The sequence below is a fragment of the Microvirga pakistanensis genome (assembly GCF_004458765.1).
In the GTDB taxonomy this organism is placed as follows: domain Bacteria; phylum Pseudomonadota; class Alphaproteobacteria; order Rhizobiales; family Beijerinckiaceae; genus Microvirga; species Microvirga pakistanensis.
The window spans coordinates 57,672-114,409 of record NZ_SPJX01000652.1 but is presented as its reverse complement, the minus strand read 5'-3'; the positions used below and the strand labels follow the sequence as shown (position 1 = coordinate 114,409).

Sequence of the window (56,738 nt, the reverse complement as noted above, 5' to 3'; positions counted from 1 at the left end):
CCCTCGCCGCAGGTCGGTCACGATCTGATCGATCATCCCGAGGCGCAGCGCCTCTTCCGCCTGCACCCGACGGCAGGACGTGATGATCTCCAGCGCGACGGCAGGGGAAACGAGCCTTGGCAGACGCACCGTTCCACCGGCCCCTGGAATGATGCCGAAAGTTATCTCGGGCAATCCTACCACCGCAGAGCACACTGCTACCCGGCCGTCGCAAGCCAAGGCAATCTCGAAACCTCCGCCCAAAGCGGCTCCGTGAATCGCCGCAACGACGGGGTGCGGAAAGGCCTCTATCGCGGCGATCACTGCGGGCATTTGCGGATCGCCGAGTGGTCCCGAGAACTCCCGCAGATCGGAGCCCGCAACGAATGTCGTCCCGGCGCCGATCAGGACGGCTGCGCGAAGGTCCTTCTCCTGCGCGAGTTCTGCAAAGGCTGCGACGAGCCCTGCGCGCACACCGATCGATCCCGCATTGATGGGAGGGTTGTCGACGATAATAAAGGCGACAATACCTTCGCGCTCGATCCGAACGGGAGAAATCGAGCCCATCTCATGCCTCGCTAATGTACTTGACGGTCTGGAAAGCAACCAATCCTTCGATTCCGCCTTCGCGGCCAATGCCGCTATCCTTGACACCACCGAAGGGTGTCTCCGGCAAGGAGGCCTGCCAGTGGTTGAAGATCACATTGCCGCTCTCGATTTCTTCACCAAGCTGGATGATGCGTCGGCTATCATGGGTGAAGGCGTAGGCAGCCAAGCCGAACGGAAGGCGATTGGCCAAGGCCACGGCCTCCTCGAGACTGCCGAAGGATCGGGTCAGGGCAAGCGGACCGAAGGGTTCCTCGTTGGCGGCGAGACAGTCCTCGCGTCCATTGACCAGGATCGTCGGACGGAAGAAGAAGCCGCGTTTTTCCGGGAGAACGCCGCTCTGCCTAATCTCGATGCCTCGGTTACGGGCATCGAGCACGAACCTATCCAGGGCCGCGATGCGCCGGGCGTTGATGACCGGGCCCATCGTCGTCGCTGGATCGCGACCGTCCCCTAACCTCAGACGGGCAGCCGCCTCGGTGAAGCAGTTCACAAACCGGTCGTGAACACTCTCGTGGATATAGAAGCGGGTCGGTGAGATGCAGACCTGACCGGAATTGCGATATTTCGCCCGCACGGCCGCGGTCGCAACCGCCTCGATATCGGCGTCTTCGAAGACCAAAACGGGGGAGTGGCCGCCGAGCTCCGCCAGCATGACCTTTATCGTTGCAGCGGCGCGAGCCGCCAGCATCTTGCCGATAGCCGTGGAGCCGGTGAATGTCACGCCGCGGATGATCGGACTGTCGAGCAGGCGTTCGGAGATCCTCACGGGGTCGCCGCACACGACGGAGAGTGCACCCTTCGGCAGTCCTGCTTCCGCAAGAATGCCGGCTAAGGCGAGAGCAGCGCCCGGAGTGTCCTCGGCTGGCTTCAGCACCACGGTGCAACCGGCCGCGAGAGCGCCGCTGATCTTACGTGCAGGGGTGTTGATCGGTGCGTTCCAAGGTGCAAAGGCCGCGATAGGACCGAGAGGCTCGCGCACCGCCATGAGCCGCGTGCCGGGCTGACGGGACGGGATGATGCGGCCATAGGCGCGACGGCCCTCCTCCGCGTCCCACTGAAAGATGGCTGCGGCCGTATCCACCTCGGCCCGAGCCTCCGCCAGCGGCTTGCCGAGTTCCGCTGTCACGATCCGGGCAAGGCTCTCGCGCCGTTCGCGGATCAGAGCGGCGGCGCGTGTTAGGATCACGGCGCGCTCCTGCGCGGACATCCGGCGCCAAAGAGGAAAGGCGCGACCGGCAGCCGCGATGGCTTCATCCATCTGCGCGGGCGTCGCATGCGGCATGAACGCCAGAGTTTCGCCGGTCGCCGGGTTCAGAACAGCGGTCGTCTCCGCCGGCTTATCCTCGACGAAGCGCCCGGCGATAAAAAGTTTCAGCGCCGGGTAGTCCGCGTCTACTGTGTCCTCGATCCTCATCGTCTATCCCCACCGGCCGTCAAGTTCCAGCATGACCTGGTGCCTATCATGCATCCGCTCCGGTGACCTGAATGAGAGCGTCGACGGCGACGACGCCTTGGCCGGCCTGGAGGATGAGAAGCGGGTTGATCTCCGCTTCCACCACGCCGAGTTCGGGCTGTGTTGCCAATGACGAAAGCGCCACGATGGCACGGGCCAGACCTTCGAGGTCACCCTTCTCGCGACCGCGAAAGCCCTCAAATGCGGCGAAGGCCTTAACCTCCGCAATCATCTCGTGCGCCGTCTCCAGTGTCACGGGCGCGAGGCGAATGGCACGGTCGCGATAGATCTCGGTGAATATGCCTCCCGCCGCGACCATGACGATGGGGCCGACCTCCGGGTCAATGCGATAGCCGACCAGGGCCTCGCCAAGGCCTCTCACCATAGGCTGTATGAGGACCGGCGCGTCGGCAGCGGCGGGTATCTTGCTTCCTATGCGAGCGCGGATGGTCGCCGCGGCCTCCCCGAGTTGGGAGGCATCAGCGAGATTGAGCGCGATCCCCCCCAGGTCGGTCTTGTGCGGGACTTCCGCCGAGAGGATCTTGGCCACGACCGGCCAGTCGAACGGCAGTTCCGGCACCGGCTCTCCGGCTGGCAGCACGACGGTCGGCGCGCGGTCGATTCCAAGGGTGTCGAGAATTCCGTAAGCCGAGTGTTCATTCAAAGCCCGGCGATCACCCTCGTCCGGTATTCGCCCGACGCTCGGTCGCGGCTGTCCACGACCCAGCGCCGCAGCGATCGCGTCGGCGCAGGATTCCGGCGATCGGAAGGCAGGCACCCCGGCATCACCAAGAAGCGCCAGTGCGCCTGGTGCGTCCGGCACGATGAAGACTGCGAGCGGGGCGCGATCGGAGGCGACATTGACGATGGGCTCGACCGCGAGTTCGGGGCGCGTGCGTGCCGACGAGCCGACCACTGGCACGATCAGGTCGAATTCATTGGCGGCCAGAAGGATCTCTAACGCTGCCGTCATCGTCTCGGGCTGCGTGCCGGCCATGGTGAGATCCACGATCCGACCCGGTTCGACAACGACTCCTGCTGCGGAAAGCGCGTCAAATATTGCAGAGGACGGCCGTCCGACGGGAATGCCGCGCAACCCGAGTTGGTCGACAACCATTGCGGCGCCCCCGCCTGTGGTCGTGACCACGCCGACATTTGGCTTTCGCCCTCTGGAAGGAAGCACACGCGACAGGAGAGGCATTGCCTCAATCAAACCATCCAATGTCTCGACGCGCGCGATTCCACATTCGCGCAGAAGAGCATCGGCAACGGCATCTTCCCCCGCCAGCGCTCCGGTATGGGAATAAGCCAGTTCCGCAGCTTGATCGGAACGACCGAGCTTGTACGCCAGCACGGGCTTTCCGCGCCGATATGCCTCCAGGGCGAATGCGCGGAGGGCTTCGGCATGGCGGATGCTTTCCAAGAAGAGCATATAGCCGCGGATGCTATCGTCCTCGAGTGCGGCAGCACAGATTTCGCCCAGGCTCAGATCCACCTCGTTGCCAACCGAGACGAAGCCCGCAAACCCGACGCCGCGCGCCTTTCCCCTCGACAGAAGCGCGCCGATGATGCTTCCGCTGTGTGAGGCGACGAAGATATCTCCCACCGGCACGTTCGCCTCTGCGAAGGCGGCATTGGCGGTCAGAAGGAGGCCCTGCCTCGTATCGACGAAGCCGAGGCTCGAGGGACCCAGCAGCCGCATTCCGGCTTCGCGCGCCAGGTCTCGGATATAGGCGGCGTGGGCCTGACCAGCCTCACCCGCCTCCGAAAAACCAGTGGCGAGGATCGAGGCGACCTTGACCCCCACCTTTGCGCAATTCTCGACTGCCGCGATCGCCCCCTCGGTTCCGGAAAGGATATAGGCGTGATCCACTGGTCCGGGCAGCGCCTCGAGAGACGGCCAGGCCCGCTCGCCGAGCACCGTGCCGCGCTTCGGGTTCACCGGATACACTGCGCCTTCGTAACCTGCTCTGCGCAAGAACTGGAGTGGACGTGCTGCCGTCTTCGACGGGTCGTCCGAAGCGCCGATGAGTGCGATCCCTCGAGGCGCGAACAGTGCATCGTGAAGAGAATTGGATTCGGTCAAGCCCGTCATTCCGCAGCCTTCATTCGCGGTGCGCGCTGTTCGAAGCGCCGGTCGAAGACATGTTCGGCAATTCGGTTTTTTAGGATCTCGATCGAGCCGCCGGCGATCATCCATCCGCGTGTGCGCTTCAGGCAGTATTCGGCCAGCGCTTCCGTGCTGTAGCCCATCGCGCCCATGATCTGCACGGCCTCGTTCGCCACCTCGAAGCCCGCCTGGTTGCAGGCAAGTTTGGCGAGTGCGGTATCGTGTGCCGTTGGCAATTCACCCACTGGGATCGAGGCCGCTCGGTAGAGTAGCAGCCGTGCAGATTCGAGCTTCAGCAACATATCCGCGAATTTCCATTGCAGTCCTTGGAATTCGCAGAGGGGGCGGCCGAACTGATGGCGGATCCTGGCGTGCTCGCGTGCGAGATTGAAGGCGTAGCGTCCAAGGGAAAGCGCCCGGGCGGAGTTCCCCAATCGTTCCACGTTGAAGCCCGCAAGCTGCTTCTTGAACCCGCCGGGCCCGAGCAGGACGTTCTCAGCAGGAACACGACAATTTTCGAAGTAGAGCTGCGACCATTCCTCGCCGCTCATAAAAGAGGAGGGTTTTCCGATGGTGAACCCGGGTATGCCGCGCTCGACGAGGATTGATCCGATACCGCCGGTACCCGGCCCGAACCGGACATAAATGAGGAAGAGTGATGCATCGGGGCTATGGGTAGAGAACACCTTGGTACCATTGATGACGTAGCTATCGCCATCGAGCCGCGCGCTGGTACTCAACTCGGTTACTGCCGATCCCGCTTCCGGCTCGGACATGCCGAGGCTGATCACCTTACGCCCCGCAAGAAGGTCTTTCAGATACTTCTCTTTCTGGAGCGGTGTGGCGTATTCAACGAAGGTACGGATCGGACCGAAGTTCCCTGCCTGTACGACGTCGGCGCTTTTCGGACAACTGAGAGCGATTTGCTCAATGGCGATCACCGCATCCACGAGGCTTCCGCCCTGTCCGCCATCTGCTTCTGGGAAAGCAATGCCAAGAAGCCCTTGCTGCGCCAAAAGCTGCGCGACATTGAAGGGAAAGCCAGTCTGGTGCGCCCGCTCCAACGCCCCTTCGGCCAGATGCTGCTCCGCGAAGCGGCGCACCTGATCGGCAAACATCGTCTGTTCGTCGCTGAAGGCAAAGTCCATGAAAGCACCTGATTGCAGCGGCCGGCCGCCTTTTCACCTCTGGATTGGGTCAAGTTTTGGTGACATCCTGTTCCTCGCGCAACTTCCAAAGGCGCAAGGGGTCATGAGTTTTTGTTTACCCTGAGACGGCCGACGTGCTAGGTCCGACACAAGTCGCCGTCGGAGCCGGCCGAGCGTCGGAGCTTCGAGGAGAATAAGTGCATGGCCGGACGGGAAATTCCACCGCTCAATTCGCTCTATGTCTTCGCAATGTCCGCCCGTTACGGTAGTTTCGTAAAGGCGGCGGCGGAACTCAACGTTACGCAATCAGCCGTTAGTCGCCAGATAGCGGTTCTTGAGAATTTTCTCGGCATTCGTCTTTTTCACCGTGGTCCAGGCGGGTCGCAGCTCACCGAAGCCGGAGCTGACTTCGCTGCTGAGATCGAAGGGTCATTCGACTCAATCGCTGCGGCTTCCCGTCGATTGATGGAGCGTGGGCCCGATCGATTGCTACAGGTCCGCGCCTATGCGACCTTCGCGGCCAAATGGCTGATTCCACATCTGTCGAACTATTACAGGCGCTATCCCAAGGCTGCGATCTCGGTCAGCAGTACGGTCAAGCCCGTTGACTTTACCCGTGAGGCCGTGGAGATCGCGATTCAATTCGGCAGTGGCGACTGGCCGGGAACACATTCAATCAGGCTATTCGATGATGTGATTCAGCCAGTTGCGAGCCCAGAGCTGCTGAAGCGTCTGCCTGTGAACAGTCCCTCCGACCTCAGCAGACATGTTCTGTTGCACTCCCGTTACCGCCGGCGGGACTGGCTGGACTGGCTTGCGGCGAGCGGTGTTGAACTGGACAGCGATCGCGGCACGACCTTCGAAAGCTCCGCGCTGACATATCTGGCAGCGATGGAGGGACTTGGCATTGCCATGGGGCAGATCGCTCTCCTGAGCGAAGAACTGACATCGGGCAAACTCGTTGCGCTCTTCGAGGGCTTGCGCCGGCCCCTCGGCTATTATGTGGTTTGGCCCACGGACCGGCCCGAAACGACGAAGATCAGGCTGTTCCGCGATTGGCTCGTGAGGGAGGCGCAGGCTGCTCCAACAGCATTGTCACGAGCTCCGACAGCAGGACAGGATGGTTCAGGAGAGCAAAGCAGTCGACGACAGGCTGAGTATCCTTTCGCGCGCTGAAGCGGCCCTCGAAAGGCCGCCCGCCGCAGTTTCGTCTCGAGTCTCGACGTGGGTTCAGAAGCGATCTCGGCCGACCCTGGGGGCCGGCCTGCTCGGTGATATTAGAGGCGCTTTCCAGTCTTGCTGTCGAAGAAGTGCATATGCCGTGTCCCGGTTTCCAGAAAGATCGTGTCCCCCGGCCCGACATCGGTGCGCCCCGACACCAGGATTCGGATGACCTGATCTTGGATCCGAGCGGTGATCTGCGTTTCCGATCCCGTGGGTTCTACAACAGACACCACGGCAGGCCATCCATTTTCACCCAGGCGCAGATGCTCGGGACGAATACCAAGCGTCACATCGCCCTGAACGTGGGATACGTCTGCCGGCAGTGCCAAGGCGGTGCCATTGTCGAGCGTCAAACGCCCGCTGCTTGCCTTGCCTTGGAAAAAGTTCATGGGTGGCGAACCGATGAACGCCGCCACAAACAGGGTTGCGGGTTTGTCATAAAGCTCCAGGGGCCTGCCCTCCTGCTCGACATGCCCCCCACTCATCACCACAATCCGGTCGGCCAGCGTCATGGCTTCGATCTGGTCATGCGTGACATAAACAGTCGTCGTCTTCAGCCTCTGATGAAGCTCCTTGAGCTCGGAGCGCATCTGTACACGCAGCTTTGCATCGAGGTTGGAGAGTGGCTCGTCGAACAAGAACACCTGCGGGTCACGTACGATAGCCCGTCCCATCGCTACACGTTGACGCTGACCGCCCGACAGGGCCCTCGGCTTGCGGTCGAGCACATGCTCAAGCCCAAGAATACGAGCCGCATTGTCGACTCGACGGTCAATCTCATCCCTGGGAAACTTCCGCTGGCGTAGCGCAAAACCCATATTCTTGCGCACCGACATATGCGGATAGAGCGCATAGTTTTGGAACACCATCGCGATGTCGCGGTCTTTCGGTGGCAGGTTGTTGACCACCCGCTCGCGTATCACGATCGACCCCGAGGTGATATCCTCGAGACCGGCGATCATGCGCAGAAGTGTCGACTTCCCGCATCCCGACGGCCCCACCAGCGCTACGAACTGGCCGTCCGGGATCTCGATATTCACACCGTGAATAACTTCCATATTGCCGTAAGATTTACGCACATCCCTGATATGGACGCCGCCCATGTCATATTCCTTCCGACGTTTTGGTAAGAACGGAACCTGCGCCGTCGTTGCAGGCAGATGGTTCCGTCCAGATGTCACTGAATGAGCAGGTCACCCTTTGGTCGCACCGTCGGCCAATCCTTGAATCAGCCATTTCTGCACCAGAAGCGCGAAGATCACGACTGGAATCACCGTCATGGTGCCGACCGCGGTCAATGCTCCCCAATTCGCTCCGTTGACCGTGTCGCCGGCGATATTCGCGATAGCGACCGGCACGGTGCTTGCGACACGATTGGTCAGCACGATAGCGAACAAAAGCTCCTCCCATGCCAGGATGACGCAGAAGATCAGCGTCGACAGGAGCCCCGGCAGCGAGATCGGCACGATGATCTTGAAGAAAGCACCAAACCGACTGCAGCCGTCGATCATGGCTGATTCCTCAAGCTCCTTCGGCAAAGCGATGAAGAAGCTCCGCATCAGCCACATGACGTAAGGGATCAGGAAGGTGCAATAGGCGAGGATCAGGAAAATGTGCTTGTCGATCAGCCCGAGGCTGCGGCCGACGAGGAACATGGGCACCGCGAGCGCGATCGGAGGCACTCCACGCGACATCAGGATCAGCACTCCAAGAAGGCCTGCTCCGCGGATGCGCAGCCGCGCCAAGGCATATCCCGCCATGGCACCCGTAAAAATCGAGATCAGCCCGGACCCGAAGGCCACAATGGCCGTATTCAGCATCTGATAGGGAATGCTGCTGCGTTGAAGATAGTTGCTGTAGTTCTCGAGCGTGGGGGTGAAGAACACCGTCGGCGGCGTCGTGAAGATATCCCGCTGGAACTTGAACGAGGTCAGCACCATCCAGAATACGGGCAGCAGGAATAGCAGTGCAACGACAATGCCGCCTCCGATACGCAGTTTGTGCGTGACCGCGAAACGATGCATGAGCATCCGCGGAGAATTGCTCCTGATCAATACAGATCCTCCAGTTTACGGCTTCCACGCAGAAACACGCCGGTCAGCATCATTGTGCCGACAAGAACGATCATGGCCATCGCTGCGGATTCGGCGAAATGCAGCGACCTGAACGCTTCTTCATAGATATAGAGGTTGATCACCTGAGTCGCCGCTCCTGGGCCGCCGCCGGTTGCAGCCAACGCGATATCGAACATCTTCACCGCACCAAGCCATCGGACGATGAAGGTTGCTACGATCATGGGCAGGAGCAAAGGAATGCTGATCGACCACAGCTTAGTCCACCAGTTGGCACCATCGATATCTGCCGCCTCAAATATGTCGCGCGATAGCGACAGGATTGAAGCGGTAGCGATTAGAACGATGAATGGTGTCCAGCGCCAGGTATCGATGATGACGATGGTCAACATGGCCAGCCAGGAATCGCCCAGCCAGTCATACGGCCCAAGCCCCACAAAGCTCAGCAGATAGTTGGTCAACCCATAGAGGGGGTCGAGCATCATCCTCCAAACACCGCCGGCTACCACGGGCGCGACGACCATCGGGATCAGGAACAGGGCGCGGATGAAACCGCGCCCCTTCCATTCGACATTGATGAGATATGCGATGCCAAAACCGAGCACCATCTGCAGCGGCAGCGACAGTGCCAGATAGACGGCGGTCACTTTCAGGGAAGCCCAGAAGCGGCTGTCGCTCAGCACGAACTCATAGTTTTCCCAGCCTACCCATTCCGTGACCTGAAAAGTCGACAGGTCAATCAGCGCGAAGCTGATCTCGAGCGTATAGAGAATGGGATAAGCCAGCATCGCCACCAGGATAAGGCCTGCCGGAACCATGAAGGCCCAACGACTGACCAGATCGAGAAGCGTTTCGGATTGGAAACGCCTGGCGGGACGGTGTTCGGTCTTGACGTTGCTCATTGACGGATCGTGACCTTATCGTAGTGCACGCTCGGCACGCCGTGCCGCGTCGTCCAAGGCAGCTTTTGCGCTGGCCTGACCGGAGATGGCCGATGCCACGGCGTCAGCCAGGGCTTGCTGGACCGCATCCGACTTGGGGTGACGGACACGCCACATCTCGCCAGCCTCGATGACATCGAAGCCCTGCTGCAATGCTGCGAACACCGGGGTCATCCATTCGTTGTCCGCATTCGGCTTCGTCGCCAGCGTCGATTTCCGAGCCGGGAAGCCGCCAAGGTTGTTCACGTGGTACAGTTCACCTTCCTTGGAGCTGAACCACTGCAGAAACGCCCATGCGGCTTCCTTCTTCTTGCTCTTGGCATGAATGGTGCCGCTCGCGATGCCGCGGTTGCTGCCTCCCATTTTTGCGCCCACGGGAAGAACCTGCAAGCCAACCTGTTCGGGAGTGAGGGTGGTCGTTTTAGGATCAACGGCACTGTTGCGATAGACACTGCCCCACATGAAGCTGGTTGCAACCTGCCCCTGGCGGAACGCAGCCAGAGCCTCGCTGTAGCCATGGCTAATCGCCCCCGGAGGCGCGTATTTCAACAGCTCGACATGCGTTTCCAGCGCTTTGACGCCAATCTCGTCATTGAATGCAGGCTTGCCGGCGTTGTCGAGCAAGCGTCCCCCTTCGGAGTTCAGGATCGATTGCCAGATCGTAGGGGTCAGTGGATCGCGCTTGAAATAGGTCCCGATCGCCCAGGCATCGACCACGCCATCGCCGTTGGTGTCCTGCACCAGTTTCGGCGCCTGCTCGAGGTATTCCTTCCATGTCAGATCCGGCGTCGGAACAGGCAGGCCGGCCTTCTTGTAGAGCGTCTTGTTCACAAACATGAGCAGCATGTTGGAGCGCATCGGGACGCCATACTGGACACCCTTCCACTGCGTCGCAGCGAGCGGCGCTGCGTTGAAGTCGTCCCAATCATATCCCTCATTAGTCCACTGCGCGGTTTCCTTCCGCAGATCCACCAGCGCCCCGGTCTGCGCCACCTGAGGTGTCCACGGGTCGTCCAGAACCAAGATGTCATAGGTTGGCGTGGACGCGGTCGCATCCAGCATGGCCTTCGCCAGCAGTTCCGTGTACGGAACTGGATCGATGGTCACCTTGATATGCGGATATTTCTCATTGAATTTCGGTACCATGACTTGCTGCCACGCATTGCCGTAAGCAGCATCCGCGATGATGCGAAGCTGGACCGGCGAATCTGCGGTTCCGAGTCCACCACCGCTTTCCTGGGCTGCCACATGGGACCCAGCAAGCCCCTGCATCGCCAAGGCAGCGGCGCCGAGAAGCATCGTCTTCCGTCGTGATAGAAGGCCCATGGCCGTTTTTAGCTGTTCCATTTTTCCTCCCTTGTCCGGTGCATTCCGACTGCCAACTTCCACAAGGCAACGGCACCTGACGATTGATAAGCTCTTAGTTTGTAGCAGTGTTCTTACCGGTGATCGCGTCCGGCCACGCGGCTGGACGGCGCCTTCGGATTCGGTTTGTGCCGGCTTGATAACCCTCCTCTAGCTTCGGTACACGCACCGGGACCGGCGGCGCCCCTCATCGCACCTACACCTCTTCGCTTTTCGCGACGCTCCGACTGGTGCCATTGCCATGGCCCGATGGACTGACGCCACCTTAAAATTATTAGAACGCCGTTCCAATATGCAGGGGTCATGCTAAACCCGTCAAGCAAATCTTACATCAACCGTAGCGCAAAGTCCTTCAAATCCCCAAAATGAAGGGCAAGCGCGTCATACCAGGCATGCAAAATTCTCGTTTTCTCAGGAGGAAACGGGGGCTGAATACGCCCTGGCGAGTGCTTTCTCGTCGTGCCAGCGCTTTTCCTCCTCAGGAGAGGGCTTTCGGGAAGTTGGACACTCGTGAACTCAAGGGATCTGTTCGTCGGAGGACGGGAGATCACCGAATACAGGTGGCCCGCACTGTACGGGATTCATTCGAAAGGAACGTCGAGTTCAGGCCATCGTCGATAGGATCCACGACCAACCAATTGCAGAATGCCGCCCCTGTTGCTGCAGACGTCAGGGGCACATCAAGGCCGCTCTCCTGGACTCTTCGTGCAGCACGCCCTCAGAGAGCTTCGGTATCAACGATGGCCTGAGCAAGGCTGCTCGGAGTGATGCCCCTCGCAGCCGTCTGGCTCGCGATATAGTTCGCCTCGAATGTCATGGCCGCTATGCGATCTATGGCCTCACGCCCCACTCTGCCCAACCCGATCTGCGTCAAGCTTACGGGCAGCCCGAGCCTGGTCAGAAAGTCTCGCAGTCTCTTAATCTCATCGGGAGGAGAGCCGGCCAGCACCTCCTGAACCAGAACGCCGTAGGCGACCAGTTCACCGTGTAGAACCGTCAGGGTTTCCGGGCGAGCCGTCAGACCGCGCAGCATGCCATGTGCCACCGACAGACCGCCGCCCTCGAAAGCCAGGCCGGAATAAAGCACGGTCGCCTCGACGACACGTTCAATCGCGGGATCTTCACGCCCCTCGCGCACCGCAGTCAGTGCCGCCTCTGCATCTCGGTAGAGAACCGCACCACACTCCTCGGCAAGCAACAGAGCAAGCCCGACAGGCGCACCGTCGAAGAAATTGAGGTTCCCGGCGCGGACGGATTCGGCAACCTCATACTTCTTGGTTATCGCATCGCCGATGCCGGCCGCGAAGAACCGGGCCGGGGCCTTCCTGATGATGTCCGTATCGACGATCACCGCATCGGGATTGCGCCGCAATCGCGGCACCGAAATGATTCGATGATGATCGTCGTAGATGGCAGCAATCCGACTCGTCGGCGCGTCACTTGAAGCGACGGTCGGAGCGATGATTATCGGCAAACCCAACTCATGCGCCACCATCTTGGCCGTATCCAATGCCTTGCCACCGCCCGCCCCCAGAATGACACCGATGGAATCGTCTCGCAGCGTTGCGACCAAGCGAGAGATTTCACCCATCGTGCATTCGCCGGCGAATTCTATCACCTTCATGCCTTCGACGTCGGAGAGATCGCGGAAAAGCGGCGCAACGAATGGGTCGACGATTGCCGCCGGTGTTCCGCGACCGGCTACAGCGTCAAGGCAGCGCGGCAGTTCGCGCAACGCCCCCGGCCCCTGCACGTATAGCGATGGAAATCCGATAATGCGCATGGTCATGTCCTTGTTTCTCCGTTCCCGCGGCTGCGAGCGGCCACATTGACCGGCCCTAGTGTGATGCGGGGAGCAGGCAGGCTGGCGTCTGCCTCACAAGCTTGTGCGAACCAAGCCCCAACCGCAGGCGGGAAAGGTGCGGGACGGCGGGTTTTCATGGCGATGCATACAGCCAGCTCTTCGCATGCCGCCGCCAGCTCGAAACTCCCGTCCGATGCAAGCTTGTACAATGCCATATGCAAAATGAACCGATCCGACGACATCCCGCGCACACGCGCTGCAATCACGAGATAATCGTCATCATGCACCTCGCGGCGGTAGACCAGATTCGCCTGACCGATAAAAATAGTATGGCCGCTGGAAGCTATCCTGTCGGGACCGATGCCGGCACTGGCGCAGAATTTGCAGCAGGCACGGTCGAAGGCCACGAGGTAGCCGGCGACATTCATATGTCCATTATGATCCAGCCATTCAGGCGCAACAACGGTTTCGAGTACCGGCACACCGGCCTCCGGCGGCAAGGGTCTCTTGATCTGCGTCATGCGGGAAACTGCTTGCGAAGTTCTGATTTCAGAATCTTGCCTGTGGACGATAGCGGCATTTCCGCGACCTCCTCGATCCGGTCAGGCAACCACCACTTGGCGACTCGCTCGGAAAGGTGGGCCATAACAGCCTCTTTGTCGACTGTTGCGCCGGTTTCAGGCTGCAGGATCAGCAGCGGCCGCTCCTGCCATCGTGGGTGTGGGATGGCGATGACTGCCGCATGGCGCACACCGGGCAATCTGATGACCTGAGCCTCTATCTCGACCGAGGAAATCCACTCGCCACCAGATTTGATGACGTCCTTGGAACGATCGCGAATACGAATGCCGCCCGTAGCATCGATCGTGGCCATGTCGCCGGTCCTGAGCCAGCCATCATCGGTGAGCGGGCTTGCCGGTTCATTGAAATAGCCGTTCGCGCTCCAGGGTCCACGCACCTGGAGATGACCAATGGTCGTGCCGTCATTGGGCAGCACGACGTCATTGTCATCGGCGATCCGAATTCGCGTGCCCCAGGAGGCGCGACCGGAAAGAACGCGCTGCTCCGCGGGCAACAGCGAGGCACCGGGACGCAATGTACCGCGGCTCGAGCACAGAGATTCCGTCATGCCCCAGGTCTGGATCAGGTCGGCCCCTTGAACCTCTTCGAAGTACCGGATTAAAGGTGCAGGCACCGGGGCTCCACTGCACAGAATTGTGGTCAGCGAATCCAGAACTTGGTTTTTCTTCTCCAGATGCTCACGCATGGTCTGCAGCACCGTTGGAACAGCGCCGATGATGTTGACCCGTTCGGTTTCGATCAGTTCGCAAAGCGATGCAGCATCAAAGGCACGCCCCGGAAGCACCAGCCGACTTCCGGAGATCGGGGCCGTGTGCGGAAAGCTCCAGCCGGTGGCGTGAAACACACCGGCAATGGGCATGTACGTGTCCAGTTGGCCGTTGCCATAACGCGCGAAGAAATCCTTCGCGATGCTGGTGACAGCAATGAGAACGAGCGAGCGATGAGTGTAGAGCACGCCCTTGGGATTTCCCGTGGTTCCCGACGTGTAGCACAGAACCGCGCCCGAGCGCTCATCAAACTCACGGGAGGCTCCGACGGTTGGATGCGCAGCAATCAGACTTTCGTAGGACAGCACTTGGCGGCCAAAGTCGGGAACTGGCCCGTCTTCGTCTATGAAAATGAGATTTTGGATGGAGGCGAGGCGCGGCAGGACACGCATCACGATCGGTGCGCATTCCGGGTCGAACACGAGAGTACGCGCCCCACCATGGTTCAAGATATAAATGATGTGATCGTCCGAAAGCCGCGGATTGACCGTATGCAGAACAGCGCCGATGCTCGGCACCGAGTAAAACAGCTCAAAGTGCTCCAGCGTATTCCAGCACAGGCTTGCAACGCGTTCGCCGTGAGCGACACCGAGGTCTTCTAAGGCAGAACCAAAAGCCGAAACACGCTGCCGTGTGCGTCCATAATTGCTGCGGATAATCGATCCGTCGATCCGACGTGCCACGATCTCCGTGTCCCCATGCCAATCCGCCGCATAGTCCAGGATGGATGACAGCAGCAGCGGAACGTCCATCATAGAGTGACAATCCATCTCATTCCTCGTCTTTCCGGAGAATTCGCTTGACGCACAAGCACAGCTTCGATGATAGTAGAACGCCGTTCTAAATTTGTCGAGCCGATATCTACGACAGAATCGAGCCACTGCATCATCGGTTTAGGGAGACGACCAGAATGACCAAATTCCCCCCTCCTGTTCCACCAGAGCGCCAGCCAGCAGGCATCATTCCTGAGGTCGTGCTCAAAGCCGAACCCGACGACGAACGCGTCTGGGTTCCGATGGAACCGAATGTGTGGTTTCGACCGCTACTTCTGAACACCGTGGGAGGTTACTGGACCAGTCTGCTGCGCGTGCGTGCCGCCGGTGTCGTCAGCTGTCATCGTCATCCCGGCCCAGTTCACGGCTACGTCATCAAGGGCAAGTGGCGCTATCTCGAGCATGACTGGATCGCGACCGAGGGCAGCTATGTTTTCGAACCGCCGGGCGAAACGCATACGCTTGTCGTTGATGAAGATGTCGAGGAGATGATCACCTGGTTCATGGTGACAGGCTCGATGCTGTATTTCGATCCACAGGGAAACCTCGTGAATTATACCGACGTCTTCGATCGTATTGAAATGTGCCGTCGGCATTATGAGAAGGTCGGATTGGGCACAGATTTCGTCAATCAGTTCATCCGCTGAGCAGGATGCCGCGTGCGCGGCATCTTCCAACAGATCGCAACCCACCAAATGCCCGCGGTCTTGACCGCGGGCATTTGCATTTCCGTCGGCTCATGCTGTCAAAAAGGCGGGCGCTGCGGCCAGATGATCAAGCCCCTCGCTTTCTCCGCCGAGCCGCAAACCGGTCGCGGTCGCGCGGCGGACGAGATGACCAACCCGGTGCTCCCAAGCCATGCCCATGCCCCCATGCAGCTGGATCGCTCCCGGCCCAATCAGGTCGAGTGCTGACGCGATCCGCAATTTGGCCGCTGCCACCGCGTGCCGACGCCGCACCGGGTCGGCACCCGGCAGCGAATGCGCCACGAGATCGAGTAACATGCTGCGTGCCATTTCCAACTCGGTGAACATCTCCGCCACACGATGCTGCAACACCTGAAAAGTGGCGAGCGCCCGACCGAACTGTTGCCTCGTGTTCAAGTGCTCGACAGTCAGCAGCAACATCTCATCCATCGTGCCAACGGTATCAGCAAGACGGCAAAGTGCGGTGAGATCTTCGGCCTTCTCAAGAGCGAAGCGGACTGCCTCACCTTGATCCAGAAGCCGGGCGCCGACGTCCTCGAAGTTGAGGCCAGCTCCTGCAGCAACACGCGGCAATCCGGAGCGCTTGACGCCTGGCGAGCCGGCATCGACCAACCAAAGCATCTCCTGTCCAGCCTGATCGCAGACAGCCACGACAAAACGGTCCGCAAGCATGCCGCCAGCAACCTCGTGGACATGTCCCGACAGCATGTGACTTTCGCTCAAGATGAGCTTGCCGCCCCGACCATCGACAAAAGCCGCCAGCGCCGCGCCGCTCGCAATCTCGACAAGAACCCTGTCTCGGATATCGGATGGCGCCGAGGCCTGCACCAGTCCCGCAGCCATCACGGCGCATTCCGCATATGGCAGCGGCAAAAGTGCGCGGCCCATTTCCGCAGCGGCAATCGCCAATTCCGCGGGCCCGCAGCCTGAGCCACCCCAATCCTCGTCCAGAAGAAGGCCGGGCAGGCCGAGTTCTGCCAAAGCCGTCCAGTCCTCCCGCGCCGGAACTGCATCGGAATTGCGAGCATGGTCGGCGGCTTCGCGACGATCGGTGAAATAGCGGCGCAACATGTCGCGCAGCAGAATCTGTTCTTCAGTATCGATTAGTGTCATCTGCCCATCCCCCTACCCAATTGGCCGCCCAGAACCTGCCGAGCAATGAGGCTGCGTTGCACCTCATTCGAGCCACCATAGATCGACACCTTGCGCCAATTCAGGAAAGTGTCCGCGATTGTCGCGGACCAATCAGGCGAGACCGGCGATGTCGCCCCGATCGCAGCAGAGCCCGCGATATCAAGCATTAGTCGTGAAATGTTCTGCTGCAGTTCGGAGCCTCGCAATTTCAGAATACTGGCGGCACTTCCCCCAAGCTCAGGCGCTCCAGCCAAGATTCGCATTTGAGTGACTTCCAGTGCGCGCAACTCCACCTCGAGCCGCAACATTCGATCGCGTATACGGTTTAAAGCCGCGCTGTCGCGGGCCGAACTCACCCACTCGCGCACCCGCCGCAGCAGCGCTCGCGATAATCCCACGCGGGCAATTCCGGTACGCTCATTGCCGAGAAGAAACTTGGCGTAGTTCCAGCCCTTGTTCTCCTCACCAACCAGGTTTTCGACCGGCACCTCCACTTCGTCGAAGAAGACGTCGTTGACCTCGTATCCTCCGTCGATCGTGCGGATGGGGCGGAGCGAGATCCCGGCACTGCGCATGTCGATCAGCAAGAAGGATATTCCCGCCTGCGGCTTGGCGTTCGTATCGGTCCTCACTAGACAGAATATCCAGTCGGCGTACTGCCCCAATGTGGTCCAGGTCTTCTGACCATTGACGATGTAGCGGTCTCCCCGCCTGACGGCGCTGGTACGAAGGCTTGCGAGATCCGAACCCGCGTCGGGCTCCGAGAAACCCTGGCACCACCAATCTTCAAGCGTGAGGATGCGCGGCAAAAACCGCCGCTTCTGTTCCTCTGAGCCGAAAGCGCAGATCACCGGCCCAACCATGCTGGTGCCAAAGGACAGCGTGTCTGGCGCATGCTCTGCCTGCAGGGTGTCCAGAAAGACCTGGCGGCGAAGCGGACTCCATCCCGTGCCGCCCCATTCGACAGGCCAATGCGGTGCGCCCCAGCCCCGCTCGTTCAGGATCAGCGTCCACTCGGTCAACTCTTCGCGGGTCAGATCCTGATGATCGCGCTGCTTGCGCCGAATGTGTTCTGGAAGGCGAGTGCGAACGTAGTCCAGCACTTCATCGCGAAAAGCGGCTTCTTCTGCAAGGAATGGGTCGTACACGCAGATCCTCGAGTCTGTAGAATTCCGATTATGCAGTATTCCTACCTCAAATCATAAAAACGCTGGCTCTGTCCATCTAAATCAGCATACCGATATTGCAAAAACTTTTTCTCCATGGCAAGCCTTGTCCTAGCTCGGCCGGCCGTGGCGGTGAGGCCCGGACCATCTTTGAAGGAGAACGCCATGCGTGAAGCCGTTATCGTTTCAACTGCCCGCACCGCGATCGGGCGCGCTTATAAGGGTGCCTTCAATGCGACCCAGCCGCAGACGTTGGGCGGACACGCAATCGCGGCAGCCGTGTCGCGCGCCGGAGTAGAAGCCGCGGAGATTGAAGACGTCATCATGGGAGCGGCGTGGCAGCAGGGCGCGACCAGCTTCAACATTGCGCGCCAAGCGGCACTTTCCGGCGGATTGCCTACCAGCGTCGCGGCCATGAGCCTTGACCGACAATGTTCGTCGGGCCTAGCCGCCATTGCAGCCGCAGCCTCGGGCATCGTACTGGAGGGCCACAGCATTGCCGTGGCAGGAGGCGTTGAATCGATTTCTCTTGTGCAGAACGCTCACGCCAACAGCTACAAAGCGCGAGATCCTCGGCTCGAGGAGAAAATCCCGTCCCTCTACATCTCGATGATCGAAACCGCTGAAATCGTGGCAGAGCGCTATGGCGTCTCTCGCGATGCTCAGGACGAATTTGCGCTAGCCTCCCAGCAGCGCACTGCAGCCGCGCAGGCTGCTGGCCGCTTCGACGCTGAAATCGTGCCCCTGACGGCGATCATGGAAGTCACAGACAAGGCGAGCGGCGCCGTCACGCATCACGAGGTCACGCTGACCCGTGACGAGGGAAACCGTCCCGGAACCACATTCGAGGATCTCGCCCGCCTGCGACCCGTGTTCAAGGGTGGCCAGGTTGTGCCGGAAGGACGTTTCGTCACGGCGGGCAATGCCTCTCAGCTTTCAGACGGCGCATCGGCCTGCGTACTGATGGAGGCAGCCGAGGCCAGCCGGCGTGGCTTGCAGCCTCTTGGAGCTTTCCGCGGCATCGCAGTCGCGGGATGCGACCCCGACGAAATGGGCATCGGACCGGTTTTCGCCATTCCGAAACTTCTGCAGCGCCACGGCCTGACGGCGTCTGATATCGGTCTGTGGGAGATCAACGAGGCCTTTGCTTCTCAGGCTGTCTATTGCCGCGACCGTCTCGGAATTCCTGCGGATCTTTTGAACGTCAATGGCGGGGCGATCGCCATCGGCCACCCCTACGGCATGTCGGGCGCCCGAATGGCCGGTCATATCCTGATCGAAGGCAAGCGTCGAGGCGCCCGCTACGGCATCGTCAGCATGTGCATCGGCGGCGGCATGGGCGCGGCTGGCTTGTTTGAGATCTTCTGATTCAGATCCCATGGAATGGACAGCCACAATGACCACCTCCCTCGTCATAAACAACGTCACAACTCTCGACCGCGATGGTGAGGTTGCGATCATCACCATTGACGCGCCGCCTGTGAACGCGCTGTCGCACCGGGTGCGAAGCGGCATTTGTCAAGCTCTTGAACATCTGCTGTCGTCTGCGGATCGGCCCCGTGCGGTCGTGCTCACCTGTGCAGGGCGTACCTTCTTTGCCGGCGCCGACATTACGGAACTCGGCCAGCCGGTGCAGGAGCCGGGCTTTCCCACAATGCTGGAAGCCGTCGAAAGCGCCCCTTTTCCGATCATTGCTGCCATTCACGGCACAGCGCTCGGCGGCGGATTGGAACTGGCAATGGCCTGCCACTACCGGGTTGCGACGCAAGACGCACGTGTCGGCCTCCCGGAAGTGAAGCTGGGCATCCTGCCCGGCGCCGGAGGCACGCAACGGCTGCCCCGGCTGGTTGGCGTTGAAAAGGCGCTGGAGATGATGACCAGTGGCAATCATGTGCCGGCGGCAATGGCGCAGGCCGACGGGCTGCTTGACCTGGTCGGCGACGCGACACCCCGCATGCTGGGTCTGCAGTTTGCACGCGAGAACCGACCAGAGAACGCTCCGCTGACCCGCACGCGTGATAGAGATGAACGTCTTGCTTCCGTGCGAGCGAATCGCAGCGTCATCGAAGCATTTCGCGCTGCCAACGCTCGGAAGTTCCGTGGACAGGATGCTCCTGAACGCATCATCCGGTGTGTCGAGGCTGCTCTCGACCTCCCGTTTGAAGAGGGTCTGGCAGTTGAGCGTCGGCTGTTCGAAGAGTTGGTCAGCGGCCCGCAATCGGCAGCGTTGCGCCATGTCTTCTTTGCCGAGCGGCATGCACAGCGGCCCGAAGCGCTGAAAGGGGCAGAGCCGCTCCCCGTCGAGCGGGTCGGCGTCATCGGAGCAGGCACGATGGGCCGAGGCATTGCCATGGCCTTGGCCAGCGCCGGTCTTACGGTCACCATATCCGACGCGGTTCCCGGTGCCGCGGCCAAGGCGTTGGAGACGATGGCGAAAGCCCTGCGGGGGTCGGCTTCAAGAGGGCGCTTCACCATGGAAGAAGCCGAGGCGCGCATTGCCCGCATAACCCCTTGTGACGACCTTTCCGGGCAGGTCGACAGCGATCTCGTCATCGAAGCAGTGTTCGAGGATATGGCGGTTAAAACTACCCTTTTCAGGGAACTCGACCGAATTCTGCCACCTGCGGCCATCATCGCCAGCAACACCTCCTATCTCGACATCAATCAGATCGCAGCCGCGACCGCCCGCCCTCGGCAGGTGCTGGGCATGCATTTCTTCTCGCCGGCGAACATCATGCGGCTGGTCGAGGTGGTTCAAGGTGCAGCGACGGCTCCCGAGGTGCTGGCGACCGCGTTCTCCCTGGCGCGGCGCATGGGAAAGGTGGCCGTTCTTTCAGGCGTCTGCCATGGCTTCATCGGCAACCGCATGCTGGAACAACGTCAGGACGAGGCGATGCGCCTGATACTGGAGGGCGCGCGACCGCAGGATGTCGACCGTGTCGCCGTCGCATTCGGCTTTCCGATGGGACCTTTCGCGATGCACGATCTTGCGGGACTGGACCTTGGGTGGTCGGCCGAGACCTCGCGTGGAGAGACCATTCGCGATCTGTTGTGCGAAGCCGGCAGGAGAGGCCAGAAAACCGGTGCCGGCTTCTTCGACTACGGCGCCGACCGCAAGCCGGTGGTGTCACCGCTTGTGGAGGACATGATCCGCGATTTTGGGACCCGGAACGGTCATGTGCCGCGTGTAGTGGAGGATCAGGAGATCGCGGATCGGTTGATCCTGCCGATGATCAACGAAGGGGCTCGCATCCTGGCCGAGGGCATCGCCGCCAGGGCTTCGGATATCGATCTGGTCTGGATCAATGGCTATGGCTGGCCGCTGGTAACGGGCGGACCGATGTTCTGGGCTGAACAAAATGGATTGGCCAAGATCGTCACACGGCTGGAAGCGCTGGAGAACGTGCATGGCGAACGGTTCGCCCCCGCGCAATACCTTCGCAAATGTGCGGCACGTGGTGGATGGTTGCCAGCCTAGAGCACTTTTCGGCGAAGCGGATCCGGTTCGCCCCTCCAGATGGGGGCGAACCACAGAAGTGAGCTGTTTTCACGCCAGTGAAAACAGCTCTAGTCCTCACCGGCCAGCGGAGCAAACAAGCCGCTGAACAGCGCCAGAGTATAATGCGGAAGCGCTCTGGCCTGCCCTCTTTCGGAAACCCACCACTCCAATTCGATAACTGCATTCAGCATGCTGTGGAGAACGCGCGCGCCGATGATCGCATCGCGAACAGGCATCGAACCATCGGCCTGCGCATCGCTGATTTGCCAGGCGAAACGCTCCACAAGTCGATCACCCGCATGACGGATCGTCGGGCGGATGCTCTCCGGGAGACTGTTATATGCCGAAATCCGCAGCATCGGCCCAGCCTCCGACAATTGCCATCCCAGCAAAGCTCCGACCGTGGTCGCTAGCCTTTCCGCACCGTTTCCGGAAGACTCGAATCCCAGATCCTGCGCTTGGCGCAGAACGGCGAATGTCCGCTCGAAACAGGCGGTCACAAGGTCGTCCTTGGCATCGATATGGTGATAGAATGAACCTTTGGTGAGATTAAGCTCTCCTGCAATCCTCTCGACGGACGTGCCGCGATAGCCATGCTGGTTGATCAGACGCGTTGCGGCACGCAGATAGGCAACCCGCATCGGATCGGCGTCCGGGTCGGGGTCCGGCAAAGACAGCATGATTTGGGGCGCCACTCCTCCCAGGCCGCTTTTCAGAATGAGCGCCAGCCGCGCCGCCACTCTGGCGTGGTCGCGCGCCTCGCATTGCGCGACGAACCACTCTTGCGCTGCGTGGAGAATCGACAGCAGCAGATGCGTACGCGCATTGCGCGCCACGGGATCGCCACCTATCGAGGTGCCGTTGAATATGCCGCGCAGAACACGGAAAAGGCGGTAGTATTCGGGAAAGACCTCGTTGCTTTGCGGCGGTGTTAGCGCGCGAATGTCATTGAACACCATCACCGGGGTGGCTTTCCCGGTCACGCCATCAGCAAGCCTGGCAAACCATGCGGCAAGCAGCCGCTCGAGCCGCAGAGCCGGATCGTCGACGGCCACAGCTTGGCCGATGATATCGACCAGTTCTGCGAGCGACTGGATCATGCAGGCCGCGGCCAGATCCTCCTTGCGCCGATAGTAATAGGCGACGCCATTCGTCACCATGCCGACGCTGGCGGCGATACCGCCCAAGGTCGCGCCGTTCAAACCCGATCGGTTAAAGTGTCGGATCGCAGCGTCGATGATCTCGGCCCGACGGCGCTCTGACTTTCTCGTAATCGCGATGTTCATTGCGCGATATTATCAGATGTCGCATGGCTCGGGAAGGAAGTCAGTCTTGAGCTTGGTGCAGCTGGTGCATGACCGGGAAATACTTGTCTTTCAGCCCAGCCGCCTCGGCACGGTCGAAGATGCGATCCAGAAGCTGGGCCCCCTCGGCCTTGACGCCGAAATCCGAGGCGAGTTGGAGCGCATAGCTATTGTCCTTGCGCGCATAGCTGGTTGAGAATGCACGCAGTGGGAAGTTCCCTGTCAGAAGGGCCTTCATTCCATGATTGCGCAGTGCGAAACTGTCCGCGGACCCCTTTGACAGCACGTCGAAGAGAACCTCACCGGGAACACCGGCTTCACGCGCGATCGCCAAGGCCTCGGACAAGGCGTTGACCGTCTGGAACAGGACCATATTGTTGAGGATCTTGACCACCTGACCGGCGCCGACGCTTCCACAATGCGATACATCGGTGCCCATGCATTCCAGGATCGGCCGCACGCGCGTCAGGTCCTCGTCCGCACCGCCAACCATGATGCTGAGGGTGCCGGTTTCAGCCGCCTCCCGCGTGCGAGCAATGGGCGCGTCGAGCCAAGCCGCGCCGCGTTGCTTCACCTGCTCGGCGAAACTGCGCGTCTGCGCTACAGGGCTGGTCGAGGTATCAATGACCACCGAGCCCGCTCTCAGATTCGGCAGCATTTGCGATAGCACCTGCTCAACGGCCTCCCCGTTCGGCAGGGACATCAAGATGACGTCGCACTGAGCGGCTATCTCGGCGATAGCCGCAACTTGCGCACCGAGGCCAACGAATGGGGCCGCTGCCTCGGGGCGCGGATCGTGAACGAAGAAACTCGCACGAGGCGCACGCCTGATCAGGTTGCGGCACATTCCGCTCCCCATGACCCCCAGCCCGATGAAGCCGATGCAGCCAGTAATGGCTCCGGTATCGGGATTAGCGACGGTAGAAGTTTGTGTCATTGGAATGCCCGCTGTCATTCGGTTGCCAGGAGGATGCTCTTGGTCTGCTGATAGAGTCGCATGCCAGCCAGGCCTTTCTCACGACCGAGACCGCTGTCCTTGTAGCCACCGAACGGTGCGGCGATGCTCAGCTTCTTGTAGGTGTTGATCCAGACCGTTCCTGCTGCGATTGCCCGCGCCACTTTGAGACCGCGCCGATAGTCGGCGGTCCAGATACCGCAAGCCAATCCGAAAGCTGTTCCGTTGGCCTGATCGATCAGGTCCGCTTCGTCGTCGAACGGCAGTACGCACAGAACCGGTCCGAAGATCTCCTCCTGACAGACCCTGGAGCGGTTCGACAAGCCCGTCAGAATGGTTGGCAGATAGAAAGCGCCTGCGGCGAGCGCCGGATCGGTCGGGCGTGATCCGCCGACAAGGACAGTCGCACCTTCCTCGCGTGCCAGCGTAACATATTGCTCGACCCTGGCACGATGCTGATGCGACGATAGCGATCCGAAGTCCACATTCGGGTCGGTCGGAAGGCCCACGCGCAGCTTTTCGGTCATTTCAGTCAAGCGCTCCAGCACCTCCTCCATTCGGCTGCGATGAACGAAGAGGCGCGATCCCGCGATGCAAGACTGGCCAAGGCCTTCGAAGATGCCGTCGATAATCCCTTCGCACGCTGTGGGAATATCGGCATCCTCGAACAAGATGTGAGGAGATTTCCCGCCGAGTTCGAGCGCCACCGGGATCAGGCGCCGGGCGCATTGCTCGCCGATGCGGCGGCCGGTTTCGGTTCCACCGGTGAAAGTCACCATCCTCACGTCAGGATGGCCGATCAGCGCAGGTCCCACCTCCGTTCCGTAGCCGGGCAGCACTGACAGCAACCCTTTCGGCAACCCCGCCTCTTCGCAAATCCGAGCAAGTTCAAGCGCCGGCAGCGTCGTCACTTCAGACGGTTTGAGCACAACGGCGTTTCCTGCTGCCAGGGCAGGCGCAACCTTCTGAGACTCCATTGTCAGCGGCGAGTTCCAAGGCGTTATCGCCGCAATCAGCCCGTAAGGCTCATGAGTGGTCAGGCCCAGCCAGTTACCGCGCGGCGGCGGCATGGTGGATTCCATCGTTTCGCAAACACCGGCGTAGTACCGAAAGACACCGGCCGCACTCGCAGCCTGAGCGCGACACTCCTTCAACGTCTTGCCGTTTTCCAGCATCTGCGCCCGGGCCATGGGCTCAGCGCCCGCGACCAGACCGTCGGCGATGCGATGCAACACGGCGGCACGCTGATGGGGCAGCATGCTCTGCCAGGAGCGCAATGCCGACGAGTGAGACACGTCGGAGCAAATCGCCTCCACTTCGGCAGAAGACGGCGTTCCGATCGCGGCATGAACCTCACCGTTTGCCGGATTGATCGTCTCAAGCACGGGACCACTGCCACGCATCCAGCGGGCTGCCGCGGGAAACTCTAAAATCAACTTAACCCTCCTTCGGCCGCCTGGACGGCGAAACGCAACCCGATCGAACGCATGCAGCGGAGGCTGCTTGCTGGGAGTTTGTTTGACGAGGCGCCTCTTATTGATTGCACTTTTCAGAACGACGTTCTAATTACAAGTCGGAAAGTTTGAATGTCAATCGTCCAAATTAGTCAGCCGGAGATTTCCAATGACAGCACCTGGGTTCGCCGACGGCCTGCCGGCATCGCAAGCGGCCATGAACGTCGGATTTGTCGGTCTTGGGCGAATGGGACTCGCTCTTGCACGAAATCTGGCGGCAAGTGGCGTACGAATGACGGTGTTGGATGCCGTTGCAGAACGAGCGGCCATGGTGCACGGTGGCAATGTCAGCAAGGCTGAGAGCCTAGGCAGCCTCGCCGCAAATTCCGACGTCATCTTTCTGATGCTGCCGGGCCCACGCGAAGTCCGCAGCGTCGCCTTGGGGTCGGATGGAATTTTCGCAGCTGCCCGGCCCGGTACCATCATCATCGATTTGTCCACTGTCGATGTCGATACGGTTGATCTGCTGGCGGAGCAGGCCGGTTTGTACGGTCTGTACTTTGGGGATGCGCCAGTCGGGCGGTTGGCCGCACATGCTGACCGTGGTGAGTCGCTGTTCATGGTCGGGGCCGAGACCCAAGTTCTTGAGCGTATCAGCCCCTTGCTTGCCGCGATGGGCACAACCATTCTTCATTGCGGACCAGCTGGGCATGGCACGCGCACCAAGCTCGTCAACAACTTCATGGTATTAAGTTATTGCCAGATCAACTCCGAAGCCCTGACACTCGCGACCGCCCTCGGACTTGAACTCGATCGCACGCTGGAGGTGCTTTTGGGGACCACGGCCAGCAATGGCCAACTGCGCGACAAATGGCGAGCCAAGGTTCTCGCCGGCGATCTCACCCCCGGCTTTGCTTTGACACTAGGTCTCAAAGACCTGACGCTCGCTTGCGACGCGGCGGCAAGCAGCCGCGTCGCTCTGCCGATGGGCAATACGGCACGCGATATATTCCGCTTGGCTGCATCGGCCGGTTATGGCGACAGCGACACCTCATCGCTCACCGACTTTTGGGCCAAGGCGAACAATCTGCAGCCGCTACGTTGCCAGACGGACAAGTCGACCTGAGGCGGGCTCACCGGGAAAACCCGGGGCCAGCTGCAGGCAGCTTCGCATCTCAGGTGCGGACAAGCACCCTATATTGCCCAGCAGGCGAAACGAGGTTGTCGGCGATGGCCATGTCCGACAACTCTTTCGCTGCGTCGAGCAGCAAGGTCCGCATCCTAAGGATGGCTTCTTGGGTAAAGCGCTCCTTTGGTCCGGACAGGGAAATTGCCCCCAGGACTCGGCCGCTGATCGTAAAAACTGGCGAAGCGATCGCCCAGCAGGAAGGGTCGATCTCACCATAGGAAAATGCGATCCGGCTTTGACGAACATCTTCGAATTCTGGATCTGAGAGATTGTCGCTAAATGCGCGGATCACTTTGCTCGCCGCTCCCAGCGTAAGGGGACGCACGTCACCCACGCTCACCCTGTCGAGGGTTGGGTGGTTGCTGTCGATCCGTGCAATGCAGACACGATTATGGCCTTCCCTGATATGGAATGAGGCGCTTTCAGTGCCCTGATCGACAAGACCTTGCAGTACGGCGTTGAGAGCCGTGTCGAGCCGGAATTGTTTCCTATACTTCACGCCCAACCGAAACACGCCGGGACCCAACGTGTAGAGACCTTCTTCTGTGCGACGGATGTATCCGAAGCCTTCGAACGACAGCAACAAGCGCAGGATCGTGCTTTTGTAGAGGCCGGTTTCGATAGCTATGTGGCTTAATGTGACGGGCTCATCCTTAGTTTCAAAGACTTTAAGCACCGTCAGCGCACGCTCCAAGCTTGCAACCTTTAGCGCTGTGTCCGTCGTATCCTGTGCCTTAGGCGCGCGTTTCAATACTTGCTATCCCTTCTAAAATTAGAATGGCATTGTATTATGGTGAACGCGCTCCGCAAAGCTCATTCTTGGCCCTGATCGGCATATGCAGTTGTGAATCGCGGAGTTTGTCATATGGGCGCCGTGAGGTTGATGGGCGAGTGATCACGGAGAGGGATAGAGGAGGAATGAAAGTCGCCCTTTATCTCGGTGACGCCTGTCACCGTTCCCGGTGGAAAGAATCGGCTCTGCCGTGTGGTTGTACCGTATGAGCTCAAGCCCGTGGATACCCGTAGAGGCGAGCAGCACCAGCCGGACTTTCTGGCCATCAATCCGAATGGCAAGGTGCCTGTGATCATCGATCAGGACACCGGCGCAAAGGTCTTCGACTCGAACGCGATCCTGCTCTATCTTGCGGAGAGGACCGGACAGTTCCTGCCCGACAGCACACCGGTTGCGCGGGGTGAGCTTCTCTCGTGGCTGATGTTCATTGCAACGGGCGTCGGCCCATTCTCAGGCCAAGCCGTGCATTTCAAGCACTTTGCTCCTGAACCCAAGGACTATGCCGTCAATCGTTATCTGTACGAAGCGAAACGGCATTACGGCATCATTGATGCGCGTCTATCCAAGCAGCGCTACATGGTGGAGAGACTTACACCATCGTTGACATGGCCCTGTGGGGATGGACGCGTATGGTGCCGTTCATCCTAGGCGAGAACGCGTGGGGGGACTTCCCGAACCTCAAGCGTTTCTTCGATGAAATCAGCGCTCGCCCGGCCGCTCAGGCCGCTTCCGCGCTGAAGGAGAAGCACAGCTTCAAAACTGAGATGGACGACGAAGCACGCCAACATATGTTCCGGCATTTGGCTGCCCCGGCCAAGTGAACTCTCACGCATCCCTCCGTCCAGCATGCAAAATGGTCACCGGGCGGAGGCAAAAGCCGCGGAGAAATTTCGATGTCCAGGGGAGTTCCTCGTCGGACGCTGGAGGTGCGGCACCAGATCTGGTGAACGACCCAGGTGCGAAACGACTGAGGCGCCCGTCTGGCGTTACGTCCCGCAGAATGTCCGATAGACGCGCTGATGTGGTTCCGGTGGTTCGGAATAGTGGGCGAAGGCTGGCTGGTCCTCATAGGGACGCGAGAGGACCATCAGAAGCTCCTCGAACGGAGCAAAGTCGCCCTGCTCCACCGCAGCTTGTATCATCGCCTCCACGCGATGATTGCGCGGGATAAAGGCTGGATTAACCGCGCGCATGGCAGCTTGGCGCCTGACACCACCTTGCGGTTCAAGGCTCAACCGCTCGCGCCAGCGGGTGGCCCAAGCATCATAAGCAAGTGGATTGATGAAGAGGTTTCGGACGGCCTCGTCTCCCTCAAGACCAGCGGCAGCATCGCTCAGCCGCCGGAAGGTCAGGGTGAAGTCAGCCTGGTTCTCGGCCATGGCCTTCAGGAGATCACCTGCAAGCGTCGGGTCCTCCTCGCGCGCTGTCAGCAGCCCGAGCTTGCGCCTGAGCCCCGCGTGATAGGCCGCCTCGAACTTGCCCGCGAAAGCTTCGAGCGCCTCGTTCGCTTCCGCGACAGCTTTCTCCTGGTCCTCGGACAGGAGCGGCAGAAGCGCCTCGGCCAGCCGGGCCAAATTCCAGAGACCGATGCGGGGTTGGTTGCCATAGGCATAGCGGCCCTGCCGGTCGATCGAGCTGAAGACTGTCGCCGGATCGTAGGAATCCATGAAGGCGCACGGGCCGTAGTCAATCGTCTCCCCAGCGATGGACATGTTGTCGGTGTTCATGACCCCGTGGATGAAGCCGATGTGCAGCCAGCGGGCAATGAGGTCTGCCTGGGCGGCGATCACCTGGTCGAGGAACGCGCGGTAGGGTTGGTCGCTCTCGGCAGCCTGTGGGTAGTGCCGGGCAATGACATAGTCCGCCAGGAGACGTAGCCCCTCCAAGTCCTGCCGGGCTGCAAAGAACTGAAATGTGCCGACCCGGATATGGCCCGAGGCAACCCGCGTGAGAACTGCTCCGGGAAGGAGCGTCTCGCGAGCCACCGTCTCGCCGGTCAACACTGCCGCAAGCGCACGCGTCGTCGGCAGCCCAAGCGCGGCCATTGCCTCGCTGAGGAGATACTCACGCAGGACAGGCCCCAACGCTGCCCGCCCATCGCCGCGGCGCGAGAACGGCGTCGGACCTGAACCCTTGAGCTGAATGTCCCGGCGGATGCCGTTTCGATCAACCACTTCACCGAGGAGAATGGCGCGGCCGTCACCGAGCTGCGGCACAAAGTTCCCGAACTGATGACCCGCATACGCCATGGCGATGGGCTCCGCCGCATCCGGAACGCGGTTGCCGGACAAAAGCTCAACGCCTTCAGGAGTGGAGAGGCGATCAGGATCGAGGCCGAGGTGTAAGGCGAGATCCCGGTTCAGCCGGATGAGCCTTGGAGCCGTGACGGCTTCCGGTTCTACGCGCGCATAGAATCGATCAGGCAGGCGCGCGTAGGTGTTGTCGAAGGGAAAATGAACTGTCATGGTCCGGGCTCACCATCGGGACCACGTGACATCGTATTGGGAGCCTCAGAAAACAAGAGTCAGACGATGATTCTGGATAGGGTTCAGGGTGCTCCCACTGCAATCTTGTATAACTGATGTGCCTGCATGTATCGGGACAGACCACCCACTCCACGGTTTTACTCCCTCCCGCATACCTTGTGCATTAACGATCTAGCGACCCGCCCCCTCTAGTCTGCCCCGCCGGGCCCCACGCGTGGGCCTGTCCTGTTGGCGGGCGGAAGGTATGGGAATGCGGGGCCAGGCTGACCTTTTCTTAGATTACGACGCACCGCCGGGTCCGATCGAGACGAGTCCCGTCGGCGAGATTGTCATCAAAGCGAAGCCTCGCAGTGAGATCTTTAAGGCTCCAAACTACGAGACCGCCGCCCGGATGCTGGAGGCCACAGGCGACTATCGGGTTCTGCGTCGATTGACACCACGCCCGATCGTCGTGTCCCGCACCCCTCACCAGGGCGAGAAGATCGCCGTCATCCTCGACACCGAGACCACCGGGCTCGATCATACAAGGGACGAGGTCATCGAACTCGGCATGATTGCCTTCACCTATGATGAGGAAGGCCGAATCGGTGATGTGATCGGGACGTTCAATGCCCTGCGTGAGCCGAGCGTACCTATTAGTCCTGAGATCACTCGCCTGACCGGGATCACGCCTGACATGGTCGCCGGCCAAGCGCTCGATCTTGAGGCCGTGGAGAAGTTCATCGCCCCGGCGGAGTTGATCATCGCGCACAACGCTCGCTTTGACCGCCCCTTCTGTGAGCGCTTATCTAAGGGCTTCGACGTCAAGGCGTGGGCCTGCTCCCATTCCGAGATCGCCTGGAGCGGGTTCGGCTTTGAAGGATCGAAGCTGGGCTATCTCCTGACGCAGTGTGGCTGGTTCCACCAAGGGCACCGCGCAGTCGAGGACTGCCATGCCTTGCTTGAGGTGTTGGCCTCTCCCTTGCCGTTGGGGGCTGGTCTCCCTTTCAAGCACCTGCTTGCCTCGGCCCGGAAGTCGCTCATGCGCATCTGGGCCGAGAGCAGCCCGTTCGACATGAAGGACGTGCTGAAGGCGCGGGGCTATCGCTGGAATGACGGGACCAACGGACGCCCAAAATCGTGGTGGGTGGAGGTTGATGAGGAGGCCGGCGAGGCGGAGCTCACGTTTCTTCGGCGCGAGGTGTACCGGCGTGAGGTCGAGCCTTACACCCAGAAGGTTACTGCCTTCGAGAGGTTCCGGTCGGCACGCTAAGCGACCCCTGCTAGATCTCTACACAGTCGGCCTCGCCTAAGTCTTTCAGGCTTGAAAACTTGACCATCCGCGGCCATCTCATCGCCCGCCGGAGCAACAAGGTTTATCTCACGCCATGACGACTTCTGACACCATGCCCACCCCTGAGAGCCACACCTTCGAAGCCGATGTCGCCAAGCTGCTGCACCTGATGGTGCACTCGGTGTACTCCGACAAGGACGTCTTCCTGCGCGAGCTGATTTCGAATGCGGCCGATGCCTGCGAGAAGCTGCGCTACGAGGCGATTGCCCACCCTGCCCTGCTCGGCGATGATTCCAAGGCCCGGATCACGCTGATAACTGATGCCGACAACCGCCGCCTGACGGTCGAGGACAATGGCATCGGCATGAGCCGGGACGAGATGATCGAGGCGCTCGGCACCATCGCCCGCTCGGGCACCAAGGCCTTTATGGACAGGATCCAGGCCGCTCAGGGCGGCGAAGGAGCCCAGCTGATCGGGCAGTTCGGCGTCGGCTTCTACTCGGCCTTCATGGTGGCCGAACGAGTCGACGTCGTCTCACGCCGCGCTGGCAGCGACGAGGCCGCGATCTGGTCGTCCGACGGCAAGGGCTCCTATACGGTTGCGCCGATCGCATTGGATGAGGCCCCCGCCCGCGGCACCCGGGTCATCCTCCACCTGATGGAGGACGCAACATCCTACACGGAGCGTTACCGGCTCGAGCGCATTGTCAAGGAGCAGTCGGGCCATGTTCCGGTGCCGATCGCGATCGTCGGGAAGCCCGGAGCGGAGCCGCAGGAGATCGCCGACGGCGCTGCCCTCTGGGTGAAGCCGCGCTCCGAGATCACACCTGAGGACTACACCGATTTCTACCGCAGCGTGGCCGGCCAGTTCGACGAGCCGGCCCTGACGGTGCATTTCCGGGCCGAGGGGCGCCACGAATACACGGCGCTGGCCTTCGTGCCGGGCTCCACGCCGTTCGACCTGTTCGATCCCGACCGCCATGGGCGCATGAAGCTCTATGTGAAGCGGGTCTTCATCACCGACGAGGCCGAGCTCCTGCCGCGTTACCTGCGCTTCGTACGAGGGCTCGTCGACTCGGCCGACCTGCCGCTCAACGTCTCGCGCGAGATGATCCAGGAGAGCCCGCTTCTCGCCGCGATCAAGAAGGGCGTGACCAGCCGGATCTTGAGCGAGCTTGAGAAGCTCGCGCAGAACGATGCGGAGGTTTACACCAAGGTGTGGGAGACCTTCGGTCCGGTGCTGAAGGAAGGGCTCTACGAGGATTTCGAGCGGCGCTCGACATTGCTGGGCCTGGCCCGGTTCAAAACAACTGCGTCCGGTGGCGGCTGGCGCTCGCTCAAGGATTATGTCGGCGCCCTCAAGGAGAACCAGACCGCTATCTACTACGTGACCGGGACGGATCTCGCCCGGCTCGAGGCCTCGCCGCAGCTCGAAGGCTTCCGGGCGCGCGGCATCGAGGTGGTGCTGCTACCCGATGCGGTCGACAGTTTCTGGGTCACGGCCGGTGTCGATTACGAGGGCAAGCCGTTCAAGTCGGTCACCCAGGGCGCCGCAGACCTGGCGCAGATCCCGCTGACCGAGGCCAAGGAGAACGCGGGTGCACCGGCACCAGAAGCGGTGACGCAGTTCATCCAATCCGTGAAGGCGACCCTCGGGGAGGCCGTCTCCGATGTGCGCGCCTCCGAGCGGCTGACCGAGAGTGCCGTCTGCCTTGTAGCATCCGAGACCGGCATGGACCGCCAACTCGAGCGGCTTCTCGCCCGCGCGGGCCAGCTGACATCCGCAGCCAAGCCCGTGCTGGAGATCAACCCGCACCATGACCTCATTGTCGCCCTAGCAAATCTAGGAGATGCCGAACAAACGCTCCGTGATGACGCGGCCCATCTCCTGCTCGACGAGGCAAAAATCCTGGATGGTGAGCTGCCGACCGATGCGAAAGCATTTTCGCAACGGCTCGCACGGGTCATGCAGCGGTGCGTTCCCAACGGGTAGACTGGAGCGATTATACGCGAGTGCGCGGTTTGCAGTCGCCGCGCCTCGCTGGGCCTAGTGCCACCTGTGTGTACGACCCGGCAGCTCAGTGCCAATAACGCCGCCCTGACCCGTTCTTCCCGAAGGGTTACGAGCGAATGTGGCTGCCTGGAGAGGACTCGAACCTCCACGGCTTTCACCACTGGTACCTGAAACCAGCGCGTCTACCAATTCCGCCACCTGGGCATGCCTGTTCGGCGAGGCTTCGTTCACGGTGCTTCTCGCCTTTAATCAACGATCTCCTTCAAAGCTCAAGCTGATCCACCCCCCGATGTGTGAGAGTTCTGTGTAGTGGTCAACTGGTGTTGGCATGAGCCCAGCTATGGGAAGGTCGAGGATCTACCTAGACCAAAGGATTTGAGCGTGACCTACTGACCTCAATGGAGGCTCAAGCACGGCCAACCTCAAAGTCGCGCTGGCCACCGTCCTAATATCCATGATCGGCAGCGCCCATAAACGGGAAGATGGGGACAGCTCCCTCTTACCCGAAGTAGGGCCGATAATTTTCAAGTGAGCATCGACAGTAATCGCTCGTCCAGCACACTTGTTTCTATGGCAACTTGAGATCAGCGCAGAGTCTAAGTTTAGCGACCTATGTCGCAGCTAGAATCTAGCTCAGATTATCATCCACCAGACACCCGCATTCACACTGCATCTCGACTGGGTGAGCCCACCGGATTGACTCGCTCCGACTCGCCTTTTCAGTGGAAATCATAACCAAGATTAACCGATTCTTACAGTGCGACTCCACACGTAACACCGAATCGGTCCATCTCTCAGATGTTGCAAGGAAGTGGAGTTCACAGCGTCTATTAGCCCGAGTCGCCAGAACCGTCAGTGCTTCCGCGAGGTCCATGACAATGGGTCTCCGGGAGCTTGCCTTGTTGGCTCTCAGGATGAGATCGGCACCTCGTGCGAGGGCTCAGCTGACCTGATCTGGCTGCGATCAACCATCCCCATGCAACACATATCGAACCGGAGAAGACAGACGTGAACTAAGGCTAGGCAAAGCAAAAGGCCCACGAAGCGGGAACTTCGAGGGCCTTTGGAGTCACCGAGGGATCGGCGACAGGAATGTTTTGAGCGACTTCCTTATGCCATCCCGACAATCCGCGTGTCAATAGCATCGGCTTCGGTGAACGCTCCCGCTTTGCCCTCACATTGGAGGGAAGCGATGCAACTCGCATCGTCTGGAGGCCGGCGGCTGAGACACGCTGCTTTGGCCGCGAGAAAACTCGTGCCCGGTATTGAGCACGTTGTGACCAGGAAGGAACTCTCGGCGGCTGCGCGAGAGGCCGAGAAGGCACTGAAACTAAGCGCGACCCAGCGTCTGGTCCTGGGGCAGCTTGTGGCGTGCTGGGGTGAGCAGGTTGTGGGGAGGCTCCTAGTCTGGCCTTCCAATCAGCGTCTGATGGCAACGACTGGGCTGTCGGAACGAGCCATCCGCAATGCCATTCGTAAGCTGATTGATCTGCAACTGGTGGTCCCGAAGGATTCACCGAATGGAAAGCGCTATGCCGTCCGTAACGCAGCAGGGGCTGTCATCGATGCCTTCGGTTTCGATCTTTCGCCACTCTTTGCCCGTCGCGGGGAGTGGACGGCTGTCCTTGCTGCCGAGAAGCAACGTAGGGAACTTCTGAAACGCGCTTTCGATGAGGTCACGATCTGTCGCCGCGCCACCGAAGAGGCTTTAACCGCGCTCGCGCAGCAGTACCCAACGGTTGACTGCACCGCCCTGGAAAGCCGCCTCAACTTGCTACGCGTCCGTACGCCGAAACGCTCTGGGGCGGATCTTCCATCCGGCCTCATCGAGGCATGGACTGAACTCAGAAACGCCGCCGAGAACACATTCTATCAAGCAGGCTGTGACGGCACCACGTGCCGACAGATAGAAGCAGAGAATGAACTTCCTGAGGAGACTTGTGACAAGCGTGGTGCTCACGCTGAACCGGCCTCTCCGCACAAACTTCCTTCGCAGTTGCTGCTTCCGGCCTTGATCGTTGAAGCCTGTCCCGTCGTTACGGCTTGGCCTCATCTGATCCGAGACGTGGGGGATGTCGTCACAGCGGGACGCTTCCTGCGGGCCTCACTAGGGGCACATCCGAGCGCTTGGAAAGAGGCTGCCGAGGACATCGGGGCCATTCATGCGGCGGTTGCAGTGATCTATGTCCTACAGCTCTATGACGAGGATGTCTCAAGCGGCAGAAACAGCATCCGAAATCCTGGCGGGTACTTCCGATCTGTCGTTCGGCTGATCAAGGAAGGCCGGCTTGATCTTGAGTCTGCTCTCCTTGCCCTACGGAGGCGTAAGATGGCTTGAGAGTGATTGTTTTCGGAGAGTCGCTTTCATTGAGAGCTTCAATGGCCGGCTGCGGGACGAATGCCTCAACGAGACCCTGTTCACCTCGTTGCGGCACGCCCGGCAGGTTCTTGAGGCCTGGCGAAGGGATTACAACACCATCCGACCCCACTCAGCCTTGAAAGGAATGACCCCTACCGACTTTGCCAAGCACACAACCAGAAGACTGCAATCGGAAGGAGCGACCCTTCCCGTTGCTATGACCGCCAACAACGGGCATCAGTCAACCAGCGGACTCCAGCTCTGAGCGGAGGAAACTCAGGGCTCACGTCAGTGGGGATTTTGTAATCCTAGTAGAAGGGAAATCAGTCGGCCCGCCCGGAAACGCATAAGGGGCAGCCTCAGCCACCCCGTTGGTTATCTAGTGGAAGAAGAATCCTTCAGGGGCACTCAGAGGCGTTCTCGGTCCAATCGAAGATCCAGCCGTCCACGCTCTCAAGAGGCTCCCCTTCGCCCCATCGACGAACCATCTAGTCCTATGAGACGTTCTCGTTATGTTCTCATAGAGATTTGATGGTGCCCACCAGAATCCGAAAGCTCACCACTGAACAAGTTCTCGAAGCTCGCTTGCGTTACGCGTCAGGCGAGCGGGATTGGAGGAAACTCTCTCGGGACTATGGGGTCAGCCGAGGGGTGATCAAATGCGCCGTCTTGGGAGAGACCTTCAAGGAACTTCCAAGGCCTCCCAAGAGAGCGCTGAGCGACAGACCGTTCCCTTATGGCTAGGTGGCCTCGCAATCCTCGAAGGGCCTATGATGAGAACGGAAGGGAGATCCCACCGGTAACAGTCAGGCGATCTATCGCTCAGGGGTTCAGAACAGTGACGGCCTATTGCGAAGCCCATGGCTGCTTTCATGAGGCAGAAGTGCCATTGGAAGGCTGGTCCTTGGGTATGCCTGTTCCTGACATGGCACTGAAGCTCCGATGCTCAAAGTGTGGCGGTAGGGCGATCCGAGTGATGATCAATGTCAAAGAGCTTTACTCCAGGACTCCAGGTACAGGCCCTCCGAGGAGGCAGATGTCACTGACAGGAGTTCATGGTCGTCTGGGGGCAAGTACCTGCCGAGGTTAAATCGCTGCCAGTGACATGAGGGAGCGGCTGCAAAGGGGCATCTAGGAAGAATGGGGGGTCATCAGAAGCCAAGGTGGAATCATTTGAGCCGGTGAGCGTTACTCCAGAAGATTGGCACCTGTGGGAGGGGCGCTATGGACGGTCAGAAAGAGGATGAACTCCGAACCATCGTTCTGTCTGTGGCAACCGCCAGCGGCTTGAGTGTTCTCGGGGTGCTGACCGCCATCACCTTATCGATGGTCTGAAGCCTCTCGCATTCGCTCAACGGGTTTTTCTCGTCTGCCATTATGTGAGCAGGAGAAGACCTCGGTGCCAGTTGTCGGCCCCTCTCAAGGTTACGAACAGATTTCCAAGAAGGCGCAGCAGGAGTATCCTTAGGGGTCTGGAGAGTGGCCATGGACGTGCTTGGACCAGCTTCCACCATCGTGTGGGATACCCTCAAGCTCTCAGCCGAGCCCTTATGGAGCCGAAGCGATATTCTGGTTGTCGCTCAGGTCATGGTGAGGGAGAGGGGGCGCACAGGTGCTGACCAGTATCGCGTCAATTTTGAGATGAACAGGCATCACGGCTTGGTGTCTCAGGACACGGAAGTTCTAAGCGCAGATCAGGACGGGAATGGATCCCGGTGGAGATATTCGGGACGGCGTGATGTTGTTGAGGCGGTCAAGAAGCGCTTTCTCACGACACAGCTCTATTCGCATGTGGCTGGCCAACTCGGCTGGGTTTCCAGCCCATAGAGGCAGGTGACCCAAGCGCCCCTAGATCCGTGAGTTATCACGCCAGTTCTTCCGGAACATTGCCTCTGCAGGATTGTTTGTCCGTGCCTTCATGCTTCCTCCCAACTCGTGATGGCCCCTCTGAAAGTCCTTGAGCCCCGAGCGTGTCTTGGGGTTTTCTATTGATCAGAGAATATCGAAAGGGTGGGTACGCCTGACGTTATCCTCTTGGGCCTTTATCCGACCATGAGGAGTGTGTGAGAGGCAACTGATCCCAGGGAGAACCTGAACGTCTCCTCAGAATGCGGACGATCTGATCGAGCGGGTCAGGCTTCGGAGGTTGCTCCTGGTGAAGCACGGGCTTGCGGGTGATCTTGAGGATCATTTCTCGGATGTGTTTGGCAACCTGATCGTCCATCTGCGTCATTGGGCATCTCTCCAAGGACCGCCAAGGCTCACGGCCAATCGTGACAGGAATGTGCCTCGCTTGAGGTCTTTTGGCGTATTGAGTGGCTTGCATCATAACTGTCGTGAAACCGACAGACCCCCTGAGATTGACTGTGTACGGCAAGGATTACCGGCCCTTTTATTTGCCCCTACGGGTCGGACCTTAGAGCGCCCTTCTCTTTTTGGCGTGATAGTCAAGCGCATGACCCTGCCCTGGGTACAAGTTCCAGGCTCAGACGATGAGCGCACAGGAGCATGTCACTGCGGCAGTTACAGCTAGAGCGGGTGGATGAAGCTCCCACGGGCATGAAGTTGATGCGTGTGGCGCTGGATCAGCACATCGGGGAAGGAGCGGTGTGCTGCCCGGCTCGTTAGCTTCATTCACCTGCCCATGCTCACAATGCTACCGACGCTGCGCGCTACAGGTGAGGATCGGAAGTTGCAGGGCTCAGATTGGAGAGTTGCCGCTGGAGCGGCACGCAACAGCTCCCACTGCTGGCTGTCTTCCCCTTACACATTGCGCGACTTGGATAAGATCGGATCTTGTTCTCTAATCACTTCAATGATCACCTTCGGTCGAGACTATGTGGAAACACGAGACCCTATGGTCTAAGAACCCGCGTTCAGAGGTGCTGGCATATCGAGACGCGGAAGGTATTCATGCATGATCCCATGCCCGAGGTCCCGAGCCGTTTGGTCAGCGGGACACCTGCTTTCCGGCGGTTGAACCTGGCTCTGTTCGCGGCAGGGTTCTCCACCTTCGCCATTCTCTATTGCGTCCAGCCTCTGCTGCCCGAATTCTCCCAGGAATTCCACATTAGCGCAGCCGTCAGCAGCCTGTCCCTGTCACTCTCGACGGGCCTTCTGGCTGTCACCATGTTGCTGGCGGGCGCCCTGTCGGAGGTGTGGGGCCGCAAGCCGGTCATGGTTGCCTCCCTCCTGTCCTCGGCCATTCTGACCCTTCTATCCGCCGCCGCCCCGAATTGGCTGAGCCTGCTTCTCGCCCGCATGGCGATCGGGGTCACCCTGAGCGGCCTTCCAGCCGTTGCCATGGCTTATGTCAGCGAGGAGGTCGACCCGAAATCGATCGGCTTGGCGATGGGCCTCTTCATCGGCGGTAACGCGATCGGCGGCATGGCAGGACGGATCATCAGTGGCGTGCTGACGGATCTCGGCTCGTGGCGTCTCGCCATCGGGCTGATCGGCGCTCTAGGGCTCGCGGCAGCCTTGGCGGCGTGGTGGAGCCTGCCGGCGTCGGCCCATTTTCAGCCGCGCCGGGCCAGTCTGACGGACCTGCTGCGCTCGTTTGCCGAACATCTGCGAGATCCGGGTCTGTGCGGCCTGTTTGCCGAGGCCTTCCTGCTCATGGGAGGTTTCGTGACGGTCTACAACTATCTTGGCTATCGCTTGACCGAGTCGCCCTACTCCTTAAGCCAGACGGCCATCGGGGCGATCTTTGCAGCCTACCTGATCGGGACGCTCAGCTCGGCCTGGATCGGCGAGCTGGCCGGACGCCTCGGCCGCCGACGGGTTTTATGGGCTATGATCGCGATCATGCTCGCCGGCGTGGCTCTCACACTCTTCCAACCGCTCGTGGTGATCCTCTCTGGGATCGCGGCCGTGACCTTCGGCTTCTTCGGGGCTCATTCCGTCGCCAGCAGCTGGGTCGGCAGCCGGGCCATTCACGCCAAAGCGCAGGCCTCGGCACTCTACCTCTTCTGCTATTACGCGGGATCGAGCGCCATGGGCACCCTCGGAGGGGTGTTCTGGACCACATGGGGTTGGTCGGGTGTTGCAAGCCTTGTCGCTGCAATGCTGATTGCGGCCATCACAATCGCCCTGTGGTTGATCACGGTCCCGCCCCGGGCAGCCTGAGGGCCCGTTGAGAGTATGAGGAAGTATCCTGTGTTTCGGCGGGCAACGTCAGCTCTGACGCAATCTTAGTGCGCAACCTTCGAGGCTTTCTCATTCCGCTCCGGTCAATCTCGCCGGCGAAGGCAGTCCGGTGCGAAGCGTCCGGCTACCTATTGGCTCCCGGGAGGAAAACGGCTCAAAGGGCAGATGCCGGTAACCTTCGAAAGTATTGGTGAGCGCGCTGGGCCTCGAACACAGGACCCTCTGATTTATAATCAGATCCCTGTTCCACTCCCAATAATTCTCTGTTCAGACAGAATTGTTCCCTGTTATCTTATGCAGGGCGCGCGAACCTAAGATGTTGTTGTCACTATATGATTTCAACGAAAGGACCCGTTAGGTGCAGTCTAACCAGGTGAATTTCCCAGTAACTTCCCTGAAAACAGGGAACGCTAACGGGAGACAGGTTCGCAGGTGACTGCCTCCACCACCAGGCATCCTGCTCCTTAAAATCAACTATTAGGTTCAATTACTTGACCGGTTGGCAGCGGCTGGTGCGCGCCCCGGAAGTGTACCCAGCCTGAAGAAGGCGTGAAGCGGCGAGAGAGCATCGTCGCTAGGATCGTGCGCTGGATCCTTCACAGCATGCATCGACGATATGAGGGATCGGTTCATCTGGGCATCGCAATCTCCGCCCATTCGATGCCTGTCACAGGGTCAAACTGCGTTGCGATGTGACATCGCCGAAGACTTCGTCGCGACGTGATCACGCCTGCGGACATCTCGGCGGTTTCCCGAGACAAGGCCGCCTGCAAGACTATTTGCTCCTTGTAATCCGCCCTGCGGGGCTGGAGCGCTCCCAGGAACCAGCGGTGCTGCGATGTCTAAAAGCCAAGGCTGTCCAAGAACGCTTTCCATGGCTCGGCGCGCAATGCCCCACCGGAGGCCTGCTCGTGCCCCTGCCCGTAGGCTCCGTCCTGCTCCGCGCCTGGTGGGGCATGCGCCTTCAGGAATTCCACAAGGTTGCGGCCCGTGGCGGAGCGGACGGCGAAATGCACATACCCGCTCCGGAAGCCTGTGTTGGCCGCAATGACGATCTGGTTCTTCAGCCGCCCGGCCCAGGACTGGGCGACGAGTGGATGGATCTGGCAGGGGGATGACAGTTCGATCAGGGCCACGGATCCCGAAAACCGCGGCGCGATCCGGCGGGCGGCATCGAACTCGCGCTTCACCTCGTCCTTAGCCTGCCGCAGCACCATTGCCTCGGGAGGAGCATCGGACAGGATGTCCTTGGGCCCGGTTGACTTCAGGAGGAAGTCGAACGCCGGCCCGGCATCGCCCGAGGCCGACCGGCGCGGCGCGTTGATGAGGGAGGCCGCCTCCCGCAGGGTCTTGGCCCCATACCTGCTCCTGGCATCGGCGAGTTCGGCAAAGGGGGCCTTTTCGCCGTAATCGCCGATCAGGCCCAGCGCCGCGAGCCAGAGCAGATCGTCGACCTCGGCCTCGGCCTGCACGCACCAGTACGCCAGCAGGCTCGACGAGGGCACCGGATCCTGCCCATAGCCGGAAATCACGGTTGCACCCTCCGGCATCCCCTGCGGCACATGATGGTCGATCAGCACGGTCGCCGCTCCCGGGGCGACCACATCGGCTCTCACCCCAAGGTCGGCCACGATGACAAGCCCGGGGCTGGCCGACCGCACTTCGCCTTGGACCGGATCAGACCACGGGCTCTCCCCCCGGCCAACCAGGCGCACGGAAACAGGCCGGGAGAGCCGCGCCAAGCCCCGCGCCAGCACGGCCCCCGCCGTGAGGCCGTCGGCGTCCTTGTGGCAGAGCACAACCACCGGCGCATCGGGCGCCACTTCGTCGAGGGCTTGGGCGAAGACGCGGCGCTGCCGGTCGAGCCAGGTTTCCACGTCCGCTCAGCGCTTTTTCAGTTCGCCCGGCTTGTGGGCCGCCTCCTTGCCGGACTTGTCGCTTTTGACGATGTACTCCGGATTGTCCTTGGACGCGGCCACCTTGTGTCCCTTGATCTGGGTGGGCGTGGTCTGCTTCTTCACGACCTTGCCAACGCTGTGGCCGCCCGAGGAGTCCCACTCCACCTTGTCGCCTGCCTTCAGGTCCTTCGCCATCGGCGTCCTCCGGTTTGGTGCCCCTGCGCGGCGCAGGCCGGATTGGCAACGGCCCGTTCGGCCGACCGTTCCCCTGAAGGATGGTCGCACGTCACGTTCCAAGGCGTCGCACCGGCACGGCGGCATTCTGATCCAGCGTGTCGAGCTGAAGAGCCCGGCAGCGCTGCGTGCCTCGGACCGCTTTCAAGGCAGAGGCGGTGGGGCTTGTGGCTCCTTGCGGGCAAGTCGCTACAGCATGACGCTTCGATCCCTGCCCTGACCCTCCATCAAGCAGGCCTTGGAACAGTGCGATCAAGAGCGCTGCGAAGGGTCTTGACGACGCAAAATCCTGTTCCTAACTCGAACGGTGCCAAGGCTTGGATGAGCTTGGCACACGGGCGCCGGCGGTGTCCGGCGCTCTCGGATCCATGTTGCTCTCAAGAGGATGTGGCTATGAGAACCTTCGACATTTCCCCCTTGTACCGCTCCACGGTCGGCTTCGACCGCCTGTTCGACCTGCTCGACCAGACGGCCCGCGTCGAGCCCATGACCAACTGGCCGCCCTACAATATCGAGAAGGCAGGTGACGACCAGTACCGGATCACCATGGCGGTGGCGGGCTTCTCCCCTGACGAGATCGAGCTTACCCAGCACGAAAGCACCTTGCTCGTGACGGGCCACAAGCATCCCGAGCCGGAGGGGGCGCAGATCCTGCATCGCGGCATCGCGACCCGCGCCTTCAAGCAGACCTTCAGCCTTGCCGATCATGTGAAGGTGAAGGGTGCGAGCCTGGAGAACGGCCTGTTGATGATCGAGCTCGTGCGCGAGGTGCCTGAAGCGCTCAAGCCGCGCCGCATCGAGATCTCAACCGGCAGTCAGCCCAAGGCTCTGGCGCAGGACAACGCCAAGCAGATCGAGCACGAGGCAAAGACAAGCAAAGCCGCATAGTGCCAAGACGTGCGGAGGCACGGTGGTGCTGAGGATTCTCAGCACCAGAGATGCTCGTGTGCCTCCGCTCCAACCGAGCAGGCAGGAGGTAGCGATGAACATGCGTGATCTCATTCCCTGGGGCCGCAATGAGCGGTCCTCCTTGGTCCCAAGTGCTTATCGCGATGAGGAGATCAGCCCTTTCCTCACGCTCCACCGCGAGATGAACCGGCTGTTTGATGATGCGTTCAGCCGCTTTGACAGCACGTTGCCATCCGTCTTCAACCAGATGTCGGCGTGGCCAAAGCTGGAGGTGGTCGAAACGGACAAGGCCATCCGGATCGCGGCGGAGTTGCCAGGCATGGACGAGAAGGATGTCGAGGTGAGCCTCAGCGACGACATCCTGACCCTCCGCGGCGAGAAAAGGGCCGAGATTAACGACAGGGAGCGCCACTTCAGTGAGCGTTACTACGGCCGCTTCGAGCGCCGCATTCCGCTGCCCTTCGAGGTGGAGGACGACCGTGCAGAGGCCTCGTTCGAGAACGGGGTTCTGACGGTGACTTTGCCGAAGTCGCCCAAGGCGGAAACCAGGACGAAACGCATCCCCATCAGCGGCAAGGCCAAGGACAGCAAGCACTGATCATCCGCCAAGCCTTCGGGCGGGCCAACATGGCTGCCCGGAGGCGCCTTCGCTCACCTGAGGGAGGTCAATATGGAGATTGCAACCCAGAACACCACTCTTGAACGCCCAGCACCCCATCTCCGGGCTGAGAGCGCCTTCGAACCTTCGTTCGTCGAGGCACTGGTCGATCCCGTAAACGTCTTCGACCACCCGCGCCAGGTTGCGGAGCATCCAGGGTTCACGCGCGAGGAAAAGCGTACAATCCTGCTCTCCTGGGCTCGTGACGAGCTTGTGGCGGAGCAGGTCACGTCCCGCCTCGCACCTGAGTTGGGGATCCGGTCGCGCGTGGACGCCGTGCTGGATGCGCTCGCCCCGTTCGATGGCGCCGCCGCTGCCGAGTACACCTCCGCTGTGGCGCTGATCCGTTCCAGGCGCAGCAAGTGTCGTCTTGCACGCCGCGGGGAAAGCTGAGAGGTGCTGTCATGACCCGACAGGCTGCGGATCATCCAATCGGCTTGCGACCTGAGCCGCCCCCACCGGGCCTCTGGTCCTGGGAGATCTCCGTCGGCACAGGCCGGGTGTTCGCACATCCACAGGACGTGGTCGCCGCGCAGGATCTGAGCCGGGAGGAAAAACGGGCTGCCCTGGCCTCCTGGGCGTCCGACGTCTGGGCCGTCGATTCCTTACCTGGGCTGCGGCACTGCCCCGGGCTGGCTGGCCGCACGGTGCCCGTCGATGCTGTGCTCGACGCCCTTCGGTCCCTCGATCCGGAGGCTGCCAATGCAGCCTGCGGGCGGCCCGAACCGGCTTACCCCAAGCGGCAGGCGGGCGTTCGCTGGCTCACCCCGGAGCGCTGTCACGCGTGTCGAACGTAAGGTCGTTGGCGGTCTCCATCTGATAACCGAACAGCGCCGGGTTCCAGGTGACCTGACCTTCGATCTGCTTGGCGTAAGGATCGCGAAGGAGCGTGTTGGGATTGAAGCGGTGGCCTGCGGCGGGCTTGTAGGGACCATGAACCCGATAGCCGTAGATAGTGCCGGTACGCGCATCCGGCAGGTAGCCGTGCCAGACCTCATTGGTGTACTCGGGCAACTCAATGCACTCAAGCTCACGCTCGCCGATGTCGTCAAACAGGCAGAGTTCGACCTTGATGGCGTTGGCCGAGAACAGGGCGAAGTTGACGCCGAGCCTGTCCCATGTGGCTCCAAGTGGGAACGGACAGCCTTCGAGGATACGCGACTTGCGCATGGCTTGAGGAGCGGAGGGGTGTCCCCCGCAGGAATAGACTTGGTGCTCTCGAAATTCATGAATTGCTCGGAGGTGAGGCCGTGCGGAAAGCGCACTGAGGACCGAGCAACGCGAAGTTCGCCGTGAAGGTCCGCCCCTCCTGCGCCGGATGGCATCAATCATTTGCAGGGATTTGCCCGCGAGGCCGAAATTCCAGGCTGATGCCGATTTTGTGGACTATGTTCCCTTCCTGCGGGCCCGAAGAATCTCCGCCACAAGCCTGCCCGGGAGAACGGGCTTGCGCAGAGCTATGAGTTCGGGATGCCGCTCCCTGACCCTCGCCGGCAACTCCCCTCCGCTATAGATGACCGTCGGGGCTTTGCGGGCCTGAAGCGCCTCCAGAATCGGCGTGACCTCGCCATCGGTCAAGTTGAGATCCAGCACCGCCGTATCGAAGGACAACCTCCGGATCATCTGCCGTGCCTCGCTCACGCTGCTGGCAATGCCGACCACCTCTCCCTCCGCATCCTCCACCATGTCCGAGAGGGTGGCGGCGACCAAGGGCTCATCCTCGACAATCAGAACCCGGATACCACTGAGCATGATGAAATCCTTCTGGCGAGATGAGCCAACCGCGACGGCAGGATTGCCATCCGAGAACTACCTAAGTTCAAGACCCAATGACCGGTTCCCAGGACGTGCCACTAATGACGGGAGTGTCGGCAGTGTGTTCTGCGCCGTCTAGGAGGACACGGACCGGATCATCAGCGAGCGGCGGCTCAGTTCGCTGCGCGTGCTGGCCAGCGGCTATTCCTGATTGCATGGTGGCTCTCCTGTAAGGCACCGGTTCATCTTGCCAGACGTCCGTGAGCGCGGCCGGAAACACCGGGGCAGCCTCAGTCCTTGTGCGTGGCCAACACGGACAGTGTCACCGAACAGAGTGCCGCCAGCATCACGAGCGCGTTCACCGCATGCGAGTATTCCCATTGTCGACGCAATTCGTTCCAGTTGTCCGGCACGGTTGTCCAGTTGGCGGTCGCCTGGTTGGCCGGGAAGGTCCAGATGAAGAAGATCACGAAGAAGAGGACGAAGCATAGGGCGGCGGCCAGCGCGAAGGAGAAGGCCAGGGGCTGGCGGCGCAGTTTGACGGCCATCACCGCGTTCAGGATGAGCGCGGCGAAGTCGACGACGCCGAACCAAGCCCAACCGGCATAGACGCCCTGCACGGTCAAGTAGGGTTCGCGCGGCAGATCGATCTTGTTGGGCAGCTCGAACAGATGAGCTCCGGCAGGGATCAGGGCGAGGGCCGTCGAGACGACCGCCAGGAACTGGATCATGCGCAAGCTCATGCAGCCCCCTGACCAATGGCCTTGAACGGCCAATGCTGCACTTGATCAGCAAGTCGGGCATTCTATGATAGTTTCCGGTTTGGCCAACTTGGGGCGGGTCGGAACCGTTCCGCGATCTCAAACGCCGCTGTAGGATCGGCCGCATCCAGCAGCTGGAACCCGGGGAAGATCACAACGGCGACGGCTCGGCCCATGGCAGTTTCTGCCGGATTTACATCATCTCAGACGGAACGTGGGAGCTGTAGGCCCAGGAGCAAGATGCACATCCTCAATACCTGAGTCCGATCAGCACTTGCTGCGACGGGCATCGGAGGGCGATTGCCATGAACCGGCGGCTCATGTTGCGCATGGGACTAGGCGCCGCAGCACTTCTCGCCATCCTCGGTGGCGCCTGGATCCTGTCGCTGCCTCCGGCGCCGGCAGCGAGAGCCATGCCGCCGATCACGCAGGAAGAGGCTGCCGCCACGGTTGCGGCCTTGAGGCCGCCGAAACGTCAGCGTCCCCTGATCGCCATCGTCGGCATCAACCAAGCCACAGAAGTCACCGATTACCTAATGCCTTACGGAATCCTTCGGCGGGCCGACGTCGCCGATGTGGTGGCGTTGGCGACGGAGCCGGGGCCAGTGACGCTGTATCCGGCGCTGAAGGTCATACCCGACATGACGGTGGCGGACTTCGACGCGCGACATGCGGAGGGGGCGGACTACGTCATCGTGCCCCAGATGAGCCGCGACGACGATCCGGCGGTCCTGCAATGGATCCGGCATCAGGCCGCCAAAGGGGCGATCATCGTCGGCGTCTGTGCAGGCGCCCGGATCGTTGCCGCTGCCGGGCTGCTTGATGGCAAGCGCGCGACGACCCACTGGTATTATCTTGACGAACTGCGCAGGAAGCATCCTGCGATCCGTTACGTCGCGGACCGGCGTCTGGTGGTCGATAGGGGTGTTGCCACCACCACGGGGATCACCGCCTCCATGCCCATGATGCTCACCCTGATCGAGGCCATAGCCGGCTGGCCCAAGGCCGAGGCGGTTGCCGGTGATCTCGGTCTGCCCCGCTGGGACGCTCGCCATGACAGTGCGGCGTTCAGGTTCACGCGGCCGTTCGCGTTGACAGCCCTGGGCAACACGCTTGCGTTCTGGAACCATGAGGAGCTCGGCCTGGAGCTTCGACCCGGTCTCGACGAGGTGTCGCTCGCCCTCGTGGCGGACGCCTGGTCGCGAACCTTCCGGTCGCACACGGTGACGTTCGCCGGCTCGTCCGATGGAGTTGCGACGCGCAGCGGCATCCACATAATTCCTGATCAGGTCGCCACGGACTGGCCTGCGGAGCACCTGGTTCCCGTGGCTGCGGGGCTGCCGCCGGCACAGGCGTTGGACCACGCCCTTCAGGGCATCGCCTTCCGCTACAGGGAACGCACAGCGGACCTCGTTGCCATGCAGCTCGAATACCCGAGACAGGCGGCCCCACAATGAACGCTCCAGGTGGGTGCCGCTGCATGCTTCAGCGGGATTACCAGGTCTGACGAGCTGATCAGGTTGCCCCTACGCTCAAGAACCGGCGCTCCAGAAGTCGGATGCCTCCTCCGGCAATGCGGCAAGGACTCGGTTCAGGACGGCCTCGTCCATATTGCCCCGCAGGGCGGTCGCGACATCCTGGATCGCCGTATCCGGGGCAAAGTTGTGGTCCTTGCGCAAGGACTGAACCTCCCGGGTCATGCTGGCGCGATCCTGGAAAGGATGCCTCGGCTCGTCGATGTTCCAGTCCGCCACGAAGATCGCCCGCAGCACCGGCGGGAGCGCATTGGCAAAGAGAAGCGCTTCCCGCACCTCCAGCCGGCGGCGGAAGACCTGAAGGACGCCCTGCACCATTGTGTAGGTCTGATTGCGGGTCGCGAGCCCTGAGGTGTCCCGCGCATCAGCGAGGAACCTCTCGAAGTCTTCCGATGCATGCTGGATCTCCATGGGGATGGTCATGACATTTTCCTGATCTCTGCCCCGGTTCAATATGGGTCCGCATTGTCCGTCACGGCGCTTGCTTCCAGATGCCGAAAGCGCCGGGGCTCGCCATCATTTCGTCAATCCGGCCCGCCAGCGTCAGAGCCATGAAGAGAAATCCTGTCATAGGCTACGGCATCGCAATTCGCATTGCACTCGGCGTGCTGGTCGGGATGGCCATGGAAAACCTGCCGCTCTGGATGGCGGTCGGGGTTGCGCTCGGCGCCGCTATTGGCGCGGGGTTGAGCCGAAGCCGCGCGAGGCGGAGCCAGAGGTAAGTCCCCGCGGTGGGATTGGACGCAAACGGTGCCCACAACGTCACCGCTCAACAGTACCACAAGAGCCGCCTGAGCTGGGTCCTGAAGCTGCTCACGACAGGCGCCGTGGTGCTCCTGGTCCTGCTCGTCGGCCGCTGGGACATGCTCGGGTACCACACCCGTCTTCCAATAGGCGGGCTGTTCCTCCTCGCTGCGTTCGTGTCGTGGCAGCGCCACCACGGACTGCCCATCACCGTCCCAGGAGACCGCCCCTACTGGCGATGCCACGGCATCGATGCCCTCGTGCTTGGCATCTTCGTCATGCTGGCTCGCATCGGGATGGGCTTCTTTCCATCGAATGAGCCTGTCGCTCTCCGTTTTCCTCTGCACGGTCCGTGCCGCACGGGACGGTTTGGAGGATCTGACACCGCCACGGCAGGATCGGCAGAACGTCGCCGGCAACCACGTCGTGCTCGCCTGCGGCGTGATCGACGTGGAGCTCGCGCAACTCAAACAGGGGAGTGTTGCCGTCAAGGTGGGTGATGCCATCTCTACCGGGCAGGTGATCGGTGCGGTCGGCAACTCCGGCAACACGACGGAGCCGCACCTCCACATCCATGCCATGTACGAGGACACCGGCGAGGCCGCTCCAATGATCCTCAATGGACGCTTTCTGGCCCGGAATGCCACCGTCCCCCGGTGATCTTCCTGGCCGGCACTAATGTTGGGAAAACCGGGTGCCGATGGCGTCTTCCGGCCCCAGACCAAGGACCTCTGCGAGGTGGTGGCGCGCCCGGTTGACCCGGCTCTTGATGGTGCCCACGGTGACACGCTGACGGGCGGCGATCTCCTCATAGCTCAGGCCTTCCACACCGACCATCAGGAGGACCTCGCGCTGCCGCTCGGGTAGTTGCGACAAGGCCTCCGACAGATCCCGCAGCTCCAGCTCGGACAGCTGATCCGGCAGCTGAATCAGGCGCGCCGCATAGGCGCCATCGGCGTCCTCCACCTCCCGGCTGCGCTTGCGGTGCTCGGTGTGAAAGTCATTCTTCAGGATCGTGAAAAGCCAGGCTTGGAGGCAAGTGCCCGGCTCGAACCGGTTGCGCCGGTCGCAGGCCTTCAGAAGCGTGCTCTGCACCAGGTCCTCGGCGCGGTCCACATCATGGGTAAGCGAGATCGCAAAGGCCCGCAGGGGACGGGTGGAGGTCAGGAGTTGATCGACGAAGCCCGAATCATGCCTTTCCTCGGATGCCTGAAGGGAATCTTCCAAGCGTCGGATCAATTTGAATAGATCCGGAGGCAGATCCGAGGCTATCAGGTCAGAATAGGCGCCACGCAACGTGTGTCCCAGATGTTGTCGGACCACATCGCCGAGAACAATGGGGTTGGGTGGCCGAACGTTGCTGCCAACCATGAAGTGGAGATGTTGGCGCATCTACTTGGCATCAATGGCAAGGTCTGCGACATGCTTACGCAGCCCTCCACATGACTGCGCAACGATCCAGATTCACGATCAACTTCACTGCTCGTAGACGCCAACCACCTCTGCCTCGGCGATGATGTAAGGCTGCGCCTTCGTCCAGATGTCCTCGGCCTTCGCCGAAAACGTGACCCCCTCAGCGATGGAGCATCAACCGCGCCCCCTCGGTGGCGGCGAGTTCCAGCGGGGTCGGCTGTCCAGAAACAGCGTGCTGTTGAAAGCGTGGTCCTGCCTGCCAAATTGACCAGACTGGCTCAATCACGATGCCGACACCCTCGTCCCATGACCCACAAGCCTGTCAGCCCTTCGGATGCCGCGCCTGGGCTCTCGCCCGAAGATGCTCAGCGCATCGTCTCTGAGGCGGGCCGCCGTTACTTCGAGAGCCGCCGCTCGCGTGTGGACGCGTTCGTCGACCGTCACTTCTCGCTGGCGGGCTCCGCCGCGATCCATCGCAAGGCGGTTGGCTGGGACATGCTGAAGGCACCGGCGAACATCGCCTTGGCGGTGCCGCAGCTCGCCACCAAGCTGGCTGCGGCCGGAGCCAAGGTGATGGGCGCCGAACGGGCATCGGCGTTCCTCGGCTCCCGCAATCTGATGTTCGACACCGCCGTAGGCGAAGAGATCGAGTGGCTCATCATCACGGACCTGCTCGAATTGCCCTTCCGGCAGGGGGAGCGGGAGGCGCGGAGGGACGCCCTAACGGAGACGATCCTCTCCGCCCCGGAGTTGCAGCAGACCCTAAATGACACCCTCGCGGCGATTGGGCGCCATGGTGATGACCCCGCTTTCCGGCAGCGGCTGGAGGCGGCCATGGCAACCTACGCCGGCACGCGGGCCGCCGCCGCCGAGATCACCACCGCTCTGCTGACGGTCGGGGCCGGTGCCGTCGCCGTGAAGCAGGCGACGCCGGGCGTCATGACGCTCGGCCCGGCCTTGGCCGCTGCGCTGGCGCAGCAGGCGGCGGTCGCCTCGTTTCCGTTGGGAGCCGGCGTAGGCAGTCTGTGGTACGGCATCTTCCCGGCGGCCGCCTCTCCGCTCCTGGTCGGTGGCGTGACCGGCGGGCTCCTGGCGGTGAGTTCCATCGCGGCGGCGTTTGCCGGTATCCTGGCCGATCCAGTGCAGCGGAAGCTGGGGCTGCATCAGCGCCGCTTGCACCGCCTCATCGACGCGCTCGAACGCCAGTGGAATGCGGAGCGGGAGGAGGCCGGCTTCGTGGCCCGCGATCCTTACGTGGCGCGATTGCTGGACCTGGTCGACCTGCTCGGCAGCGCCTACCGGCTGGCGCGGACCTGAAGGGCCTGTACAGGTCCGGTTCAGACACCTTGGCCTAAACATCCGCCTCCGCTGACGAATGAGGTCAACATGCTGATCTGGTCCGCTCTTGCCGCGGCCCTGCTGTCGGGCCTGACGCTTGGTTTGCTGTCGGACGGTGCGCCTGAATGGGCTATCCAGACCGTCGAGCTGGTCACGGTCGTGACCGTCTTCGTGCTGGTCTGCCTTGTCGAAACCGCCGGGTCACGTCCGGACAAGCCAAGTTCCCGGTAGGATCAGGAAGACCAAGGCCCGTATCCCAACATCTCGCCGACCTGCCACCAAGTCGCAGGAACCCACGTTCTGGTGGTGGGGTTCTCCTGGAGCCAAGCTTGTTGCTCCGGCGGCCGCTGCGCCGGCGGCCGGGCTGCCATTAACGACGTGGGGGGACGATGATCAGGTGGAACTACGACAGGCATGAGATCCTGGCCGACGGGATCGTCCATGCTCTGGGGGTTGTTGGTGGTCTCGTCGCCGTGAGCATCCTGCTCGCCCTTGCCGCTCAGACTGCCGGTTCCTGGGAGCTGACATCGGTGGTGATTTATGGCGGCGGCCTGCTGGCTGTGCTCGTCATCTCCGCTCTCTACAACCTGTGGCCGGTCTCCCCGGTCAAATGGGTTCTGCGGCGGTTCGATCATTCGGCCATCTACCTCCTGATTGCCGGCACCTACACGCCGTTCATCATGCAGATGAGGAGCGAGATCACGGCCATTGTCCTGTTGGTCGGCGTCTGGGCCGGCTCCTTGGCCGGGATGGTCCTGAAGCTGTGCATGCCGGGCCGGTTTGATCGGCTGGCGATCCTGCTCTACCTGCTCCTCGGCTGGAGCGGCGTCATGGCGTACGAAGCTGTGCTCGGCGCCCTGCCCGTCTCGACCCTTTGGCTCCTGGCCGCCGGCGGTGTCCTCTACACGGTGGGCGTGGTCTTCCACGTGTGGGAAGGCCTGCGCTTTCAGAACGCGATCTGGCATGCCTTCGTGCTTGTGGCCGCGGCCTGCCATTACTGGGCTGTGATGGACTGCGTGGTGCTGGCGCGGGCGTGACTGTTCGCCTCCCGTCTGGCCGCCCTCATTCAGCGGACGCGACATGTTGACGACTGAGAGCAGTTTGTTTCACGCCCTATCGGGGGAGGCGGGGTACCGGCGCTCCTCCGGCTTCCTTGGCAGCAAGCATGCCTTGCAGCGCCATCCGCGGCCAGGCACGTCCACAAGACGGAAATCGGTTGCAAGGGCTGCACGCTGGGGATCGTACACCGGGAGTGCGTCACCTGTATCGGGGTTCACAATCTCCCTCACCTCCAGCCCAAGGGGCTCTGCCTCCCGCTCAAGGATCGCATTGCTGATCTCGGTTATCTCCTCGGGATCGGCTGCCTGCTTGTACTGGGACGCGATCTCGGCCGCCTCGCGGATGACGGCCCGCGCCTTGCCTGCGGCGACTTCCTCCGCGCGCGATCCGGGCGCGCAACTCGTCCACGACCCGCAGCTTGAGGATGTTGGTACCCGCAAGGCTGTCGGTGCGCAGAGGCCTTTTCAGGCGCGTGCCGAGGACCTTGTGTAGCTTGCGCGGGACGGCGACGGTCACCCGTCATTGGCCGCCGGCCGCTCCAGCCAGCGCCTGTCGGTCGCGCGCGTCCTGGGCATAGGATCCTCCGTTGCGTACCCCGGCAGGGTACCCGAAGCCGCTGAGGATCCAGCATCTTGATGTTTGTAAGGCTTTGAAGCCCCTCCGATGGAGCATTCCCTCAGCTCCACCAAGTGCCAAGATGCTGAACTCTTCAAGCTTTCAGCTCTGCCGCCAAGGCACCCCTAAAACAGACAAGCCGATCCTTCATAGCGTTGTCACAGCTAAACGGAAAATGATTATGGCGGCCACCCGCAAGCGCGGCTCTTCCTGGCAAGCACAAGTCCGGCGCGAGGGCGTCCCTCCCTATCGAGACCATTCCTTCAAAGGCTGCCGCAGCAGCATGGGAAGGTTAAGGCTGCGGTTGGATGAGAGGCAAAGGAAAGGAGCCTGATGGGAAGATCGTCAGGCTCATGAGCGGTCAGGGGAAAACAAAGGAAGTCGGTCAGCCAACGGTCAAGCTCCTCCCCCAGTTCCCCTGACCTGAGCCTTGTCGGCTAGTGCTGACGTTCCGCCGCCTCTATTTGATGCTCCTCAGCCACACGCTCAGTGGTTTCTGCTTCGCTCTTGACACAATACCGTGGAACCCCGGACGGTGTCGGCATGAGGTGGCGAAGAACCCTGAGGTGGCCGCTCGGAAGTCTACGGGAAGCTCCACTCGCCTGTACGATCTGACCGATCCTGAACATGTACTTTGCCATGGCGTTCCTCCGCTTTGTGACGGCATCGACTGCTCCATCGGCGTGCCCTGCGTTGCGGCAGACCCAAAGGCGCAAAGATCGCCGACACGGAGCTCATGCCCGGTCATGCAACGTCAATTAACGTAAGTTAACTTGGGTTCCGGCGTCAGGCAGGGCTGCGTCTGAGCTTGAACCCAGGTTGCAGACGGACGTGCAGAAGGTGAGAAGCCTTTGTTGAACCCGTTCCAACGTCGCAGAGCGGAGTTTGTGCTTTTCCCGCTGCAACAATCGTAGGTCTCATGAGTTTGAGGCTGGAAGGTTGCTTCCTCCCGAGACCTTCAAACTGCCCCATCGGTCGAGCCATTCCCGGTGGGGTCTTTTTTTACCTGCGCTAGTTGGCAAATAACCCGAATAGGAAAGTCTCATTCAAAGCGACGTAACATGGATGAGTTCATCACCTTCGCCTGTAACGGCAACGGTCCAGCAGCATCCATGCTTGCTCTCATGCAAGAGACCGCCACGAAGCTCAGCCGCCAGCTTGTCCGCCGCTCCCTGCGCTGTTGCAGGATCAGGAAGATCAACGCCTTCCTTATCCCAAAGGGATTGGTCCTTCGAACGCAAATGGAAATAGGAACGGGGCATCACAATCCCCTGTCGCTCATGGGCTTGGACAGAGATGGTTGAAGCTTACAACGGCAAGCTCTCGCCGCTTGTTCGTCAGAAGAGCCAAGATTTCATCCGCCTCCTCAACTGATCTGCAGGAACGGGTTCAGCTTCCGTCGTCGGCGGTTAGTTCAGTCGCTCGCGAGACCACCCCCCTGCCAGCATTTGCTCCTTTTCATAAGCCAAGGCCGCTCCCACGCCGCGCCACCGCTCCTCAGCCGAGGCGAGTTGAGCCCTTGCTTGTTCATAGACCGCCAGCGCAGCCTCTTCCTCATCAAACAGCTCTCCGAGAGGAGCAAAGGATTGCTGTTCGTATGCTTGTTCTACAGCCCGATCCAGCTCCCCACGGACATTGGCAAGCATATGAGATGCTTCACGACACCTGAACTCAGCCTCCTCCACTTCTTGGATTGCGGCACGTAGAGCATCCAGGCAGACGAGGTCCTTCATAACCCCATGACTGTTCTCCAGCACGAACGAGACCTTATCCTCTGATCGTTTCGGCACGTCCGCCTTAACATGGATTGAACAACGGCCTCTATGACTGAGACTATTCTGAGGTAGGCGCTCCGATCGGTAGGATCGTCTTGCCCGGTATTGCCTCTCGCACACCACCTGTTGACTTCCCAACAGCACCTCACGAATGGGTCGCATAGGGCGGGACCAGAGAAGACGGGCGCTCCTGCTTGCGGCAGCCATGCGGCTTCACGAACAGAGGCGGATTCACCGATCCAAGTCCCTCTCATAAAACCAGTCACAGCCACCGAGAGGGAACCCTCTCGGTGGCTGTGACTGGATACTTTTCTAGGACTGAACGCCTTCCTTAGGTCTGTGCGCTGGAGTTGGGGTTCTGCTTGTCGGAGGGCTTCACCCCACCTTTAGACCCGGAAGACCCGCCACCCCATTTCTCGGCATTTTGAACAGCATCGCCCCCTTTGTGGTCGGGGCGATTGGCGTGCGGGCTGCACTGGCTGCGGGATCGTGCTTCTCGTTCATCATGACCTCCAAACGATGTCCAAACCGTGCGAGCAGGCCTCAGGGAGGTTCCATTTGATGGGCTCAACCCAGATCGGCGGATCAGATGGCGATGGGTCAAGGATCATGCTGAGGCTCAGAAGGTGGTCGGGAGATGTGAGCAGGCTCCATGTTCCGGTGACGGAGCAATACTCCCTCTGTTGTCGAAGACAACCTGTGTCCACAGGCGAATAAACCTAAATTGCAAGGATCGTTTAACCGTTCAGATATGGTTCAACGGTCCCGCAGGAACCTATTTGCCATTGCTGGCGATGCGTGTCCGTGTCGCCAGTCAGCATAGGAGGCTCCCGATGTTGAGCTGGCCCAAACGAGTAAGTTCGACTGCCACCCTCATTGCTCTTGCAGGTGTGCTCGGCGGCTGCGTCACGAGCACGGAAGTCGCATACAGCGAGTATCAGTACGACCGCTATGGAAGTACGGAAAGGGTGTACGAGCACAACCTCTACTCAGACCCAGCCAATGGCATTGAAAGCGAGAGGTGTCGCACCGTGGTCAGGCGGCGGATGAACACGTATGGCGAAGAGATCGTCGGGCATGATCGCGTCTGTGGTCCTGCAGGTGAGGTATCAACCGCAGAGCCTTGGGGCCGCCGAGGGTCTCCCCAAGATGGCTATCCAGGTTCTGTTGAGCCGCCACCTGCTGACGTTCCCTATTACGACGGGGCAGACATAGACCCCGGATAACCGCCAAACGTCAGAGCACGACCCTCTGCCAACCCTCTCGGAAGTCAACCACCGCGTCCGAGAGGGTTTGCTGATCTGCGAGCTGGGCGATCTCTCCCCTGAGACGCGGCTATGCCCTCGCCCGCGCGGCCAGCGTTTTTCTCCACTTCAAGGCAGCGTTATTGCGCCACTCGATGACGCAGTGAAAAGCGAGGGCCGCTATCGTCACACCGGCACCTGTCCGCCACCACCCCATGTCGTGGGATGGACCAAGATCATTCCAGCCCATCAGGGCGAGAACCGGATCCTCGACGAGAACCAGGAGCAGGTACGACATGAAGAAAACGACAAAGGCAGTTAGTCCTGCTGCGATGTATTTCATCTGACCCTTTACCGCGCCCCTGTGAGTGCCTTGTGTTGAATCAACCGGTGCATGATCAGGCTAGCGTAGTTAACGAATCCTTGGAGGAAGCCCGGATTCCTTTCGGGAATGGTGATTTCGGCCCAGCCACTTCCGAACACCGACGGTCTACCCTGCCGGACACTGCAGAATTGGCAGCTTCGTGCCAATTCTTGGCGCTCCCGCTTGCGGCCTCCTGCCCGTTTGCCCGGCCTGATTAACGGAGCACTTACTCCCTTGCCCGATCATGCCGGCCTACATACGGCAAAGGAGAAGCCATGAGTGACGTCGTTGGAATTCCGGGCAACCGGATCCGCTCGTTCGTGGAGCGAATCGAGCAGGTCGAGAACGAGATCAAGGAGCTGAACGAGGCTAAGAAGGAAGTCTTCTCCGAAGCCAAGGGTGAAGGCTTCGATGTGAAGATCCTCAAGGAGATCATCAAGCTGCGCAAGCAGGATCAGGACGAGCGCGACGAGCACGACACCCTGCTCGACGTCTACATGCGGGCCATGGACGAAGCCGGTCCCGCTCCTGTCGCCGCGGCAGCCTGACGACATCTGAGTTTTCGCCCATGAGAAGGCCGCCGGCAAGGAGGCGGCCTTCTTCCTTTCTCCTTAAAGCAGAGCCGTCAATCGCCGGGTCCTCAGGCTGGCTGGTCGCCGGCCGCCGAGGATTTCTTCCGCGAGGAGTTCCGCCGGCCGCCTTCGCCCGGCGATCCGCCAAGGGCGCTCGTCACGACCTCGCCTGCGGCACCAATGGCAGCCGCTGCGACCTCCAGCGGAGCGGCAACGATCTCAGCGCCGAGGCTTCCGGCCGCCGATACGGCATTCCGGCCCTCTTGTGTTCCGCCGCCCCGGCCCTGCTCGCTGCCCTGCGGCTTCTCAAGCACGTTCGCGACGGCTCTGAGGGCCTCCGCCATCACGGCCCGTGCCTGCGGGGAGGTGAGCGTTGACTCGAGGCTCGAGAGCCAGGCCATCGGGTTCAGCAGGCTGCCTTGCGACCGTGAGCGGGACGCGGAGCGGGCCTGCGTCGTGGAGCGCGATCGCGATGGGCCGGAGGTCGAGCGTGCCGCCGTGCGCGATCCTGCGGATGAGCGGGTCTTCGCGGGAACAGCCTGGGACTTCACGGCA

The 56,738-nt window shown here is 61.0% G+C and carries 49 protein-coding genes, 1 tRNA gene and 3 pseudogenes (1 of these 53 only partly in view); 23 read left to right on the top strand and 30 right to left on the bottom strand.

The genetic code is table 11. The features are described 5' to 3' along the window. The 4 genes in view from E4K09_RS25290 to E4K09_RS25275 are tightly spaced (at most 46 nt apart) and all read right to left on the bottom strand, a layout consistent with a single transcriptional unit that may run on beyond the window. Positions 1 to 546, bottom strand: the beginning of a protein-coding gene (locus E4K09_RS25290; RefSeq protein ID WP_134500399.1) for a 3-hydroxyacyl-CoA dehydrogenase NAD-binding domain-containing protein. 1,431 nt of this gene lie to the left of the window's left edge; 546 of the gene's 1,977 nt are visible here — the first part of the coding sequence; its start codon is at positions 544 to 546; the stop codon falls past the left edge of the window. A gap of 1 nt (position 547) precedes the next feature. Beyond that, on the bottom strand, positions 548 to 2,002 hold the full coding sequence (locus tag E4K09_RS25285; RefSeq protein ID WP_134500398.1) for an NAD-dependent succinate-semialdehyde dehydrogenase: 1,455 nt from the start codon (positions 2,000 to 2,002) through the stop codon (positions 548 to 550). 46 nt (positions 2,003 to 2,048) lie between these two features. After that, positions 2,049 to 4,136, bottom strand: a complete 2,088-nt coding sequence (locus E4K09_RS25280) for an acetate--CoA ligase family protein (RefSeq protein WP_134500397.1) — start codon at positions 4,134 to 4,136, stop codon at positions 2,049 to 2,051. After that, the gene (locus E4K09_RS25275) at positions 4,133 to 5,299 is read right to left on the bottom strand and encodes an acyl-CoA dehydrogenase family protein (RefSeq protein WP_134500396.1); all 1,167 of its coding nucleotides are present in this window, start codon (positions 5,297 to 5,299) and stop codon (positions 4,133 to 4,135) included. The genes E4K09_RS25280 and E4K09_RS25275 overlap by 4 nt, the downstream gene beginning before the upstream one ends. 201 nt (positions 5,300 to 5,500) lie before the next feature. On the opposite strand from E4K09_RS25275, the gene E4K09_RS25270 reads away from it, so the two are divergent. After that, positions 5,501 to 6,475, top strand: coding sequence for a LysR substrate-binding domain-containing protein (locus E4K09_RS25270; RefSeq protein WP_134500395.1), 975 nt, complete (start codon positions 5,501 to 5,503; stop codon positions 6,473 to 6,475). 101 nt (positions 6,476 to 6,576) lie between these two features. Here the strand turns inward: E4K09_RS25270 and E4K09_RS25265 are convergent, their stop codons facing one another. The 7 genes from E4K09_RS25265 to E4K09_RS25235 all read right to left on the bottom strand — a co-directional run bounded on the left by E4K09_RS25265 (position 6,577) and on the right by E4K09_RS25235 (position 14,809). Next, positions 6,577 to 7,626: an ABC transporter ATP-binding protein gene (locus E4K09_RS25265; protein ID WP_134500394.1), complete on the bottom strand. Its 1,050-nt coding sequence runs from the start codon at positions 7,624 to 7,626 to the stop codon at positions 6,577 to 6,579. Positions 7,627 to 7,716: 90 nt separating this feature from the next. Continuing rightward, entirely contained in the window at positions 7,717 to 8,553 is an 837-nt protein-coding gene (locus E4K09_RS25260; RefSeq protein WP_134500393.1) for a carbohydrate ABC transporter permease, read from the bottom strand. A gap of 20 nt (positions 8,554 to 8,573) precedes the next feature. After that, positions 8,574 to 9,497, bottom strand: a complete 924-nt coding sequence (locus E4K09_RS25255) for a carbohydrate ABC transporter permease (RefSeq protein ID WP_244610679.1) — start codon at positions 9,495 to 9,497, stop codon at positions 8,574 to 8,576. Positions 9,498 to 9,512: 15 nt separating this feature from the next. Further along, positions 9,513 to 10,883 carry an ABC transporter substrate-binding protein gene (locus E4K09_RS25250; protein WP_166802516.1) on the bottom strand — a complete coding sequence of 457 codons (1,371 nt, stop codon included), beginning with the start codon at positions 10,881 to 10,883 and terminating at the stop codon, positions 9,513 to 9,515. Positions 10,884 to 11,619: 736 nt separating this feature from the next. Further along, the gene (locus E4K09_RS25245) at positions 11,620 to 12,690 is read right to left on the bottom strand and encodes a glycerol dehydrogenase (protein WP_134500392.1); all 1,071 of its coding nucleotides are present in this window, start codon (positions 12,688 to 12,690) and stop codon (positions 11,620 to 11,622) included. Then, the gene (locus tag E4K09_RS25240; RefSeq protein WP_134500391.1) at positions 12,687 to 13,226 is read right to left on the bottom strand and encodes an acyl-CoA thioesterase; all 540 of its coding nucleotides are present in this window, start codon (positions 13,224 to 13,226) and stop codon (positions 12,687 to 12,689) included. The genes E4K09_RS25245 and E4K09_RS25240 overlap by 4 nt, the downstream gene beginning before the upstream one ends. Beyond that, positions 13,223 to 14,809, bottom strand: coding sequence for a long-chain-fatty-acid--CoA ligase (locus tag E4K09_RS25235; protein WP_166802515.1), 1,587 nt, complete (start codon positions 14,807 to 14,809; stop codon positions 13,223 to 13,225). Before E4K09_RS25235 ends, E4K09_RS25240 begins: the two co-directional genes overlap by 4 nt. A gap of 155 nt (positions 14,810 to 14,964) precedes the next feature. Between E4K09_RS25235 and E4K09_RS25230 the strand changes: the two genes are divergently transcribed. Beyond that, positions 14,965 to 15,474 (top strand): 2,4'-dihydroxyacetophenone dioxygenase family protein, encoded by a 510-nt coding sequence (locus E4K09_RS25230; protein WP_134500389.1) that lies wholly within the window; start codon positions 14,965 to 14,967, stop codon positions 15,472 to 15,474. Between the two features lie 90 nt (positions 15,475 to 15,564). Here E4K09_RS25230 and E4K09_RS25225 read toward each other — a convergent pair whose 3' ends face one another. Together E4K09_RS25225 and E4K09_RS25220 are read right to left on the bottom strand one after the other, a co-directional pair. Then, positions 15,565 to 16,647: an acyl-CoA dehydrogenase family protein gene (locus tag E4K09_RS25225; protein WP_134500388.1), complete on the bottom strand. Its 1,083-nt coding sequence runs from the start codon at positions 16,645 to 16,647 to the stop codon at positions 15,565 to 15,567. After that, complete coding sequence (locus E4K09_RS25220; protein ID WP_134500387.1) at positions 16,644 to 17,816, bottom strand: acyl-CoA dehydrogenase family protein; 1,173 nt, start codon at positions 17,814 to 17,816, stop codon at positions 16,644 to 16,646. Before E4K09_RS25220 ends, E4K09_RS25225 begins: the two co-directional genes overlap by 4 nt. Positions 17,817 to 17,999: 183 nt before the next feature. On the opposite strand from E4K09_RS25220, the gene E4K09_RS25215 reads away from it, so the two are divergent. Together E4K09_RS25215 and E4K09_RS25210 are read left to right on the top strand one after the other, a co-directional pair. Then, positions 18,000 to 19,202 carry an acetyl-CoA C-acyltransferase gene (locus E4K09_RS25215; protein WP_134500386.1) on the top strand — a complete coding sequence of 401 codons (1,203 nt, stop codon included), beginning with the start codon at positions 18,000 to 18,002 and terminating at the stop codon, positions 19,200 to 19,202. A gap of 28 nt (positions 19,203 to 19,230) precedes the next feature. Next, a complete protein-coding gene (locus tag E4K09_RS25210) occupies positions 19,231 to 21,312 on the top strand; it encodes a 3-hydroxyacyl-CoA dehydrogenase NAD-binding domain-containing protein (protein WP_134500385.1) in 2,082 nt (693 codons plus the stop codon). 89 nt (positions 21,313 to 21,401) lie between these two features. Here the strand turns inward: E4K09_RS25210 and E4K09_RS25205 are convergent, their stop codons facing one another. Genes E4K09_RS25205 through E4K09_RS25195 form a run of 3 tightly spaced genes read right to left on the bottom strand, consistent with a single transcriptional unit; the run spans position 21,402 to position 24,995 of the window. Further along, on the bottom strand, positions 21,402 to 22,619 hold the full coding sequence (locus E4K09_RS25205; protein ID WP_134500384.1) for a TetR/AcrR family transcriptional regulator: 1,218 nt from the start codon (positions 22,617 to 22,619) through the stop codon (positions 21,402 to 21,404). 40 nt (positions 22,620 to 22,659) lie between these two features. Beyond that, on the bottom strand, positions 22,660 to 23,592 hold the full coding sequence (locus E4K09_RS25200) for an NAD(P)-dependent oxidoreductase (protein WP_244610678.1): 933 nt from the start codon (positions 23,590 to 23,592) through the stop codon (positions 22,660 to 22,662). Continuing rightward, entirely contained in the window at positions 23,589 to 24,995 is a 1,407-nt protein-coding gene (locus E4K09_RS25195; protein WP_134500535.1) for an aldehyde dehydrogenase, read from the bottom strand. Before E4K09_RS25195 ends, E4K09_RS25200 begins: the two co-directional genes overlap by 4 nt. A 220-nt stretch (positions 24,996 to 25,215) precedes the next feature. Between E4K09_RS25195 and E4K09_RS25190 the strand changes: the two genes are divergently transcribed. Continuing rightward, entirely contained in the window at positions 25,216 to 26,172 is a 957-nt protein-coding gene (locus E4K09_RS25190) for an NAD(P)-dependent oxidoreductase (RefSeq protein WP_204985792.1), read from the top strand. A gap of 49 nt (positions 26,173 to 26,221) precedes the next feature. Here the strand turns inward: E4K09_RS25190 and E4K09_RS25185 are convergent, their stop codons facing one another. Next, positions 26,222 to 26,929, bottom strand: coding sequence for an IclR family transcriptional regulator (locus E4K09_RS25185; RefSeq protein WP_166802514.1), 708 nt, complete (start codon positions 26,927 to 26,929; stop codon positions 26,222 to 26,224). A gap of 240 nt (positions 26,930 to 27,169) precedes the next feature. On the opposite strand from E4K09_RS25185, the pseudogene E4K09_RS25180 reads away from it, so the two are divergent. Beyond that, positions 27,170 to 27,849, top strand: a pseudogene (locus E4K09_RS25180) (glutathione S-transferase family protein). A 165-nt stretch (positions 27,850 to 28,014) separates the two neighbouring features. On the opposite strand, the gene E4K09_RS25175 reads toward E4K09_RS25180, so the two are convergent. Next, on the bottom strand, positions 28,015 to 29,493 hold the full coding sequence (locus E4K09_RS25175) for a protein adenylyltransferase SelO (protein ID WP_134500382.1): 1,479 nt from the start codon (positions 29,491 to 29,493) through the stop codon (positions 28,015 to 28,017). Positions 29,494 to 29,764: 271 nt separating this feature from the next. Here E4K09_RS25175 and E4K09_RS25170 point away from each other — a divergent pair, with 271 nt between their 5' ends. Continuing rightward, on the top strand, positions 29,765 to 30,766 hold the full coding sequence (locus tag E4K09_RS25170) for a 3'-5' exonuclease (RefSeq protein WP_134500381.1): 1,002 nt from the start codon (positions 29,765 to 29,767) through the stop codon (positions 30,764 to 30,766). Positions 30,767 to 30,881: 115 nt separating this feature from the next. Further along, positions 30,882 to 32,780 carry a molecular chaperone HtpG gene (htpG, locus tag E4K09_RS25165; RefSeq protein WP_134500380.1) on the top strand — a complete coding sequence of 633 codons (1,899 nt, stop codon included), beginning with the start codon at positions 30,882 to 30,884 and terminating at the stop codon, positions 32,778 to 32,780. A gap of 140 nt (positions 32,781 to 32,920) precedes the next feature. On the opposite strand, the gene E4K09_RS25160 is transcribed toward htpG, so the two are convergent. Beyond that, positions 32,921 to 33,006: transfer RNA gene (locus tag E4K09_RS25160), tRNA-Leu, on the bottom strand. 987 nt (positions 33,007 to 33,993) lie between these two features. Between E4K09_RS25160 and repC the strand changes: the two genes are divergently transcribed. The 3 genes and pseudogenes from repC (at position 33,994) to E4K09_RS25135 (ending at position 39,288) form a co-directional block, all read left to right on the top strand. Next, a complete protein-coding gene (gene repC / locus E4K09_RS25155) occupies positions 33,994 to 35,139 on the top strand; it encodes a plasmid replication protein RepC (RefSeq protein WP_134500379.1) in 1,146 nt (381 codons plus the stop codon). A gap of 22 nt (positions 35,140 to 35,161) precedes the next feature. Further along, positions 35,162 to 35,425, top strand: a pseudogene (locus tag E4K09_RS29910) (integrase core domain-containing protein); the annotation flags it as partial. A gap of 2,648 nt (positions 35,426 to 38,073) precedes the next feature. After that, positions 38,074 to 39,288, top strand: coding sequence for an MFS transporter (locus E4K09_RS25135; protein ID WP_134500376.1), 1,215 nt, complete (start codon positions 38,074 to 38,076; stop codon positions 39,286 to 39,288). 863 nt (positions 39,289 to 40,151) lie between these two features. Here the strand turns inward: E4K09_RS25135 and E4K09_RS25130 are convergent. Next, a complete protein-coding gene (locus E4K09_RS25130; protein WP_244610676.1) occupies positions 40,152 to 41,186 on the bottom strand; it encodes a DHH family phosphoesterase in 1,035 nt (344 codons plus the stop codon). 6 nt (positions 41,187 to 41,192) lie between these two features. Beyond that, positions 41,193 to 41,402 (bottom strand): hypervirulence associated TUDOR domain-containing protein, encoded by a 210-nt coding sequence (locus tag E4K09_RS25125; RefSeq protein ID WP_134500375.1) that lies wholly within the window; start codon positions 41,400 to 41,402, stop codon positions 41,193 to 41,195. A gap of 432 nt (positions 41,403 to 41,834) precedes the next feature. Here E4K09_RS25125 and E4K09_RS25120 point away from each other — a divergent pair, with 432 nt between their 5' ends. From E4K09_RS25120 to E4K09_RS25105, 4 genes are all read left to right on the top strand, one after another. Next, a complete protein-coding gene (locus E4K09_RS25120) occupies positions 41,835 to 42,329 on the top strand; it encodes an Hsp20 family protein (RefSeq protein WP_134500374.1) in 495 nt (164 codons plus the stop codon). A 94-nt stretch (positions 42,330 to 42,423) separates the two neighbouring features. Continuing rightward, positions 42,424 to 42,948, top strand: coding sequence for an Hsp20/alpha crystallin family protein (locus E4K09_RS25115; RefSeq protein WP_134500373.1), 525 nt, complete (start codon positions 42,424 to 42,426; stop codon positions 42,946 to 42,948). A gap of 72 nt (positions 42,949 to 43,020) precedes the next feature. Further along, a complete protein-coding gene (locus tag E4K09_RS25110) occupies positions 43,021 to 43,401 on the top strand; it encodes a hypothetical protein (RefSeq protein WP_134500372.1) in 381 nt (126 codons plus the stop codon). A gap of 11 nt (positions 43,402 to 43,412) precedes the next feature. Continuing rightward, a complete protein-coding gene (locus tag E4K09_RS25105) occupies positions 43,413 to 43,805 on the top strand; it encodes a hypothetical protein (RefSeq protein ID WP_134500371.1) in 393 nt (130 codons plus the stop codon). Here the strand turns inward: E4K09_RS25105 and E4K09_RS25100 are convergent. From E4K09_RS25100 to E4K09_RS25090, 3 genes and pseudogenes are all read right to left on the bottom strand, one after another. Next, positions 43,777 to 44,178, bottom strand: a pseudogene (locus E4K09_RS25100) (glycogen debranching protein GlgX); the annotation flags it as partial. The gene E4K09_RS25105 and the pseudogene E4K09_RS25100 sit on opposite strands and share 29 nt — an antisense overlap. Before the next feature lie 216 nt (positions 44,179 to 44,394). Then, positions 44,395 to 44,760: a response regulator gene (locus E4K09_RS25095; RefSeq protein ID WP_134500370.1), complete on the bottom strand. Its 366-nt coding sequence runs from the start codon at positions 44,758 to 44,760 to the stop codon at positions 44,395 to 44,397. Between the two features lie 293 nt (positions 44,761 to 45,053). After that, positions 45,054 to 45,506 (bottom strand): DUF1772 domain-containing protein, encoded by a 453-nt coding sequence (locus E4K09_RS25090; protein ID WP_134500369.1) that lies wholly within the window; start codon positions 45,504 to 45,506, stop codon positions 45,054 to 45,056. A 323-nt stretch (positions 45,507 to 45,829) separates the two neighbouring features. On the opposite strand from E4K09_RS25090, the gene E4K09_RS25080 reads away from it, so the two are divergent. Then, entirely contained in the window at positions 45,830 to 46,981 is a 1,152-nt protein-coding gene (locus E4K09_RS25080) for a DJ-1/PfpI family protein (RefSeq protein ID WP_134500368.1), read from the top strand. Between the two features lie 75 nt (positions 46,982 to 47,056). Here E4K09_RS25080 and E4K09_RS25075 read toward each other — a convergent pair whose 3' ends face one another. Then, the gene (locus tag E4K09_RS25075) at positions 47,057 to 47,482 is read right to left on the bottom strand and encodes a DUF2267 domain-containing protein (RefSeq protein ID WP_134500367.1); all 426 of its coding nucleotides are present in this window, start codon (positions 47,480 to 47,482) and stop codon (positions 47,057 to 47,059) included. Between the two features lie 128 nt (positions 47,483 to 47,610). Between E4K09_RS25075 and E4K09_RS29495 the strand changes: the two genes are divergently transcribed. Beyond that, entirely contained in the window at positions 47,611 to 47,781 is a 171-nt protein-coding gene (locus E4K09_RS29495; RefSeq protein ID WP_166802513.1) for a glycine zipper domain-containing protein, read from the top strand. A 337-nt stretch (positions 47,782 to 48,118) separates the two neighbouring features. Then, positions 48,119 to 48,463: a peptidoglycan DD-metalloendopeptidase family protein gene (locus tag E4K09_RS25070; protein WP_166802512.1), complete on the top strand. Its 345-nt coding sequence runs from the start codon at positions 48,119 to 48,121 to the stop codon at positions 48,461 to 48,463. 15 nt (positions 48,464 to 48,478) lie between these two features. On the opposite strand, the gene E4K09_RS25065 is transcribed toward E4K09_RS25070, so the two are convergent. Next, on the bottom strand, positions 48,479 to 49,030 hold the full coding sequence (locus E4K09_RS25065; RefSeq protein ID WP_244610675.1) for a sigma-70 family RNA polymerase sigma factor: 552 nt from the start codon (positions 49,028 to 49,030) through the stop codon (positions 48,479 to 48,481). A gap of 492 nt (positions 49,031 to 49,522) precedes the next feature. Between E4K09_RS25065 and E4K09_RS25055 the strand changes: the two genes are divergently transcribed. The 4 genes from E4K09_RS25055 to E4K09_RS25040 all read left to right on the top strand — a co-directional run bounded on the left by E4K09_RS25055 (position 49,523) and on the right by E4K09_RS25040 (position 52,105). Next, positions 49,523 to 50,533, top strand: a complete 1,011-nt coding sequence (locus E4K09_RS25055; protein WP_204985790.1) for a DUF6635 family protein — start codon at positions 49,523 to 49,525, stop codon at positions 50,531 to 50,533. Positions 50,534 to 50,602: 69 nt separating this feature from the next. Further along, positions 50,603 to 50,785 (top strand): hypothetical protein, encoded by a 183-nt coding sequence (locus E4K09_RS25050; RefSeq protein ID WP_134500364.1) that lies wholly within the window; start codon positions 50,603 to 50,605, stop codon positions 50,783 to 50,785. Between the two features lie 158 nt (positions 50,786 to 50,943). Then, positions 50,944 to 51,591, top strand: a complete 648-nt coding sequence (gene trhA / locus E4K09_RS25045; RefSeq protein ID WP_134500363.1) for a PAQR family membrane homeostasis protein TrhA — start codon at positions 50,944 to 50,946, stop codon at positions 51,589 to 51,591. Between the two features lie 292 nt (positions 51,592 to 51,883). Further along, a complete protein-coding gene (locus E4K09_RS25040) occupies positions 51,884 to 52,105 on the top strand; it encodes a hypothetical protein (RefSeq protein WP_134500362.1) in 222 nt (73 codons plus the stop codon). 1,169 nt (positions 52,106 to 53,274) lie between these two features. Here E4K09_RS25040 and E4K09_RS25035 read toward each other — a convergent pair. From E4K09_RS25035 to E4K09_RS25020, 3 genes are all read right to left on the bottom strand, one after another. Continuing rightward, positions 53,275 to 53,490 carry a DUF6894 family protein gene (locus E4K09_RS25035; protein WP_134500361.1) on the bottom strand — a complete coding sequence of 72 codons (216 nt, stop codon included), beginning with the start codon at positions 53,488 to 53,490 and terminating at the stop codon, positions 53,275 to 53,277. Between the two features lie 147 nt (positions 53,491 to 53,637). Continuing rightward, the gene (locus tag E4K09_RS25030) at positions 53,638 to 53,961 is read right to left on the bottom strand and encodes a hypothetical protein (protein WP_134500360.1); all 324 of its coding nucleotides are present in this window, start codon (positions 53,959 to 53,961) and stop codon (positions 53,638 to 53,640) included. Positions 53,962 to 55,338: 1,377 nt separating this feature from the next. Continuing rightward, complete coding sequence (locus E4K09_RS25020) at positions 55,339 to 55,590, bottom strand: hypothetical protein (RefSeq protein ID WP_134500358.1); 252 nt, start codon at positions 55,588 to 55,590, stop codon at positions 55,339 to 55,341. Between the two features lie 296 nt (positions 55,591 to 55,886). Between E4K09_RS25020 and E4K09_RS25015 the strand changes: the two genes are divergently transcribed. Continuing rightward, complete coding sequence (locus E4K09_RS25015; protein ID WP_134500357.1) at positions 55,887 to 56,159, top strand: DUF2312 domain-containing protein; 273 nt, start codon at positions 55,887 to 55,889, stop codon at positions 56,157 to 56,159. A 92-nt stretch (positions 56,160 to 56,251) separates the two neighbouring features. On the opposite strand, the gene E4K09_RS25010 is transcribed toward E4K09_RS25015, so the two are convergent. Then, positions 56,252 to 56,734: a hypothetical protein gene (locus E4K09_RS25010; RefSeq protein WP_134500356.1), complete on the bottom strand. Its 483-nt coding sequence runs from the start codon at positions 56,732 to 56,734 to the stop codon at positions 56,252 to 56,254. Between the last annotated feature and the right edge of the window lie 4 nt (positions 56,735 to 56,738).

Bases quoted from the DNA above. Each gene is read 5' to 3' on its own strand.
- E4K09_RS25215 (WP_134500386.1), top strand. From the start codon at position 18,000: ATGCGTGAAGCCGTTATCGTTTCAACTGCCCGCACCGCGATCGGGCGC.
- E4K09_RS25250 (WP_166802516.1), bottom strand. From the start codon at position 10,883: ATGGAACAGCTAAAAACGGCCATGGGCCTTCTATCACGACGGAAGACG.
- E4K09_RS25285 (WP_134500398.1), bottom strand. From the start codon at position 2,002: ATGAGGATCGAGGACACAGTAGACGCGGACTACCCGGCGCTGAAACTT.
- E4K09_RS25120 (WP_134500374.1), top strand. From the start codon at position 41,835: ATGAGAACCTTCGACATTTCCCCCTTGTACCGCTCCACGGTCGGCTTC.
- E4K09_RS25095 (WP_134500370.1), bottom strand. From the start codon at position 44,760: ATGCTCAGTGGTATCCGGGTTCTGATTGTCGAGGATGAGCCCTTGGTC.
- E4K09_RS25030 (WP_134500360.1), bottom strand. From the start codon at position 53,961: ATGAAGGACCTCGTCTGCCTGGATGCTCTACGTGCCGCAATCCAAGAA.
- repC (WP_134500379.1), top strand. From the start codon at position 33,994: ATGCAACTCGCATCGTCTGGAGGCCGGCGGCTGAGACACGCTGCTTTG.
- E4K09_RS25240 (WP_134500391.1), bottom strand. From the start codon at position 13,226: ATGACGCAGATCAAGAGACCCTTGCCGCCGGAGGCCGGTGTGCCGGTA.
- E4K09_RS25230 (WP_134500389.1), top strand. From the start codon at position 14,965: ATGACCAAATTCCCCCCTCCTGTTCCACCAGAGCGCCAGCCAGCAGGC.
- E4K09_RS25135 (WP_134500376.1), top strand. From the start codon at position 38,074: ATGCATGATCCCATGCCCGAGGTCCCGAGCCGTTTGGTCAGCGGGACA.
- E4K09_RS25260 (WP_134500393.1), bottom strand. From the start codon at position 8,553: ATGCTCATGCATCGTTTCGCGGTCACGCACAAACTGCGTATCGGAGGC.
- E4K09_RS25265 (WP_134500394.1), bottom strand. From the start codon at position 7,626: ATGGGCGGCGTCCATATCAGGGATGTGCGTAAATCTTACGGCAATATG.
- E4K09_RS25235 (WP_166802515.1), bottom strand. From the start codon at position 14,809: ATGATGGACGTTCCGCTGCTGCTGTCATCCATCCTGGACTATGCGGCG.
- E4K09_RS25205 (WP_134500384.1), bottom strand. From the start codon at position 22,619: ATGAACATCGCGATTACGAGAAAGTCAGAGCGCCGTCGGGCCGAGATC.
- E4K09_RS25020 (WP_134500358.1), bottom strand. From the start codon at position 55,590: ATGAAATACATCGCAGCAGGACTAACTGCCTTTGTCGTTTTCTTCATG.
- E4K09_RS25210 (WP_134500385.1), top strand. From the start codon at position 19,231: ATGACCACCTCCCTCGTCATAAACAACGTCACAACTCTCGACCGCGAT.
- E4K09_RS25070 (WP_166802512.1), top strand. From the start codon at position 48,119: ATGAGCCTGTCGCTCTCCGTTTTCCTCTGCACGGTCCGTGCCGCACGG.
- E4K09_RS25050 (WP_134500364.1), top strand. From the start codon at position 50,603: ATGCTGATCTGGTCCGCTCTTGCCGCGGCCCTGCTGTCGGGCCTGACG.
- E4K09_RS25170 (WP_134500381.1), top strand. From the start codon at position 29,765: ATGCGGGGCCAGGCTGACCTTTTCTTAGATTACGACGCACCGCCGGGT.
- E4K09_RS25190 (WP_204985792.1), top strand. From the start codon at position 25,216: ATGACAGCACCTGGGTTCGCCGACGGCCTGCCGGCATCGCAAGCGGCC.
- E4K09_RS25270 (WP_134500395.1), top strand. From the start codon at position 5,501: ATGGCCGGACGGGAAATTCCACCGCTCAATTCGCTCTATGTCTTCGCA.
- E4K09_RS25225 (WP_134500388.1), bottom strand. From the start codon at position 16,647: ATGACACTAATCGATACTGAAGAACAGATTCTGCTGCGCGACATGTTG.
- E4K09_RS25035 (WP_134500361.1), bottom strand. From the start codon at position 53,490: ATGCCCCGTTCCTATTTCCATTTGCGTTCGAAGGACCAATCCCTTTGG.
- trhA (WP_134500363.1), top strand. From the start codon at position 50,944: ATGATCAGGTGGAACTACGACAGGCATGAGATCCTGGCCGACGGGATC.
- E4K09_RS25175 (WP_134500382.1), bottom strand. From the start codon at position 29,493: ATGACAGTTCATTTTCCCTTCGACAACACCTACGCGCGCCTGCCTGAT.
- E4K09_RS25055 (WP_204985790.1), top strand. From the start codon at position 49,523: ATGACCCACAAGCCTGTCAGCCCTTCGGATGCCGCGCCTGGGCTCTCG.
- E4K09_RS25075 (WP_134500367.1), bottom strand. From the start codon at position 47,482: ATGACCATCCCCATGGAGATCCAGCATGCATCGGAAGACTTCGAGAGG.
- E4K09_RS25255 (WP_244610679.1), bottom strand. From the start codon at position 9,497: ATGAGCAACGTCAAGACCGAACACCGTCCCGCCAGGCGTTTCCAATCC.
- E4K09_RS25200 (WP_244610678.1), bottom strand. From the start codon at position 23,592: ATGACAGCGGGCATTCCAATGACACAAACTTCTACCGTCGCTAATCCC.
- E4K09_RS25280 (WP_134500397.1), bottom strand. From the start codon at position 4,136: ATGACGGGCTTGACCGAATCCAATTCTCTTCACGATGCACTGTTCGCG.
- htpG (WP_134500380.1), top strand. From the start codon at position 30,882: ATGACGACTTCTGACACCATGCCCACCCCTGAGAGCCACACCTTCGAA.
- E4K09_RS25195 (WP_134500535.1), bottom strand. From the start codon at position 24,995: ATGCGTGGCAGTGGTCCCGTGCTTGAGACGATCAATCCGGCAAACGGT.
- E4K09_RS25080 (WP_134500368.1), top strand. From the start codon at position 45,830: ATGAACCGGCGGCTCATGTTGCGCATGGGACTAGGCGCCGCAGCACTT.
- E4K09_RS25105 (WP_134500371.1), top strand. From the start codon at position 43,413: ATGACCCGACAGGCTGCGGATCATCCAATCGGCTTGCGACCTGAGCCG.
- E4K09_RS29495 (WP_166802513.1), top strand. From the start codon at position 47,611: ATGAAGAGAAATCCTGTCATAGGCTACGGCATCGCAATTCGCATTGCA.
- E4K09_RS25015 (WP_134500357.1), top strand. From the start codon at position 55,887: ATGAGTGACGTCGTTGGAATTCCGGGCAACCGGATCCGCTCGTTCGTG.
- E4K09_RS25125 (WP_134500375.1), bottom strand. From the start codon at position 41,402: ATGGCGAAGGACCTGAAGGCAGGCGACAAGGTGGAGTGGGACTCCTCG.
- E4K09_RS25110 (WP_134500372.1), top strand. From the start codon at position 43,021: ATGGAGATTGCAACCCAGAACACCACTCTTGAACGCCCAGCACCCCAT.
- E4K09_RS25115 (WP_134500373.1), top strand. From the start codon at position 42,424: ATGAACATGCGTGATCTCATTCCCTGGGGCCGCAATGAGCGGTCCTCC.
- E4K09_RS25275 (WP_134500396.1), bottom strand. From the start codon at position 5,299: ATGGACTTTGCCTTCAGCGACGAACAGACGATGTTTGCCGATCAGGTG.
- E4K09_RS25245 (WP_134500392.1), bottom strand. From the start codon at position 12,690: ATGACCATGCGCATTATCGGATTTCCATCGCTATACGTGCAGGGGCCG.
- E4K09_RS25090 (WP_134500369.1), bottom strand. From the start codon at position 45,506: ATGAGCTTGCGCATGATCCAGTTCCTGGCGGTCGTCTCGACGGCCCTC.